This is a genomic window from Pseudomonas sp. 3A(2025) (genome assembly GCF_054589175.1).
On sequence record NZ_BAAILM010000008.1, the window covers coordinates 58422 to 114260 of the forward strand.

Here is a 55839-nt window from a genome sequence, read left to right on the forward strand (position 1 = left end):
CACAGCCACCAGTAATCCGAGAAGCTGCGGCGCACCAGCAGTTCCCAGGTGTCTTCGCTCGGGCGACGGATCACCAGTTGCGACTTGGCGAACACCGTGCCGACCGCCTTGCCCACCGGAAACTTGCTCGGGTGCACGTCGTAGCTGGTGGATTTTTGCAGCACGTCGCGTACATGCGGGCCGCTCAGTTCCAGCACCGACCAGCCGCCGCTGACGTTGACGATCGCGATGTGCAGGCCGTCCAGTGCTTCGCGCAGTTTGCGCTCGGCGTCGAACTCTTCGCCGCTCGGCACGATCAGCACCCACTCATCCGGGCCAAGCCATTGCAAGGAACGCTCGCCGTCGACCACAAGACCCAGCGCGCCTGGCAGCTCAAGGCCCAGGGCCTTGTGCACGCCGGCGGCAAATGCCGGATCATGGCCATCGCCACGCAGGGTCAGATGACCCAGCAGTTTTTTCTCGCGCAGCACCACACCCGGGTTGGTGTGGCCCTTGCCGACCAGCTTGTCGAAGCCTGCATGAAACAGCGGCGACTCGGCCTTGGCGCCGGTGGCTGGACGTTGTTGGTAGACGTTGACTGTAGTCATGACGCACCTGTAATCAATTCTGTTGTAGTGCCCAAACGTGATCCCGACGGGGCGGCCATACGGCCGGCCCCACGGGCATCAGGTCATTCCACGTTCTGCCGCTCGTTCTTCGGATCGATGAACACGGTCGAGACGATCTCGGCCTCGATCACCGTGCCGTCCGCCAGCGGTGCATAGACCTTCTCGCCCAGGCGGTTGATGCCGCCCTTGACCACGGCCAGGGCAAACGAATAGCCCAGCGAGTTGTGCGCGTAGCTGGAGGTCACGTGACCGACCATCTTCATCGGGATCTTCTGGTTCGGGTCGAACACCAGTTGCGCGCCTTCCGGCAGCCAGCGTTTCGGGTCCACAGGCTTGAGGCCGACCAGTTGCTTGCGCTGCTCGCGCACGCAGTCTTCACGGTTCATGCCGCGCCAGCCGATCCACGAGAACGGCTTGGTGCGGCCGACGCACCAACCCATGTTCAGGTCGTCGGGGGTCATCGAGGCGTCGGTGTCTTGCCCGACGATGATGAAGCCCTTCTCGGCACGCAGCACGTGCATGGTCTCGGTGCCGTACGGGGTCAGGTTGTACTTCTTGCCGGCCTCGGCAATTTTTTCCAGGACACCCATGGCGTAGTCGGCCTGAACGTTGACCTCGTACGACAGTTCGCCGGTGAACGAAATCCGGAAGATCCGCGCCGGCACGCCGGCCACATCGCCTTCTTTCCAGGTCATGAACGGGAACGCTTCGCGGCCCAGGTCGATGTCGGTCAGTTCGGACAACAGCTTGCGGCTGTTGGGGCCCGACAGGGTCATGGTCGCCCAGTGGTCGGTCACGGAGGTGAAGTACACCTTCAGTTCCGGCCACTCGGTCTGGTGGTACAGCTCCAGCCACTGCAATACGCGCGCCGCGCCGCCGGTGGTGGTGGTCATCACAAAGTGATTGTCGGCGACGCAGGCGGTCACGCCGTCGTCGAAGACCATGCCGTCTTCTTTACACATCAGGCCATAACGCGCCTTGCCCACGTCCAGCTTGGTCCAGGCGTTGGTGTAGATGCGGTTGAGGAATTCGCGCGAATCCGGGCCCTGAATGTCGATCTTGCCGAGGGTCGAGGCGTCGAGCAGGCCGACACTGTCGCGCACGGCCTTGCATTCGCGGGCCACGGCGGCGTGCAGGTCTTCACCGTTTTTCGGGAAGTACCACGGACGCTTCCACTGGCCGACGTCTTCGAATTCGGCGCCGTTGCGCACATGCCAGGCATGCAGCGCGGTGAAGCGCACCGGCTCGAAGATGTGCCCACAGTGCCGGCCTGCTACCGCGCCGAACGTGACCGGCGTGTAGTTGGGGCGGAACATGGTGGTGCCCATCTCGGGGATGGTGACGTTCAGCGAGCGGGCCGCGATGGCCAGACCGTTGACGTTGCCCAGCTTGCCCTGGTCAGTACCGAAGCCCAGCGCGGTGTAGCGTTTTACGTGCTCGACCGACTCGAAGCCTTCGCGGGTCGCCAGTTCGATGGCGGCCGCGGTGACGTCGTTTTGCAGGTCGACGAATTGCTTCGGTGCACGGGCAGTGCCTTTCTCGTGCGGCACCTGGAACAGCGCCACGGTCGGCTCTTCGGTGCGGTTGACCGCCTTTGGCAGTACGCCTTCAACGGCCTTGAAGCCGGTTTCGCTGGCGGCACGTACGCCACCTTCAAAACCGTCGGCCAGGGCATCGCCCAGGCTGTACACGCCGTTCACGCCGCCGACGCACACGCGTTTTTGCGGTGCTTCGCCGGGCACGAAGCCCAGAATGTCTTCACGCCAGATTGGCTTGCCGCCCAGGTGCGAGGCCAGGTGAACCACCGGGCTGTAGCCGCCGGAGCTGGCGATCAAATCGGCATCGAGCCATTCGCCGGGGCTGGTGACTTTCAGGCTTTTCAGGTCGATGGCCGCAACACGGGCACCGGTCACGCGCTTGCTGCCACGGGCTTCGATGACGGCGCTGGAGGTCAGGATGCGCAGGCCCTTGGCCCGTGCTTCTTCGACCAGCGAACCACGCGGGTTGTGGCGCGCATCGGCGATGGCAACCACTTGCAGACCGGCATCGAGCCAGTCCAGCGCCACGCGGTAGGCGTGGTCGTTGTTGGTCGACAGCACCAGTTTCTTGCCCGGCGACACGCCATAGCGGCGCACGTAGGTCGAGACCGCACCGGCGAGCATGTTGCCCGGAATGTCGTTGTTGGCGTAGACCAGCGGACGCTCGTGAGTACCGGTGGCCAGTACCACGCGGCCGGCACGCACACGGTGTACGCGATGACGAACCTGACCGATCGGCGCACGGTCACCGAGGTGATCGGTGAGGCGCTCGTGAATGGTCAGGAAGTTATGGTCGTGGTAGCCGTTGACCGTGGCGCGTGGCAACAGGATCACGTTATCCAGGCCCGCCAGTTCGGCGACGACGCTGGCAACCCAGTCGGTCGCCGGCTTGCCGTCCAGGCTTTCACGGGTGTCGAGCAGGCTGCCGCCGAACTCTTCCTGTTCGTCCGCCAGAATGACACGGGCACCGCTGCGACCGGCAGCCAGTGCGGCGGCCAGACCCGCAGGGCCAGAACCGACCACCAGCACATCGCAATGCTGGTTGTAGTTGTCGTAACGGTCCGGGTCGTTCTCGACCGGCGAGCGGCCAAGGCCGGCAGCCTTGCGGATGTACTTCTCGTAGGTCATCCAGAACGACTGTGGGTACATGAAGGTTTTGTAGTAGAAGCCCGGCGGCATCAGCTTGCCGCCGACCTTGCCGAGGATCCCCATCATGTCGGTGTTGACGTTCGGCCAGCCGTTGGTGCTGGTGGCGACCAGGCCGGTGTACAGCGCCTGCTGCGTGGCCCGCACGTTGGGAATCTGGGTGGCTTCGGTGGCGCCCAGTTGCAGCACCGCGTTGGGCTCTTCGGCGCCGGCAGCAAAGATGCCGCGTGGGCGCGAATACTTGAAGCTGCGACCGATCACGTCCACGCCGTTGGCGAGCAGCGCCGAGGCCAGGGAGTCACCGGCAAAGCCTTGATAGGTCTGACCGTTGAAGGTGAAGTGCAGCACCTTGCTCCGGTCGATACGGCCGCCATTGGGCAGTCGATTGCTCTGGCTCATACCTTGTCTCCCTCGGCCGTGAACTGTGGCTTGGCGCCAATCGGATAGGTTTCGAGAATTTCGTAGGTCACGGTGTTACGGGTGACGTTGAAGTACTGCCGGCAACCGGCGGCGTGGTCCCACAATTCGTGGTGGATGCCGCGCGGGTTGTCACGGAAAAACATGTACTCGCCCCACTCCTGGTCGGAGCAGGCGCCGGGGTCTAGCGGGCGTGGAATGTGCGCCTGGCCTGCGGCGTGGAATTCCTCTTCGCTGCGCAGCTCGCCACAGTGAGGACAGAAGATATAAAGCATGTTCGAAATCCCCGGATTTAGTGAGCGACAGCCGCAGCGCCGTGTTCGTCGATCAGCGCGCCGTTATGGAAGCGATCGATGGAGAACGGTGCAGCGAGTGGGTGCATTTCGCCTTTGGCCAGGCTTGCGGCAAACACGTTGCCCGAGCCTGGCGTGGCCTTGAAGCCGCCTGTACCCCAGCCGCAGTTGAAGAACATGTTCGGCACCGGCGTTTTGGAGATGATCGGGCAGGCGTCAGGGGTGGTGTCGACGATGCCGCCCCATTGGCGGTTCATGCGCACCCGCGACAGCACCGGGAACATCTCGACGATGGCCTGAATCGTGTGTTCGATGACCGGGTACGAACCGCGCTGGCCGTAGCCGACCCAGCTGTCGATACCGGCACCGATCACCAGGTCGCCCTTGTCGGACTGGCTGATGTAACCGTGTACGGCGTTGGACATGATCACGCTGTCGATGATCGGCTTGATCGGCTCGGACACCAGCGCTTGCAGCGGGTGCGATTCGACCGGCAGGCGGAAACCGGCCAGCTTGGCCATATGCCCGGAGTTACCGGCGGTGACCACACCGACGCGCTTGGCGCCGATGAAGCCCTTGGTGGTCTCGACACCGATGCACACGCCGTTCTGCTTGCGAAAGCCGATGACTTCGGTCTGCTGGATCAGGTCGACGCCCAGGGCGTCGGCGGCACGGGCAAAGCCCCAGGCCACGGCGTCGTGACGGGCCACGCCGCCACGGCGCTGGACGGTCGCGCCGAGGATTGGGTAACGGGTGTTCTTCGAGCAGTCGAGGTACGGAATCTCGCTGGCGACCTGTTCGGTGTTGAGCAGTTCGCCGTCCACGCCGTTGAGGCGGTTGGCGCTGACCCGACGCTCCGAATCACGGATGTCCTGCAGGGTGTGGCACAGGTTGTACACGCCGCGCTGGGAGAACATCACGTTGTAGTTCAGGTCCTGCGACAGGCCTTCCCACAGTTTCATGGCGTGCTCGTACAGGTGGGCCGATTCGTCCCACAGGTAGTTGGAGCGCACGATGGTGGTGTTACGGGCGGTGTTGCCGCCGCCCAGATAACCTTTCTCGATCACCGCCACGTTGGTGATGCCGTGCTCCTTGGCCAGGTAGTAAGCGGTGGCCAGGCCATGGCCGCCACCGCCGACGATGACCACGTCGTATACCTGTTTAGGCGTTGGCGTGCGCCACATGCGCTGCCAGTTTTCGTGGTGGCTGAAAGAGTGCTTGAGGAGGCCGAAGCCTGAGTAACGATTCATTGAGGCGACTCCTGACTCAGCGGTAAACCGGGAAATCGGCGCACAGGGCGGCCACATGGCTGGCGACATTGGCCTCGACATCGGCATCGCCGAGGTTGTCGAGGATGTCGCAGATCCAGCCGGCCAGCTCGATGCACTGGGCTTCCTTGAAGCCACGGGTGGTGACGGCCGGGGTGCCGATGCGCAGGCCCGAGGTCACGAACGGCGACTGCGGGTCGTTCGGTACGGCGTTCTTGTTGACGGTGATGTGCGCACGCCCCAGGGCGGCGTCGGCGTCTTTGCCGGTCAGGCCCTGACGAATCAGGCTGACCAGGAACAGGTGGTTGTCGGTACCGCCGGATACAACGTCGTAACCGCGGTCGATGAACACCTTGGCCATGGCCTGGGCGTTATTGATCACTTGTTGCTGGTAAACCTTGAAGCCTGGCTCCAGCGCCTCTTTGAAGCACACCGCCTTGCCGGCGATGACATGCATCAGCGGGCCGCCCTGGGCACCCGGGAATACGGCAGCGTTGAGCTTTTTCTCGATGGCTTCGTTGGCACGGGCCAGAATCAGGCCGCCGCGTGGACCGCGCAGGGTCTTGTGGGTAGTGGTGGTGACCACATCGGCGTACGGCAGCGGGTTCGGGTACAGACCGGCGGCGACCAGACCGGCCACGTGGGCCATGTCGACGAACAGCAAGGCACCGACTTTATCGGCGATCTCGCGAAAGCGCGGGAAGTCCAGGGTCTTGGAGTAGGCCGAGAAACCGGCAACGATCATTTTTGGCTGGTGCTCGACGGCCAGGCGCTCGACTTCGTCGTAGTTGATCAGGCCGGTGTCGTTGTCGATGCCGTACTGCACCGCGTTGTACAGCTTGCCCGAGGACGAAACTTTGGCGCCGTGGGTCAGGTGGCCGCCGTGGGCCAGGCTCATGCCCAGGATGGTGTCGCCGGTCTGCAGCAGGGCCAGGTAAACGGCAGAGTTGGCCGACGAGCCGGAGTGCGGTTGAACGTTGGCGTAGTCGGCACCGAACAACTGCTTGGCGCGGTCGATGGCCAGTTGCTCGACCTTGTCGACGTGCTCGCAGCCACCGTAGTAACGCTTGCCCGGGTAGCCTTCGGCGTATTTGTTGGTCAGGCCACTGCCCTGCGCCTGCATCACGCGCTTGCTGGTGTAGTTCTCAGACGCGATGAGTTCGATGTGATCTTCCTGACGCTGCTCTTCGGCATTGATCGCCGCCAGCAGCGCGTCATCGTAACCCTGGATCTGATCTTGTTTGCTGAACATCGCGTTCTCTCCAGCGGCGTCGCGGCGCCTTTCATTGTTGGTCAGGGCAGTGTTGAACCCTCTGGCTGCGATGGTAGGGCCGCAAGCGCCCGATCAGATGCCTGCGCACGCCACGCAAAGGCGCATTTACGACATGGACGGAACGACATGAAACCCGACGAATCGCGAAGGCTTCGCGTTTGCCGGCGCCAGACGGTAAAACGCCCGGTATATCGAGCCTTACGGCACTTGGCGAGGCGATCGGGCGGGCACTGAAAAGGGGATGTTTTGGCGGGATGAACCAGGGTTCGGAGCAATACGATGGCGTATTCAGACAAGTGACGGGCGGCGGCAAAGCGCCGCCCGTGTGCAGCAATCAGGCGCCCGGCTTGCCCGAGACCAGCCCATCGGCACGGAACATCGTACGAATGCCGCGCACCGCCTGGCGGATGCGGTCCTGATTCTCGATCAGGGCAAAGCGCACATGGTCGTCGCCGTATTCACCGAAACCGATGCCCGGCGACACGCAGACCTTGGCTTCGGCCAGCAGCTTCTTGGCGAACTCCAGCGAGCCCAGGTGCGCATACGCTTCGGGGATTTTCGCCCAGACATACATCGAAGCCTTGGGGTTCTCGACCATCCAGCCCAGCTCATGCAGGCCCTTGACCAGCACGTTGCGACGCTGGCGGTACTGCTCGGCGATGTCCAGCACGCACTGTTGGTCGCCTTCGAGTGCGGCGATGGCTGCCACCTGCAATGGCGTGAAGGTGCCGTAGTCGTGGTAGCTCTTGATCCGCGCCAGGGCGCCGACCAGCTCATGGTTACCGACCATGAAGCCGATCCGCCAGCCGGCCATGTTGTAGCTCTTGGACAGGGTGAAAAACTCCACCGCAATGTCCTTGGCGCCCGGCACCTGCATGATCGACGGTGCTTTCCAGCCGTCGTAGACGATGTCGGCATAGGCCAGGTCGTGAATCACCAGCACATCGTATTGCTTGGCCAGGGCCACCACGCGCTCGAAGAAATCCAGCTCGACGCACTGCGCGGTCGGGTTGGACGGGAAGCCCAGAATCATCATCTTCGGCTTGGGGATCGAGCCGCGAATGGCTTTTTCCAGCTCGGCAAAGAAGTCCACGCCCGGCACCAGCGGCACCGACCGCACCTGGGCGCCGGCAATCACGGCACCGTAGATGTGGATCGGGTAACTGGGGTTGGGCACCAGCACCGTGTCGCCCTGATCAAGGGTGGCAAGCATCAGGTGCGCCAGGCCCTCTTTGGAGCCGATGGTGACAATGGCTTCGCTTTCCGGGTCGATATCGACTTCGTAGCGTTTCTTGTACCAGTTGGAAATCGCCCGGCGCAGGCGCGGAATACCCTTGGAGGTGGAGTAACCGTGGGTGTCTTCGCGCTGGGCGACGGTGACCAGTTTCTCGACGATGTGCGGCGGCGTAGCCCCGTCGGGGTTGCCCATGCTCAGGTCGATAATGTCCTCACCACGACGGCGAGCGGCCATTTTCAGCTCGGCGGTGATGTTGAAGACGTAAGGGGGGAGTCGATCGATGCGCGCAAAGCGGCGCGGCAAACCTTGGTCAGCCATGAGAATCTCGCAGACGTAAGCGCCCGGAACCGTCCGAGCGACGTTGGCCACATGAGGCAGCCTGCGCGAACGATAAGGGCGTTGATGGCCATTTGTCTACAACGATTTTTCTGCGCGACATACGCCCGCCGGTGCCGCTGTCGTTTACAGCAAAGGTTGTCCCCGCCGCAGTCATTCAATAGGCTTGCGCGATTGTTTGTCCTCGCATTCGGCGAGTCGCTTAACGGAGAGTGCCCATGGGCTTGAACGATCAGTGGATGCAGCGTGACCTCGCGGTGCTGTGGCACCCCTGCACCCAGATGAAAGACCACGAACAACTGCCGTTGATTCCGATCCGCCGGGGCGAAGGCGTATGGCTCGAAGACTTCGAAGGCAAGCGCTACCTGGACGCGGTCAGCTCGTGGTGGGTCAATGTGTTCGGCCACGCCAACCCGCGCATCAACCAGCGCATCAAGGATCAGGTCGACCAGCTTGAACACGTGATCCTCGCAGGCTTCAGCCATCAGCCGGTGATCGAGCTGTCCGAACGCCTGGTCAAGCTGACCCCCGACGGCCTGACGCGTTGCTTCTATGCCGACAACGGCTCGTCGTGCATCGAAGTGGCGTTGAAGATGAGCTTTCACTACTGGCTCAATCGCGGCCAGCCGGGCAAGCAGCGCTTTGTCACCCTGACCAACAGCTACCATGGCGAAACCATGGCGGCGATGTCGGTGGGTGATGTGCCACTGTTCACCGAAACCTACAAGCCGCTGCTGATGGACACCCTCAAGGTGCCGAGCCCGGACTGCTTCCATCGCCCGGACGGGGTGAGCTGGGAAGAACACTCGCGCACGATGTTCCAGGCCATGGAGCAGACCCTGGCCGAGCACCACGCCAGTGTTGCGGCCGTCATCGTCGAGCCGCTGATTCAGGGCGCCGGCGGCATGCGCATGTACCACCCGGTGTACCTCAAACTGCTGCGCGAAGCCTGCGACCGTTACGGCGTGCACCTGATCCATGACGAAATCGCCGTGGGTTTTGGCCGCACCGGGACGATGTTCGCCTGCGAACAGGCCGGCATCCGCCCGGACTTCCTGTGCCTGTCCAAGGCCCTGACCGGTGGTTATCTGCCGCTGGCGGCGTGCCTGACCACCGACGAGGTGTACGACGCCTTCTACGACGACTACCCGACCCTGCGCGCCTTCTTGCATTCGCACAGCTACACCGGCAACCCTCTGGCCTGCGCCGCCGCCTTGGCGACCCTGGATATCTTCGAACAAGACAACGTGATCGAGGCCAACAAGGCCCTGGCGCAGCGCATGGCCAGCAGCACCGCGCACCTGGCCGACCACCCCAACGTCGCTGAAGTGCGCCAGACCGGCATGGCGCTGGCCATCGAAATGGTCAAGGACAAGAACAGCAAGACGCCTTACCCGTGGCAGGAACGCCGTGGCCTGAAAGTCTTCCAGCACGCCCTTGAACGCGGCGCCCTGCTGCGCCCGCTGGGCAACGTGGTGTACCTGCTGCCGCCGTACGTGATCACCGAAGAGCAGATCGACTTTCTTGCCGAGGTGGCCAGCGAAGGCATCGACATCGCCACGCGTGAAAGCGTCAGCGTGGCGGTGCGCGAGAATTTCCACCCCGATTTCCGCGATCCGGGCTAGACCACACACATCATCTTCACCAGAGACCACGCATGAGACTGTCCCGCTTCTTCATCGACGCCCCGCTGAGCCTGGGCGAACACACCTTGCCTGAGGCCCAGGCGCATTACATCGGCCGGGTGCTGCGCATGACCGAGGGCCAGGCCCTGCAGGTGTTCGACGGCTCAGGTCTTGAATACCGTGGCACCTTGCTGGAAGTCGGCAAAAAACAAGTGCGCGTGCAGCTCGACGAACAGTTTGCCGGCCAGGCGGAATCCACCTTGCGCATCCACCTGGGCCAGGGCCTGTCGCGGGGCGAGCGCATGGACTGGGCGATCCAGAAAGCCACCGAGCTGGGCGTGGCTGAGATCACCCCTATCGTCAGCGAGCGCTGCGAAGTGCGCCTCAAGGACGAGCGTGCGCAAAAACGCCAGGACCACTGGCAGCAAATCGCAATCAGCGCCTGCGAACAGTGCGGTCGCTCCGTGGTGCCGGTGATTCATCCGCCGCAGCCCTTGGCCGACTGGCTCAAGCAGACCGAAGCCGACCTGAAACTGGTCCTGCACCCGGTCGCCGAACCGCTGAGCAGCCATCCGCAACCGGCCAGCCTGGCCTTCCTGATCGGCCCCGAAGGCGGGCTGAGCGAGGCAGAAGTCGAGCAGGCCAAAACAGCCGGCTATCACGCCGCCCGCCTCGGCCCGCGCGTGCTGCGCACCGAAACCGCCCCGGTGGTGGCCCTGAGCGTGGCGCAACAACTGTGGGGCGATTTCTAGGGGCTATACCCCGCCCCCCCCCCGTAGGACCGACTTTAGTCGGGAACGCATACGCCGCCGTTTCGCGTCGTTCCCTTCGCGGCTAAAGCCGCTCCTACGAGGAACGCATACGCCGCCGTTTCGCGTCGTTCCCCTCCCGGATAAAGCCGCTTCTACGGGGGCGGGCCGAAGTTTGAAATCTTTTGCATCGCGTTGCTGCCACTTCTTTCGATGCAAGGCACTATCGTCCACCCTCCACTTTTCAGGAGGGCAATGGAATGCCTGTCCATCATCACGCACGTAATCTACGCACCGGTCGCCACTCCTGTACTGGGCAGATTTACCTGGTGACTTGCGCAGTACAGAATCGTGAACCGGTCTTTTTCGATCTATATATTGGCCGCCGGCTGGTGGCTGAAATGCGTTGCTTGCATGACACCGGTGTTGTGCAGTCGCTGGCCTGGGTCGTGATGCCCGATCACCTGCATTGGCTGTTTGAGTTGCGATCCGGATCACTGGGCCAAATGATGCAACAGCTCAAGGGCCGCAGCGCCTATGCGATCAACAAGGCTTCAGGCAGCAAGATATTGCGCTGGCAGAAGAGCTATCACGACCACGCTGCCAGAAGGGATGAGGATGTATCGGAGATGGCGCGCTATGTGATTGCCAATCCGATACGGGCTGGATTGGTAACGTGTGAAAGTGATTACCCGTTGTGGGATACGGTCTGGACGTAAGGCCGCTCGGGCAACGATCCCCGTAGGCCCCGTAGGACCGACTTCAGTCGGGAACAGACTCACCACATAATCCTGCGATGACACCATTCGCGGCTAAAGCACATACCCAATGATCGCCACAAAGTGCATCAGGCTGCCGGCGATCACGAACAGGTGCCAGATACCGTGCCAGTGGCGGATGTGGTCGAAGGCAAAGAAGATAATGCCGACGGTGTACATCACGCCACCGCCGGCCAGCCAGATAAAGCCCGCCGTGCCCAGGCTGGCGAGCAGCGGCTTGACCGCCACCAGCACGATCCAGCCCATCACCGCGTAGATCACCACCGACAGCACCCGCGCTTCGGAGCGTGGCTTGATCTCTTGCAGGATGCCGATCAGCGCCAGCGCCCAGACAATGCCGAACAGGCTCCAGCCCCACGGCCCGCGCAACGACACCAGACAAAACGGTGTATAGCTGCCGGCAATCATCAGGTAGATCGAAAAATGATCGACCTTGCGCATGATCGTTTTCGCCCGCCCACGTACGCTGTGGTAGACCGTCGAGGCGCTGTACAGCCCCATCAGGCACACGCCGTACACCGCCACGCTGACGATCTTCCAGATATCGTGCTGCAGACTCGCCAGCACCAGTAGCCAGACCGCACCGACGGCGGCCAGCAGCGTGCCGACCAGGTGCGACCATGCGTTGAATTTTTCTCCGTAGTACATCGGTTAACCGCCCTTTTGTTGCCGAAGGTTTACTATCGAACACTCCATTAAAAGCACGCCCACCAAAAGCGCCCGCCATGCAGATCGACGATGAATTGACCCTCAAGAAGCTCGAAACATTCCTGGCCTTCATGCGCACCGGCAATCTGAGCCGTGCGGCGGCCGAGTTGCAGACCAGCAATGTCAGCGTGCATCGCGCCATTCACTCGCTGGAAAGTGCGCTGCGTTGCCCGCTGTTCAAGCACGAAGGCCGTAACCTTACGCCACTCGAAAGCGCCTATGTGCTGGAAGAGCGTGCGCAGAAGCTGATTCAGGATGTCGTGACCACCGTAGAACTGACGCGTCAGGCGGCCGGTTTCTCGGCGGCACGTTTCAAGCTGGGGGCGTTGTATTCGCTGACCGTGCGCACCGTGCCACAGTTGATCATGGGCTTGAAGCTGCGCCGCAGCGAACTGAATATCGACCTGATCCTGGGCTCGAACATGGATCTGCTGTACAAGCTCAAGAACATGGAAGTCGACGCCATGCTGGTGTCGCTGGACGAGAACGTCAACGACCCGGACTGCGAGCATCTGCCGCTGTTCAGCGACGATATTTTTCTCGCCGTGCCGGTAGATTCGCCGTTTGCGCAGCACAGTGAAGTGGATTTGAGCGACCTGCGCGAAGAAACCTTCATCACCCTGACCCAAGGCTTCGCCACCCACCGTGACGGCGTGCGGGTGTTCAGCCAGGCAGGCTTCGAGCCCAAGGTGGCGATGCAGGTGAACGATATTTTTACCCTGCTGAGCATGGTCAGCTCAGGCGTCGGCTACGCGCTGCTGCCGGGGCGCATCGCCGCCGTATACGAAAACCGCGTGCGGCTGATCCCGCTGCAGGCGCGTTACCGCCTGCAGCAGGCCATCGGCATGGTGTTTCTCAAGTCCCGCGAACGCGACCCGAACCTGCTGGCCCTGGTCGCGGAATGCCGCATGTATGCATCGACACAAGCTGCAAGCGCCAAGCTATAAGCTGCAAGAACACCGCGATCCGCTTACAGCTTGCAGCTTGCAACTTAAAGCTGCTCTTAACCTAGGAAGGCGCGTACGGCGAAGTACAGCAGCGATGGCCCGAGCAGGCAACCCAGCGCGGTATAGAACGCCGCTGTGAGGCAACCATAAGGCACCAGCCTGGGATCGGTTGCCGCAAGACCACCGGCCACGCCGCTGGAGGTGCCCATCAATCCGCCGAAAATCACCGCACTGCGCGGATTGTTCAGACCAATGAACGGCGCCGCGAACGGGGTGGCTACCATGACCAGAATCGCCTTGATCAGCCCGGCCGCAATCGACAACGCCATCACCTCGGAGCTGGCACCAATCGCCGCACCGGTCACCGGGCCGACGATGTAAGTGACAGCCCCGGCGCCGATGGTGGTCAGGCTGACCGCATCGGTATAACCGAAGGCCAGGGCCACGCCGACTCCGGCAATGAACGATGTGCCAATGCCGACGAACAGCGAAAAAACCCCGACATACCCGGCGCGTTTCAGTTCGTTGACATTGACCCCGAACGCTGTCGCAACAATGGCGAAGTCACGCAACATCGCCCCACCGAGCAGACCGATGCCCGACAGTAATGGCAAATCAACGACACCTTTCTGGCCACCGGTCACGGCGCCGCCGATGTAGGCCAGAACAAGCCCCAGCAGAATCGCGATGGCCGAGCCATGCAGACGCCCCTTGGTGAAGGTGGCGGAGATCCAGTAAGAGACCCACATGGTAATTCCGATGACGGCAAAACCACCGACCAGGCCATAACCGTTGACGACTTTCATCATGGATTCATACATGGCGCTTACCCCGCAGTCTTGTTGGTAACAATCACTTCAGGGTCGGCACTTGCACTGCCCATACGGGTCAGCACCGGCACCAGCGCAAAGGCGACAACCACCGCCAGCGTGCCGGCAAGGATGGCCATGGGACCACCCTTGAGCGCGCCAAATACGTTTTGTTGAGCCGCCATCGCCACCACGATGGGGATATAGATCGCGCTCCAGAACTCGACGCCTTGTTCAGACTTGCCCGCCAGCAGGCCGCGCTTGTTCAGGTAACTGCCCAGGCCAATGAGCAGTACCATGGCAATACCGACGCCGCCGACATTGGCTGGGACGCCGATCAGTTTGCCCAGCACTTCACCGATGAAGATGCCGGCCAGGGTACAAAACGCAAGAAACGCTACACCGTAGATAATCATTATTGTTATTCCTTTTTTGCATTGCTGAAGTTGTTGTTTTTGTCCTTCGTAGCAGCTGCACTCGGTGTCTATGCCACCTCTACGGGTGACGGTTTTCCTCCTCGCGCGACAAGGCGACCAGACTGTCCAGGCGCGCGCCGTCATAGGCGATCACCGTTGCGTGTTGCAGAACCTTGCGGCCTAACCCTGTCAGTACCGAACCGGGTGGCAACTCGATTTGTAAGTGAACGCCGCGCTCATGCGCGGTTTCGACGGTGCTGCGCCAGTCGATGACCCGGCACATGTTGAACGCCAGGTCATCGCGCAGCTTGTCAGCGTTGTGAATCGGCCGCGCCGAGGTGCCGCTGAGGTAGCGCAGCCGGGGCGTGCGCACCTCGACGCTGGCAAACGCTTCGGCCAGCGCACGGGCCGGCGCGTCGAGCAATGCACAGTGCGACGGTACGCTGACTGCAAGGCGTTTTGCAGCGCTGGCGCCGGCCGCTTTGGCCAGTGTGGCGACCTGCTGCATGGCCGCTTCGCTGCCAGCGATGACCAGTTGCCGCTCGGCGTTGATATTGGCCAAAAAGACCGGCGTCTGCGGGCTGTTGACCTGCGACAGCAACCCTTCGACCTCGGGCAGTTCCAGGCCGAGGATCACGGTCATGCCGTAGCCTGCGGGATAGGCGTTTTGCATCAGCTCACCGCGCAAGGCGACCAGGCGCAAGGCATCGTCGAAGTCCAGCGCCTCGGCAATCACCGCTGCCGGGTAAGCGCCAATCGATAACCCGGCCACGAAATCCGTCGTACAGCCGCGCCGTTGCAAAACACGCGCAGCCGCCACGCCGGCGATCAACAGGCACAACTGCACCGCGCGGGTGTCGCTCAGGGCCTGCTCGCTGTCCAGGGCCAAGACGTCTTCGCCCAACACCGCGCTGGCGTGGTTCAAGGTGTCTATGACCTGCGGCTCACTGGCCAGGCGATGGAGCATGCCTGGCTGTTGCGCGCCCTGGCCGGGGAACACCCACAAGCGGCTCATGCGCAGGCCTCAAGGTGCTGCCACGGGTCGCTGAGCAACAGCGCCGCATGTGAGTTCTTGAGCAACACCTGCCGTGAGCTGCCCGCCCATTCCCGCAGCGCCAGCGCGCCATTGGGCAATTGCAACTGCACATCGATACGACACGCTGCGGTGTCGAGCGCGCTGACCAGATCAGCAGCCCAGGCCCGCGATACGCACACCGGAGTACGCACGATCAGGTCCAGGTCGCTGTCTTGATGCAAGGCCGCAACACCGCTGGCCAGCTCGAACCCGGCGCTACCGGCCACGCCCCAGACCAGACCCAGCGACGCCAGCACTGGGCGAACTTGCTCAAGGGCACGCAAGGCCGGCCAGTCACGGATACCCACAACGTCGATCAAGTCCTCCGGGCGCACCTGGCGCACAACAGCCGCACGCGGCATGCTCGCCGCATAGCGCTGTTCACGACGCGGTCCGCGAATACCCACCGCCACGCGATCAGCGCTCAGCACCTGACGCCGCACCACCACCGGCTGGCCGGCGCTGACCACCTCGACCACCCATTCGGGCGCATCGCCAGGCAACTCGGCCACGGTCATGCCGCTCAGCAGGTCATGAGGCAGCAATGTAGTCACGCCCATTGCTCGCGCAAACGCTGGCGCACCTGCGCCGACGCCGTCCGATGCCGCGCACCGAGCCGGCCACTGAGATCACGACCGCTGCGCTGGATATCGGCGATGGCGGCGCTCAGCACCTGGCGCACCTGGCTCAGGTCCTGTTCCTGCGGCTGCTCGATCTGGCTGACCGTGAGGGTTTCCCACAGCAGGCCGAGGCTGGCATAGCTGTCGATGTCGTACGCCATAGGCGGGATGCTGGCAGCGAGTTTTTCCAGTTCATCGACGCTGCGCTGGGTCACCCGTGCAGCAGAAGCCTTGCCCATGGCATGGACCATCACGCCCGGATCGCGCAGGGCGATCAAGCGGTTGGCCTGGTAACCGTGGGCCAGAAATGCCCCCGACATCGCCTTGCCGACCAGCAGGCCGATCACCGGATGCCCGGCCAGCCGGGCGCGGGCATAGCTGTCCACCGCACCGGCCAATGCCTGATGAATACCCAAGGCTTCTTCACGGCGACCATAGGCCTGGCTGGGCACATCGATGATCGCGATCAGCGCACGCTTGTGTTCGCTGTCGCGGTCCAGTTCGATGGCCTGATCAACCGCCTTGGCCAGGCCCCAGCCTTCCAGCAGCCCGACCTCGCCTTCACGGGCACGCGGGAAAGGGTTATCGGCATCAGGAACCACGGCGATAAAACGCACCGCCTGTTCACCCAGTGTCGTGTCTGTTGCCCGCACCGACACCGGTAAACCGTCCACCGCCTGGCCCTGCGCACCCAGCGCGTCAAGCCAGTTCACACCACGTTGCGAAGCGCTCATGAGCGGGCTCCTTGATAAAGAGTGCGTACGGTCTGCGCATCGATCTGTGGCGCCGTGTCGAGTTGCACCAGACGCTGCAAATACTCGGCGTACTGACCGCTGCGATGGCTGGCCGGCACGCCTTGTTCAAGCCAGCCGGCGACCTGCTGACGAATGTCGCTAACGTCATCGGCGGCAAAGCCGTCTACCAGCGCGCTGGCAAAGCGCTGCTCGCCACCGGTCAGGCTCCAGATGAATGGCCGGTCGCGTGAGTCGTACTCTTCGATGCCGGCTTCCTGCTCGATCACCTGCGGACCATTCAGGCCCAGGCGGGCTTCGCGGGTCACCAGCAGATAGCTGCATAATCCTGCGGCAATCGACATGCCGCCAAAGCAGCCGACGCTGCCGGCAATCACGCCGATCACCGGCTGGTACTGGCGCAAATCGACAATCGCCGCCTGAATCTCGGCAATCGCCGCCAGCCCCAGGTTGGCTTCCTGCAAGCGCACGCCGCCGGTTTCCAGCAGCAGAATCGCAGCGGTCGGAATGCCGTTGCGGTTGTCTTCGGCGGCCAGTTCCAGGGCGCCGGCCATCTTCGCGCCGCCGACCTCGCCCATGCTGCCGCCCTGGAATGCGCCCTCGATGGCGGCAATGACAACGGGCCGGCCATTGACCGTGCCCTTGGCAACCACGACGCCGTCATCGGCCTGCGGCACCACGCCTTGCTGGCTGAGCCACGGCGAAATCAGCCGCTCGAAGGGGTCGATCAATTCACGAAAGCTGCCGGCGTCGAGCAAGGCCTTGGCACGCTGGCGGGCGCCCAATTCGATGAAGCTGTGCTGCTGGAGCAAACGCGCGGTATCAGTCATGGCCAACCTCCTCGAAGCCTTGTTCCAGACGCAGGCGCACCACCCCCGGCGTGGCGCCGAAGTCATGGATATCGATGTTCAGTGCTTGCGGCGTCTGACCGTCGAACATCCGTTCGAACAGGTGCTGCCAACGCGCACTGGCGCCATTGACCGAGGTCACCACGCGGATCGACAGCTTGCCCGGCAGGCCCGGTTCCAGCAGCACTTCCAGGTCGCCGGAGCCGACACAACCGACCAGCGCACGGCCGCGCGGCGGTTGCCCGGCGGGGAATTCGAATGACAGGGTTTCCATGGTCACAAACTCCGTGAAGGATGGCCGAGCGCAGGCTCCAGGCCATCGATGAACAGGCAGGCGGCAAGCAGATCGGCCGCCCCGCCCGGTGAGGCATTCAGGCCGGTGAGTTGCCGGTCCAGCGCTTGCAACTGACGACGCCCGGCAAGACTGGCGCTGCCACCGGCATCCAGCACCCGCTGGGCGCCGTGCTGCATGGCGTGCAAGCCTTCGATGCCGGCGCGGTACAGCACGCAGGTGTCGGTGAGTGAGGTCATGATCGCCAGCAAGGCATCGAGCCGGGCGTTCTGCTCGCCACTGCCGGCGGCGCGGCTGCGCTGCAACTGCACCAGGGCGTATTGGGTGACCGCCGGAAAACCCTGCTGCGCCTGTTCGCGAGCGCCTTGGGCGCCGTAACGCCGGGCGACTTCACGGCCATGGCTGGCAACCGCAGGCAGGGCCTGACGATCATCGATCAACGCCAGGCGCGCCGCCCGCAGGCACACGCTGGCAGGCGTCAGGTCTTCTGGGGCCAGCGCCACCGCCGCGACCAGCAGACCCAAGGCCCATATCGCACCGCGATGGGTGTTGACGCCGCCGGTGACGCGCAGCATCTCGGCTTCGCCTTCGCGCCCCAGCCGGCCAAGGGCTTCGCGCAGCGACTGGCCAACTTCGCCCTGCTCAACGGCCGCTTCGGCCATTTGCTTGAAGGCCGGCCACAGCGACAACGCCGAAGCGTGCATCAGGCCCAAGTGCATATCACGGTGCGCGCCGCCGCTGCGCCGGTCGACCAGCGCAGGCTTTGGCGACAGCTCGGCTTCGTCGATCAGCGCCTCGACGGCCAGATCGGCCAGTTGATCGGCCAGTGACAGGTCGGGTACAGGACGTTTGAGTGCACTCATCACCAGCTCCTGAATTTGGCGGGCGGGTTGTACAGGCCGCCGGACCACTCGACCAGATCGGCAATGCTCTTGGCCGCCAACAATTCACGGCTGGCATCGGTACGCCGAATGCCGAGGTCTTCGGGCAGCGCAATCAGCCCTTCGCGACGCAGGCGGGCGGTTTCTTTCGGGTCATGGCGCAGGCCGATGGCGGTGACGCCGGCCACCGCCGCGATCATCGCGCGGCGCTCTTCGAGGCTGCGGGCCTTGTACAGGTAGGCGATGCCTTCTTCGGTAAGCAAGTGGGTCACGTCGTCGCCGTAGACCATGATCGGCGCCAGCGGCATGCCGCTTTTCTTCGCCACTTCGATGGCATCCAGGGTGTCGACAAACGTGGGTTTTCCGCCTTCCTGGAAGGTTTCGACCATCTGCACCACCAGCTTCTTGCCGCGTTCCAGATACGCCGCCGGGCCATCGCTGTCGCCGGTGCGCATGTCCAGCCAGGCCGGTGTGCTGTGGCGCCGACCGCGCGGGTCATGGCCCATGTTCGGCGCGCCACCGAAACCGGCCAGGCGGCCACGGGTCACAGTGGAGGAATGACCGTCGCCGTCGACTTGCAGCGTGGCGCCGATAAACAGGTCCACCGCGTACTGTCCGGCCAGTTGGCACAATTGCCGGTTGGAGCGCAGCGAGCCGTCGCGGCCGGTGAAGAACACATCCGGACGCGCCGCGATGTAGTTCTCCATGCCCAGCTCGGTGCCGAAGCAATGCACGCTCTCGACCCAGCCGCTTTCAATCGCCGGGATCAGGGTCGGGTGCGGATTGAGCGTCCAGTTGCGGCAGATCTTGCCCTTCAGGCCCAGCGATTCGCCGTAGGTCGGCAAAATCAACTCGATGGCGGCGGTGTTGAAGCCGATGCCGTGGTTGAGCGACTGAACATTGTGTTTTTCGTAGATGCCGCGGATCGCCATCATCGCCATCAACACGTGTACCGGCTTGATATGGCGAGGGTCGCGGGTGAACAACGGCTCGATGTAGAACGGCTTGTCGGCGACCACCACAAAATCGACCCACGAGGCCGGGATATCCACCCGTGGCAGCTCGCTGACGTCGTCGACCAACTGGTTGACCTGGACGATGACAATACCGTCGCTGAACGCCGCCGGCTCGATCAACGCCGGGCTGTCTTCAGTGCTGGGGCCGGTGTAGATATTGCCGGCGCGATCAGCCATGAAACCTGCCGACAGCACGACGTTGGGGATCAGGTCCACCACCAGCCGCGCATAAAGTTCGATGTAGGTATGAATGGCGCCGACTTCGAGCAGCCCGTCTTCGAGCAACTGGCTGATGCGCAGGCTCTGGGTGCCGGCAAACGAGAAATCCAGCTTGCGGGCGATGCCGCGTTCAAACAGGTCCAGGTGCTCGGAGCGCCCGACGCTGGGCATGATCATGTGCAGGTCGTGGACCTTGCCAGGATCGACCTTGACCAGCGAGCGCGAGAGAAAGTCGGCCTGCTTCTGGTTATTGCCCTCCAGCACCACCCGGTCGCCAGCGACCAGCAATGCTTCAAGCGCGGCGACGATGTTCTCGGTGGGGATCACCACACCATCGGCCAACGGCCTGACCTGGTCCAGCCGCCGCTGCTTCTCGCTGCGCCGCCGCGACCAGCGCGCGTCGAGGTTATTTGTAGTTGTCATGGTCACTCCACGAGATTCGCTGTCGTGGGTCACCTTAGAAGCTGGGGGGCGGGGTATCAATCAAGGTCGGCGTGGGATTGTTACGGTCAGGGTAATGAATGAATCGTATCAATCCCACCGCACTTGATACCGCGTACTGCGCCCGCCTCCCGGCAGTTTTTCCAGACAGCCCTTGTCCAGCAGATCACTCAGGTGCCGGGTTGCCGTGGCTTTGCTGACTTTGGCCACGCTCTGGTATTGCGCGGCGCTGATGCCGTTTTCAAAGCTCGGCTTGTCGCCCAGCAGATCGCCGACCCGGATGTGCCGCGACACAAGCGACTCCTGGCTGACGAACAGTAATCGATGCCAGTGCAGTACCCGTTCAAGATCCAGCCCGGCTTGCCAGTGCCGGGTGGCATCGAGCATCAGTTCGGCCAGACCTTCACTGCGCGGGCTGACGCGCTGGTGGTCTTCCAGCCCCAGTCGCCGCGCCAGAGAGGAACGCACCGAACTGACATTGAGTGGCTTACCTTCAATGGCCGACGAGGTGATGATGTTCTGCAACAAGTGTAGGACCGACTTTAGTCGGGAACGGTAGTGCGCCATTCCCGACTAAAGTCGGTCCTACGGATCGAGGCCCGCCTCCAGCAGCCATTGTTCCAGGCCAGGCAAATCGGGGATGCGCGCCTGGGTGTCGCCGACCTGTACGGCAGCCAGCTCCAGGCGCGCCAGCGGTATGTCGACGTAGCTAAGCTGGTTGTCGACCTTGCACGAGCGCGGGATGCTCTGGATCAGCAGCGCCATATAGCGCAGCCCCGGATGCCCGCCCAGTGCGTTGAGGACCACGATGCGCGCCCGCCCCCCGACCTTGGTGCGTCCGCCGCACGCGGCTTCGAAGCTGAGCAGCGGCAGGCTCAGGTCGCGCCAGACGATATTGCCCAGGTACCACGCCGGAGCATCGGGGTCGGCGTGGCAATCCTGATAGTCGATCAGTTCAGCCACCGCGACATTGGGCAGCAGCAGATAGCGATCGCTCAACGGCAGCAGCAAACCGGTCAGGCTGGTCAGGCGTGCGGACTGAAAGCTGGCATCAGACATCGATCGTACTCCAGCGCTGGATGCTGTCGAGCAGCACCGATTCCTGATACGGCTTGCTCAGGTAGTCATTGACGCCGATGGCCATCGCCCGGTCGCGGTGTTTCTGGCCTGAACGGGAGGTAATCATGATGATCGGCAGGTCCTTGAGCTGTTCATGCTGGCGAATCCGTGAAGCGACCTCGAAGCCGTCCATGCGCGGCATTTCGATGTCCAGCAGCAGAATGTCCGGGGTGTAGTCTTCGAGCAGGTTCATGGCATCGACCCCGTCCTTGGCAGTGACCACCTGCATGCCGTGGCGCTCCAGCAGCCGGCCGGTGACCTTGCGCACTGTCACCGAGTCGTCGACCACCATGACCCGCAAGGCACGTGGCCCGGTTTCGGTGAACCAGGCAGCGCCGCTGTCTGGCAAGGCCTGCGGCGCACGGCCCTGCTGGGCGCGCACATACGCCAGCAAGTCGAGAATCAGCACCACACGGCCATCGCCCAGAATCGTCGCGCCGCTCAGGCCCGGCACCTGGGCGAACTGCGCACCGAGGCTCTTGACCACGATTTCGCGTGAGCCGGCCAGTGCATCGACCTGCACCGCCACCCACTGGTCCTGCAAATGCACCAGCAACACCGGCAAGGGCTGGAACTGATCGTGCAGGCGCGGCTGGCCATTGCCGAGCAGGTCACCCAGATAACGCAGCTCATAGGTGCGCCCGCCATAGCGGTAGCGCGGTGGCTGGGTCTGGTAGTGCTCGAGCAACTGCGCGGGCATGACCCGGACGATGCCTTCGATGGTGTTCAGCGGCACCGCGTACTGCTCTTCACCGCACTGCACCATCAAGGCGCGGTTGACCGACACCGAGAATGGCAGGCGAATGCGAAAGCGCGTGCCCTGCCCGGCCACCGAGTCGATGGTCATCGAGCCGCCCAGTTGCTTGACCTCGGCATGCACCACGTCCATGCCCACGCCACGCCCGGAAATCTGGGTGATCACCTCGGCAGTGGAGAAGCCTGCTTCCAGAATGAAGGGCAGCACTTCATGGTCGGCCAGCACCGCATCGGCGCGGATCAGGCCACGCTTGATCGCCTTGCGCCGCACCGCAGCCAGGTCGACACCGGGGCCGTCGTCACTCAGCTCGATGATGATATCGCCGCCTTCGTGCATCAGTTCCAGCTGGATCAGCCCTTGCTCGGGCTTGCCGGCCGCAATCCGTCGCTCTGTGCTTTCCAGGCCGTGGTCGACGGCGTTGCGCAGCATGTGCTCCAGCGGTGCCACCATGCGTTCGAGCACACTGCGGTCCAGTTCGCCATCGGCATTGCCGATCTCGAAGTGCACGTGTTTATCCAGCTCGCCGGCGACTTGCCGCACCACCCGGCGCAAGCGCGGCACCAGCCGCTCGAAGGGCACCATGCGCGTGCGCATCAGACCTTCTTGCAGTTCGGTATTGACCCGCGCCTGACGGGTCAACAGCGTGCTGGCATCGCGGGCGCGCAGGTCCAGGGTTTCCTTGAGGTCGAGCAGGTCCGAGGCCGACTCGCTCAAGGCCCGCGACAACTGTTGAAGCTGTGAATGACGGTCCATCTCCAGCGGGTCGAACTCTTCGTAACCACGCCGTTCGGCCTGCACCTGCTCACGCGCCAGCAGGCGGCCCTGGGTTTCGCTGTCGAGGCGACGCAACTGATCGCGCATGCGTGTCAGGGTGGTTTCGATTTCTGCCAGCGTGGTCTGGGTGTCGAAAATCTGCTGTTCGATGCGCCCGCGAAAAATCGAGGTCTCGCCAGCCAGATTGACCAGTTGTTCAAGGTCTTCGGCAGCGACCTTGACCATTTCCGGGCCCAGGCGCTCGGCATCGCTGTCGACGGGCACCGCACTCGGCATCGCAGGCACAGGCGCGGCAGGCTCCAGAACGTCCAGTTGGCGCAGGCTGTCGATCAATAGCCCAGGCTCGGGCAGCACGCGCCCGGCCCGCACCGCATCGAGCATGTCGGCCAGCAAGTCATGCCCGCGTTGCAGCAGGCCCATCAGTAACGGGCCCGGCTGACGCACCCCGGCGGCCACCGACTCGTACAGCGACTCGACTTCATGGGCCAGGTCGCTGAGCGGCTTGATTTCGAGCATCCGCGCGCCGCCCTTGAGGGTGTGCAGGTCGCGCAGCAGGTTTTCGACCTCGAGGGTGTTATGCGGATCGGCCTGCCAGCGGCCCAGGGCGGCGCCTGCGCTGTCGAGAATATCGAAGCCTTCTTCGAGAAAGATCTCCAGCAGTTCCGGGTCGCGCTCGCTGGCCTCAAGCGCCTTGGCCTGGGCGCTGGCGTGCGCCTCGCCGCGCGCGGCGGCATAGCCCTGGCGCAACGCTTCGATGGCCGCGATCAGCGGCGCCGGGTCGTCCAGCGGCTGCTGCTCACGCAGTTGCTCCAGGCTGTGCGCCAACTGGTCGTGGCTGTCGAGCAACACCCCGGCCAACGCAGGCGAATAACTGTAGCGGCGGTCGATCAGCCCTTCATACAGTGTTTCGAGTTCATGACCGAGGTCGCTGACCGCCGCAATCCCGGCCATCCGTGCGCCACCCTTGAGGGTGTGCAGGTCGCGTTGCAGCGCCGACAACGGCTGCGGGTTGTCCGGCTCGCTCAACCAGCGCCGCAGCGCCTGCCCTGCACTGTCAAGAATATCGGCGGCTTCTTCGAGAAAGATGGTGACGATTTCGTCGTCCAGCGCGGCCTCATCATCCTGTGCAGCGCCATCATCGCGTACGGCTTCGTCGGCCAGTTGCTCGATGACCGTGCCCAGTTCGGCAACCCGGCTGCCATCGCGGGCGACAAGCCCGGTGGCGTCCGGTGCCAGCGCCTGGTCGAGCAAGGCATACAGGGCCTGCACGCAATCGGGACGGGGCGCGACGTCCTGGCCTGCGGCGATCTGGTCGAGCATGTCGACCAGTGCTTCGTGGGCGCGTCCGGCCTCATCGAAGAAGCCCTCACTGGCCGCCAGACTGCTTTCTTCGACCGCGCCGTACACATCCAGCAGCGCCTCGCACAGTTCATCGACCTGCGGCAGTTCGGCCAGGTGCGCGCTATGGCCCAGCGTGGTCAGTTCGTCGAGCAGTGCGGTCAGTTCCTGACGGGCGCCGGGATGTTGCCGCCAGCGCTGCAACAGGCCTTCGGCGTCGAGCACAATGTCCATGCCTTCATCGAGAAAGGTCGCGATCAGCTTGGGGTTATGCTTGACCGGCACGCCGTCGGGCGCGTCGTGCAAGGCCGCCGCCAGACGCTGTTCGAGCAGCGAGCGGGCCGCCTCGATCAGTTGCGCAGCGCCCGGAATCGGCGCCAGCGGCTGGCTGTCGAGTTGTTCAAGGCCCAGATAGAACAACGGTTCGGCGGCGCGCAGCAGCTTGAGCTCCGGGGTTTCGATGGCAATCAGGTTGGCCTTGAACTCGCGCACCAGTTCATCCAGCGGGCTGGCCAGTTCGGCCATTGGCAACACACCGGCCATGTACGCGCTGCCCTTGAGGGTGTGCAGGGCGCGCAGCAGGTCATCGCCAATGGCCGAGGCATCGCGGCGCGAAGCACTGTCGAGAAAGCGGTCGATGGCATGCAGATGCCCCAAGGCTTCCTGACGAAAAATCTCCAGCAGTTGCGGGTCGAGCACTTCGGCAGGCTTCAGCGCTGGCGCAGCGCTGGCCTCGAAGCCCGCCAGACGCTGTGCCTGTGCCGCCAGCCGGTCGGCGTCGTCGCGCTGGCGCTGGGCATTGGCCGCAAAGTCCTCGACCAGCGCCGGCAGCAAGGCCTGCACCTCGCCCAGCAACTGGCGCACGGCCTGATCGGCGGGCACGCTGCGTTCGAGTACCCGGTTAAGCAGGTTTTCCACCGACCAGGCCAGCTCGCTGAGCACCAGCGCACGGACCATGCGGCCGCTGCCCTTGAGCGAGTGAAAGGCGCGGCGCACTTCACGCAGCGCCTCAAGGGTCGGCGCTCCCGGCGTGGCCAGGGCGATCAGCCAGCGCGGCAGTGATTGTTGCAGGGCGGCAAGGATTTCATCGGCCTCTTCGATAAACACCTGACGCAGTTCGTCATCGATTGCCGATTCACCGGCAGGCGGCGGCAACAGGCTGGCCGGCATGTCGCGGCCCGGCGGGTTGATCGTCGCCAGCGGGCTGGCCAACACCTGGGCAATGGTGCGGGTATCGCTGGCAGACCCGGCGGGCGGCTCTTCGACCGGCGGCAGCCCGACCGTGTCAGCCACGGGCACATAGCCCAGTCGGGCGAGACTGGCCTGGGCCATGTCGAGAATCTGATCGCCCGGCGCCTCGTGGTCCTCGCTCATGCGTTCGAGGTAATACTCGACCGCCGTCAGCGTCTCGGCCAGGCCATCGAGAGCAGCCTCGCCCGGCCGGGTGTCGATGCCCAGCAGGCACTCGCGGATATAGTCGTTGCAGGCGGCCAGCAGGCTGGCGGCGCGGCTCAGCGGGATCATCGCCAGGGCGCCGCGCACCTGCACGAGCAAGTCGCACAGCGGCTCCAGACGCCGGGCCGGCCACTCGCCGTCCAGGCAATCGATCAACACGTCCTTGGCCTGTTGCAGCACCAGACGCGCCTCGCGCACCACCAGCTGATGAATCTGGGTCAGGTCGGTGGTCGGCAGCCGGCTTTCTTCACGGCGGGTCTCGCCAACCGTGCCGATCATGCCGGCCAGCGTCGACTCCACGTACAGCAGCGCGCCTGCGACATCCATCAAGGCTGCATCATTGGGTTCGCGCTGCCCCTGGGCCATGCCCTGAACCACGCTGGTCTGATCGATGATGACCTTGCGCGGCTGGCCGAAACCCAACACCGCCAGGGTATCGGCAATCTGCCGCAACGGCCCCAGCAAGGCATTGAGTTCGCTGACGTGCTGGCGGTCGCCGCGCACGAACACATCGAGTCGTTCCTTGGCGCGCACCAGGCCTGCGCACACCGCCACAATCACCGAGCGCATCGCATCGCGATCGGGGCCAGCCATGTGCGCCCGCTCCTGATCGACCACATCGCTGCCCGGCAAGGCGTCGTCCAGCACGTAGTCGTCGCGCAGCGCCAACAGATCCGGCGTGCGGCTATCGGACTTGGCGATATAGAACAGCAGGCTCTTGAGCAGCTCTTCAGGCGCAGGCTGGTTGATGCCGTCTATGCCCTGCGCGATCAGGCGCTTGAGTTCACGGTCGGCGTCGCGCAACAGGCTGCGCAAGGCCGGGCTGTTGGTGAAGCTGCCGGCGGGCATGCTTTCGACCAGCGCCGAGGCAATGCGCCACAAGGCGCCCAGTGGCGCGTCGCGGCACACGTGCTGCAGGTCGCTGAACACACTCGCCAGTTGTTGCAGATGCTCTTGCACATCCTGCTCGCGCATCAAACCGGCCAGCGCGTTTTGCAGGCTTTGCCGCCATGCACGCAGCCGCTCGGGCAAGTCGGGGCTGTCGCGCAACACCAGGGCTTGTTCATCGAGCGGTTCGATGTCGTAGAACTGCGGAGCAAACAGGCTGGTTTCCGACAACAGGCTTTCGCCACGGGCGCTGCGCAGGTCGTTGAGCAGCGGCAGAATGACCAGCGGCAGGTCGCGCCGCGACGCATGCAGGCGCTCCAGATACACCGGTAACTGGGTCATGGCCAGGTTGAGCAGGTGCACGGTTTCGGACTGGCTGGCGACCCGGCCTTCGCGCAGGGCCAGCCCCAGGTGTTCGATTTCTTCGGCGAGCAGCGCCGCGCCGTAGAACTCGATCATCTGCAGGCTGCCCTGCACCTGGTGCACGCTGTGGATGTATTCATCCAGTGCGGCCAGGTTGCCGGACGCGGCCACGAACACTTCGAGCGCCTGGCGGGCTTGCCTGAGGGTTTCGGCGATTTCGCCCTTGACCCATTCCAGAGCGACATAATCGTGACGATCAGGCATGGCGCTCAGTGTCCCTGGAAGGCGGCAGGGTAAAACCGGACACCGAACGGCGCATTTCGCTGGCCATCTTCGCCAGGTTGCCGATGCTCTCGGCGGTCACCGAAGTGCCCGAGGTGGTCTGCGAGGTAATCTGCTGGATCACGGTCATGGTTTGCGCAATCTGCCCGGCCGACACCGCCTGTTGCTGGGCGGCCACCGTGATGCTTTCGATCAGTTCGGCCAGGACTCGCGAGACGCCTTCGATTTCTTCCAGCGCCACCCCGGCATCTTGCGCCAGGCGGGCGCCGCGTACCACTTCGCTGGTGGTTTGCTCCATGGAGATCACCGCTTCGTTGGTGTCGTTCTGGATGGCGCGCACCAGGGTTTCGATCTGTTTGGTCGCCGACGAAGAGCGCTCGGCGAGGCGTTGCACTTCATCGGCGACCACGGCAAAGCCGCGCCCGGCATCGCCGGCCATGGACGCCTGAATCGCGGCATTGAGGGCCAGGATATTGGTCTGGTCAGAGATATCATCGATCAGGCTGACAATATCGCCGATTTCCTGCGAAGACTCGCCCAAGCGTTTAATGCGTTTGGAGGTGTCCTGAATCTGTTCGCGAATGTTGTCCATGCCGTCGATGGTGTTGTGCACCACTTCATTGCCTTTATTGGCAATGGCCACCGAACGGGCGGCGACGGTCGAGGATTCCGAGGCGTTGGTCGACACCTGATCGATGGACTGCGCCATATCGTTGATCGCCATGGACGCTGCGCTGATCTGCAGCGCCTGGTGCTCGGAGGCGCGCGCCAGTTGCGTGGCGGTGGCCTGGGTGTCCTGCACGGCAGCGGCAACCTGCTCGGCGGTAATATTGATGGTGGCGACCAGCTCGCGCAGCTGGTCGATGGAATAGTTGATCGAATCGGCAATCGCGCCGGTAAAGTCCTCGGTCACCGAGGCGGCCACGGTCAGGTCGCCATCGGCCAGCTCTTCGATCTCGTTGAGCAGGCGCATGATCGCGGCCTGGTTGCGCTCACTCTTTTGTGCGGTTTCGTGCAACTGGCGGTTGGTTTCACGGACCATCACCAGACCGATGAGAATGATCGACATCAGGGCCAGCAGACCGATGATGTAGCCACCCACCGAATTCACGGTACGGCGGCTGGCCAGGTGTTCGAGGCTGCCCGCCAGGGTCGAGGCCTGTTCCAGCAGGGTTTGCGAGGTGGTGAAGATTTTCCCGGAGGCTTCACGCACCTGAAACAGTTCAGGCGAGGTTTCGAGGATTTCATCCACCGAGCCCGAGACAAATTCGAACAGTTCGGCGATGTCCTTCAAACGTGCCCGGGCATCGCGGTCCTCGACCTGGCTGATCATCATCCCCGCATTGCCTTCGAGCATGCCGTTGAGCACCCGGCCGAACTGGCTGGCATCACGACCAAAGGCATCGGCGGCGGGCACCGCCGATTCGTCGCCGGCCAGCACGGTGTTGACCGAACCAAGGATACGCTCACCCAGCAGCGCCTGGCGCTGGGCGAGTACCACCTGGCTGGCCGGGGCATGGTTTTGCAAAAGGATTTCGACGACCTTTTCGTATTCGGTCTGTAGCTGCGGAATGGTTTCGGCCAGGGTCGCGGCGACCTGATGCAGCGAGAGCACGGTCTGTTCGTTGGCCAGGATCACATCGGTGCTTTTGCGCAGCGCTTCCCAGTCGTTCTGTACCGCGCGTAACTCGTCACGCACCCCGGAAGGGGCCGCCGGAAGGCCCGTTGCCGGATCGCCTTTTTTCAGATAGCCCCAGCGCAGGTCGAAATCGTTACGCGCATCGGTCAGCAGCTTGAATGCCTGGGCCTTGCCGCCGGCGGCCTCGGTGGCATTCTTGGCGATGCGCTGCGACAGCACGCGCAGCTCGCCGGCATGGCCGATGTACTGCTTTTCGTAGTTCGACTGGGTGTTGAGGTAGGCGAAGTTGGCGAACAACAGAATGATGAACACGATCAGCGCGATAAACAGCGTGATGATCTGTGCCCGGCTGCGTGCGCCTTCCTGCAACGTGCCTGTATCCATCATTAATCAGGCCCCCGCCTGGCGAACAACCATTTAAAGAGCCACATCCATGAACCCTGCGGACTGTGCCAGCGCGCGGGTGCTGAACACTCGCCAGGGCTGCTCGCGGATAAACTGCCCGCGCACAAAGGGCGCCATGCCCGGCTGTAACGAGGCATCGGTGCCGGGCACCAGACTGAACGGATCAAAATGCTGCATGCCCAGCACCTCATCGACCAGCAACCCTGCGAATACTTCAGGCTGCTCGACCACCAGCACCTGACGCTGCTTGCGCGAGGTCGAGCGCTCCTGGCCGAAATAGCCGCACAGGTCGATCACCGGCAACAGCCGCCCGCGCAGGTTGGCCACGCCCAGCACCCAGGGTTTGACCCCCGGCATCGCGGTGTAGCGCGGCTCATTGAGAATCTCGGCGATTTCGCCCATCGGCGCGACAAACAGATGCTCGCCAAGACGAAAGCCGATGCCGCTCCAGTCCTGCTCGCGGGCCTGTTGCGCCGGCAGGCCGGAGGCCAGCGAACGACAGCGCTGATCGATGGCGAACAACAGCTCGAACGCGGTGCGCGAACCGTTCATGGACGGTGGCATGGACATCATGGGTTCGGGTGGGACAACACCGCATTCAGGACCTTGATCAGACTGTCTTCGTCCACCGGCTTGGTCAGGTAGTCGCGGGCGCCCTGGCGCTTGGCCCAGACCTGGTCGGTTTGCTGATCCTTGGTGGTCACCACGATCACCGGAATGTGGTTGGTGTCGGCGTCCTTGGTCAGTTGGCGCGTGGCCTGAAAACCGTTGAGCCCCGGCATGACGATGTCCATCAATACCGCATCGGGCTTTTCCTGGCGGGCCAGGGCCACGCCGTCGGCACCGTTCTCGGCCTTGAGCACCTGATGGCCGTGCTTTTCAAGGATGCTGGTGAGTTTGTACATTTCAGTCGGCGAATCGTCGACGATCAGTATTCGAGCCATGATATTCCCCAAAAGATAGCGGGCCTGCGACACACGCCGCAGGCCTCACGATTCATGTTGTTCTACGGCAACGAACCCCGGCACATGAGCCTTGATGGCGTTGAGCAATTCTTCCTGGCTGAAAGGCTTGGTCAAAAACTGATCGGAGCCGACAATCCGCCCCTTGGCCTTGTCGAACAGGCCATCCTTGGAGGACAGCATGATCACCGGCGTGGACTTGAAGGCCCGGTTGTTCTTGATCAGCGCGCAGGTCTGATAGCCATCCAGACGCGGCATCATGATGTCGACGAAGATAATGCGCGGGTGATGGTCGACGATCTTGGCCAGCGCCTCGAAACCGTCAATCGCGGTGATGACTTCACAGCCGGCGCTTTTCAGGATGGTTTCGGCGGTGCGGCGAATGGTCCGCGAATCATCGATGACCATGACCTTCAATGCTGTGGCGTGCTGTTGCATGTGGGCTGTTCCGTCGCCGCGAGCCGGCTCTTACAGGCCGCAGCCAGACAGGCTACGGATGCCGTGACTTTTTAGCACACTCTCCGGATGCAATCCATAAAGCACACCCGTACAGGGCCGCAGCCTCTTGACCCGGAACACGCCGGGCGCCACCCTGATGGCTATTTCGGCCAACGGCCACAACGAATAGAGGATATTGCCCATGAGTGTTCGCCTAGGGATTGTCATGGACCCGATCGAGCGCATCTCCTATAAGAAGGACAGCTCGCTGGCCATGCTCCTGGCTGCACAGGAACGAGGCTGGTCGCTGTTCTACATGGAGCAACAGGACCTGTACCTGAACGCCGGCAAGGCCCGCGCCCGCATGAAGCCGCTCACGGTATTCGCCGACCCGGCCAAATGGTTCGAACTCGGGGATGAAGCCGACACCGGTCTTGCCGAGCTGGACGTGATCCTGATGCGCAAGGACCCGCCCTTCGACATGGAGTTCGTCTACTCCACCTATCTGCTGGAACAAGCCGAGCGCGACGGCGTGCTGGTGGTCAACAAGCCACAGAGCCTGCGCGACTGCAATGAAAAGCTGTTCGCCACGCAATTTCCCCAGTGCACGCCGCCGACCCTGGTCAGCCGTCGCCCCGACATCCTGCGCGCCTTCACCGAAGAACAGGGCGATACCATCCTCAAGCCGCTGGACGGCATGGGCGGCACCTCGATCTTCCGCCACCGTGCAGGCGACCCGAACCTGTCGGTGATCCTCGAAACCCTGACCGCGAACGGCACCCAGCAGATCATGGCGCAGGGCTATCTGCCGGCCATCAAGGACGGCGACAAACGCATCCTGGTGATCGACGGCGAGCCTGTGGACTACTGCCTGGCGCGCATCCCGGCCGCTGGCGAAACCCGTGGCAACCTGGCCGCCGGCGGCCGTGGCGAAGCCCGTCCGCTGACCGAGCGCGACCGCTGGATCGCCGCCCAGGTCGGGCCAACGCTGCGTGAAAAGGGCCTGCTGTTCGTCGGCCTGGACGTGATCGGCGAGCACCTGACCGAAATCAACGTCACCAGCCCGACCTGCATCCGCGAAATCGACAATGCCTTCGGGACGAAGATCGGCAGCCTGCTGATGGACGCGATCGAGAAGAAGCTCAACGCGCGCTGAAGCGCGCATCTGTAAGCTGCAAGCGAGACTTTCGGCTTTTTCTTGCCGCTTGCAGCTTATGACTTGTAGCTTGTGCGTTATCATGCGCGACCCTGCAAACGCTGACCGACAGGCTCCACAGATGCCGAACCGCCCATGACAGCAATGGCCCACAATCCCCTTCTGATCGAACACCCGCAAAACGGTGTGCGTTCGCGCGACCGTCTGGGTTTTACCCTGCTGATCGCAGCGCTGGTGCACCTGGCGCTGATCCTCGGGGTCGGTTTTACCTATGTGAAGCCCGAGCAGATTTCCCGCACCCTGGAAATTACCCTGGCGACCTTCAAGAGCGAGAAAGCGCCCGAGCAGGCTGATTTTCTGGCGCAGGACAACCAGCAGGGCAGCGGCACCCTGGACAAGGCCGCGACGCTCAAGACCACAGAGCTGGCGCCGTTTCAGGACACCGAAATCAACAAGGTGACGCCGCCGCCGGCCAACAAGGCAATCGAGAAACTCGAAGCGCCGAAAGCGGCCGTGGCCACCGTGGCGCCCGCAAAGGAAAAGACAGTGACTCGTCGCGAAGAGGTCAAGCCTGACCCCAAGCCACGGGAAACACCGACGTTCGACAGCGCGCAACTGAGCAACGAAATCGCCAGCCTCGAAGCCGAGCTGTCCGATGAGCAGCAGCGTTACGCCAAGCGGCCGAAGATTCATCGCCTCAACGCCGCCTCGACCATGCGCGACAAGGGTGCCTGGTACAAGGACGACTGGCGCAAGAAGGTCGAGCGGGTCGGCAACCTCAATTACCCCGAAGAGGCCCGCCGCCAACAGGTCTACGGCAGCCTGCGCCTGCTGGTGTCGATCAACCGCGACGGCTCGCTGTATGAAGTGCTGGTGCTGGAGTCCTCAGGCCAGCCACTGCTGGACCAGGCAGCCCAGCGCATCGTGCGTCTGGCAGCGCCTTTTGCGCCGTTCAGCGGCGATCTGGCGGACATCGACCGCCTGGAAATCATCCGCACCTGGAAGTTTGCCCGTGGCGACAAGCTGTCCAGTAATTGATAGCCCTCATGGCTGTAGCGTATGCAATAAGTGACAGTTGTCAGGTGCCTCCGGCAGCGCCACACTAGGCGCCATGAAAAACGTCACTGCGAGTTACCTCAAACATCAATTCCTGATCGCCATGCCGCACATGCACGATCAGAATTTTGCGCAGACCCTGACCTACATCGTCGAGCACAATGCCGACGGTGCCATGGGGCTGGTCATCAACCGCCCGCAGGCGCTGACCCTGGCCGATGTGCTGGAGCAGTTGCGCCCTGAAGAGTTGCCCCCGGCGCGCTGCCAATTGATCAAGATTCATTCCGGCGGCCCGGTACAGACCGATCGCGGCTTTGTCCTGCACCCCAGCGGGCCGACCTTCCAGGCCACCGTCGAGCTGGACGGCGTGTCGCTGTCGACCTCGCAGGACGTGTTGTTCGCCATCGCCGACGGCACCGGCCCCGCGCAAAGCCTGATCACTCTGGGCTATGCCGGCTGGGACGCCGGGCAACTGGACGCCGAAATGGCCGCCAATGCCTGGCTGACCTGCCCGTTCGATGCAGCCATCCTGTTTGACACCGACAGCGCACAGCGCCTCGATGCCGCAGCGGCCAGCCTGGGCATCAACCTGAGCCTGCTGTCGACCCAGGCAGGGCACGCTTGATGGCGGCCTTGCGTCTGATTCTGGGTTTCGATTACGGCACCCGTTCGATTGGCGTGGCCGTCGGCCAGGCCATCACCGGCCAGGCCCGCGAGCTTTGCACCCTCAAGGCGCAGAATGGTGTGCCCAACTGGGATCAGGTCCAGGCCCTGCTCAAGGAGTGGAAACCCGACGCAGTGGTGGTTGGCTTGCCGCTGAACATGGACGGCACACCCAGCGACATGAGCGCCCGCGCCGAGAAGTTCTCGCGCCAGATCAATGGCCGCTTCAATATTCCTGCCTACACCCATGACGAACGCCTGACCACCTTCGAGGCCAAGGGCGAGCGCATGGCCCGGGGCGGCCAGCGCGGCAGTTACCGCGACAACCCGGTGGATGCGATTGCCGCCGCCTTGCTTTTACAAGGCTGGCTGGATGCCAACCCTGAATTGCTCAATGCGTGACCTTTTGCCGTCACCAAGCTTCGAATCCCACGTTTGCGCTTGAGTGCGCCCGTTATCGGGCGCGCTGCAAGCTTCTGAAGGAGCCAGCATGAGTTTGCCCAACCCCGCCGATCTGATCCGCCAGATGGCCAGCGACCTGAACACGCACCTGAGTCACCGTGATATCCGCGAACCGCGCTTCATCGGCATTCGTACCGGCGGCGTGTGGGTCGCTCAGGCGCTGCTTGAGGCGCTTGAGAGTCCCGGCCCGCTGGGCACGCTGGACGTGTCGTTCTACCGTGACGACTTCAGCCAGAACGGCCTGCACCCACAGGTTCGGCCCTCGGAGCTGCCGTTCGAGATCGAAGGCCAGCACCTGGTGCTGATCGATGACGTACTGATGAGCGGACGTACCGTGCGCGCCGCCCTCAACGAGCTGTTCGATTACGGCCGCCCGGCCAGCGTCACGCTGGTCTGCCTGCTGGACCTGAACGCCGGCGAGCTGCCGATCCGTCCCAATGTGGTCGGCGCGACGCTGGCCCTGGCGCCCCATGAGCGAGTCAAGCTGAGCGGCCCTGCGCCGCTGGCGCTCGACATTCAGGATCTTTCCACTGCCTCAGCCTTTTAAGAGTCCATTGCGATGACGCCTCTCGACGCCAAGCGACCGCTGCAGCTCAACCATCAGGGCCAGCTGCGCCATTTTCTGTCTCTGGACGGCCTGCCCCGTGAGCTGCTCACAGAAATCCTCGACACCGCCGACTCGTTTCTCGAAGTCGGCGCCCGGGCGGTGAAAAAAGTCCCGCTGCTGCGTGGCAAGACGGTCTGCAACGTGTTTTTCGAGAACTCGACGCGCACCCGCACCACCTTCGAACTGGCCGCCCAGCGGCTGTCGGCCGACGTGATCACCCTCAACGTGTCGACCTCCTCGACCAGCAAGGGCGAAACCCTGTTCGACACCCTGCGCAACCTTGAAGCCATGGCCGCCGACATGTTCGTGGTCCGCCATGCCGACTCGGGCGCCGCGCACTTCATCGCCGAGCATGTCTGCCCCGAGGTGGCAATCATCAACGGTGGCGACGGCCGCCATGCGCATCCGACCCAGGGCATGCTCGACATGCTGACCATCCGCCGCCACAAAGGCGGCTTCGAGAACCTGTCGGTGGCCATCGTCGGCGATATCCTGCATTCGCGGGTGGCACGCTCGAACATGATTGCACTCAAGGCGCTGGGTTGCCCGGACATCCGCGTCATCGGCCCCAAGACCCTGATGCCGGTGGGCATCGAGCAATACGGCGTGAAGGTCTACACCGACCTGAACGAAGGCCTGAAGGATGTCGACGTGGTGATCATGCTGCGCCTGCAACGCGAACGTATGCAGGGCGGCCTGCTGCCCAGCGAAGGCGAGTTCTACCGCCTGTTCGGCCTGACCACGGCGCGTCTGGCTGGAGCGAAACCGGATGCCATCGTCATGCACCCTGGCCCGATCAACCGGGGGGTCGAGATCGAGTCGGCGGTGGCTGACGGTGCGCATTCGGTGATTCTCAATCAAGTGACCTACGGCATCGCCGTGCGCATGGCGGTATTGTCCATGGCCATGAGTGGCCAGACCGCACAACGTCAATTCGAGCAGGAGAACGCCCAGTGAAGCTCAGCATCCTCGGCGCTCGCGTCATCGACCCGGTCAGCGGGCTGGATCAGGTCACCGACCTGCATATAGAAGCCGGCAAGATCCTGGCGATTGGCGCAGCCCCCGCAGGCTTCGAGCCTGTGCAAAGCATCGACGCCAACGGGCTGGTTGCAGCGCCCGGTCTTGTCGACCTCAATGTCTCGCTGCGCGAGCCCGGTTACAGCCGCAAGGGCACCATCGCCAGCGAAACCCGCGCAGCCACGGCCGGTGGCGTGACCAGCCTGTGCTGCCCGCCACGGACCAGACCGGTACTTGATACCTCAGCGGTGGCCGAGCTGATTCTGGACCGCGCCCGTGAAGCCGGCTTCAGCAAGGTGTTCCCGATCGGTGCGCTGAGCAAGGGTCTTGAAGGCGAGCAACTGGCCGAACTGGTCGCCCTGCGCGATGCCGGTTGCGTGGCGTTCGGCAACGGCCTGAAGACGTTCACCAATACCCGTACGCTGTGCCGGGCACTGGAATACGCGGCGACCTTCGACCTGACGGTGATCTTCAATTCGCAGGATCACGACCTGGCCGCCGGTGGCCTGGCCCATGAAGGCCCGACGGCCAGTTTTCTGGGTCTGGTCGGCATTCCGGAAACCGCCGAAACCGTGGCCCTGGCCCGTGACCTGCTGCTGGTAGAACAAAGCGGCGTGCGCGCGCACTTCAGCCAGCTGACCAGCGCCCGGGGTGCCGCGATGATCGCCGACGCCCAGGCGCGCGGCCTGCCAGTGACCGCCGATGTCGCGCTGTACCAGTTGATTCTGACCGACGAGGCGCTGATCGACTTCTCCAGCCTTTATCACGTGCAACCGCCGCTGCGCACCCGCGCCGACCGCGATGGCCTGCGCGCGGCAGTAAAATCCGGAGTAATTCAGGCCATCTCCAGCCATCATCAGCCGCACGAGCGCGATGCCAAGCTGGCGCCGTTCGGCGCCACCGAGCCAGGCATCAGCAGTGTGGAGTTGTTGCTGCCGCTGGCCATGACCCTGGTCGAAGACGGCCTGATCGACCTGCCGACCCTGATCGCCCGCCTGAGTGCCGGCCCCGCTGCGGCCTTGCGCCTGCCGGCAGGCCGCTTGCAGGCCGGTCTTGCAGCGGACCTGGTGCTGTTCGACCCGACCGCCAGCACCCTGGCAGGCCAGGCCTGGTTGTCGAAGGGCGAGAACTGCCCGTTCCTTGGCCACTGCCTGCCGGGCGCGGTGCGTTACACGCTGGTGGATGGGCGAATCAGCTACAGCGCGTGATCGATTAGCGCTGTAGCCGGGCGTTGCGGATCGAGATCTGGGTGTTCATCGTCCAGAAATCGTAAAGCACGCCCAGCCCGAACAGGCCCACGGTGAAGAAATAGATGATCGCGGTGACCCACTTGCCCTGGTACAGGCGGTGTGCACCGAAAATTCCCAGAAACGTCAGCAGGATCCACGCCAGGCTGTAATCGGTCGGACCCGGTGTAAAACGCAGGTCGGCTTCGCGGTCCATCGACGGGATCAGGAACAGGTCGATCAGCCAGCCGATGCCAAACAGACCAAAGGTGAAGAACCAGAGGGTGCCGGTTACCGGCTTGCCATAGTAGAAACGGTGCGCGCCCAAAAAGCCGAAAATCCATAGCAGGTAACCCAGTACCTTGCTGTGCGTGTTGGGTTGATAGTTGTTCATGAAATGCCTCGTCGCGTTGATAGAGAAAAATTGATGTAAATTTTGTGACTTTTTATCGGTCTTCCGACGTATGGCCAAGCCTTTTCCCATAACCCGCAAGGCCTTGTTACACAAGGGATTGCTACACAATACAAGACAATCCGTCGCAATAATTGCAACGATTGAGGGCAAATAGTGTCTTGGGGTGGGGTCGGCTTTGTGCGCAAGCTGTTATAGAGTTGCGCGCTGATCTTTAAGAGCCTTGCCGAATGCGTCCTTTTTTCAAGACATGGCTGACTGTTTGTCTCCTTATGCCATTGGCCGCCCACGCCACCAATCGTGAGCAAAATCTGCCTGCAGGCTTCTCTGGCTACACCGCCAAAAGCCATGCCTCGGCCTCCCGCGAAACCGCGCGCAGCGAATCCCGTTCCGAGACCGTCAGCGCGCCGCACAGCCGCAAGACTGCCTCTGCTCAGAGCCCGGTTATCGCCAACAATTCCCGAAAGTCCGTTGTGGCGCCTGCTGTAGCCGGCACCAACAAACAGGGCAGCGCGGTGGTCAAGCGTGCGCTGGAAGCGGTCGGTACGCCGTACCGCTGGGGCGGCAACACGCCGGGCAAGGGCCTTGATTGCAGCGGTCTGGTCAAATACGCCTTTACCGACGTGACCAATGTCGACCTGCCGCGCAGCTCCAAGGACATGGCCGAAGGTCATGGCCAGGCAGTGGACCGCAAGGACCTCAAGCCCGGCGACCTGCTGTTCTTCAATATCAAGAGCCGACGCATCAACCACGTCGCCATCTACCTGGGCAACGACCGTTTCGTCCACGCGCCCCGCCGTGGCAAGGCCGTCACCGTCGACTCGTTGAAAAAGCCGTACTGGAACAAGAGCTACAAAGTCGCCAAGCGCGTGCTGAAACAGAAACCTGCGCTGAATATCGCCAAGAGCTGATCCTCCCGGGCCTGCGCTTTGCAGGCCCGCCACTCCCTTTCTAGAAATTATCCGGCAGCTTGGCCTTTTCCCTGGCGCTTTCGCGGCTGATGATGCCGCGTTTGAGCAGGTCGGCCAGGCACATGTCCAGCGTCTGCATGCCCAGCGCGCCGCCGGTCTGGATCGACGAGTACATCTGCGCCACCTTGTCTTCGCGGATCAGGTTACGGATCGCCGGTGTGCCCATCATGATTTCATGCGCCGCCACCCGGCCACCGCCGACTTTCTTGAGCAACGCCTGCGAGATCACTGCATGCAGCGATTCCGACAGCATCGAGCGGATCATGGCTTTTTCAGCCGCCGGGAACACGTCGACCACCCGGTCGATGGTCTTGGCCGCCGAGGTGGTATGCAGCGTGCCGAACACCAGGTGACCGGTTTCGGCGGCGGTCAGCGCCAGGCGGATGGTTTCGAGGTCGCGCATCTCACCGACCAGAATCACATCCGGGTCCTCACGCAGTGCTGAACGCAGGGCCTCGGAAAAACTCAGGGTGTCGCGGTGCACCTCACGCTGGTTGACCAGGCACTTCTTGGACTCGTGGACGAATTCGATCGGGTCTTCGATGGTCAGGATGTGGTGGTGCTTGTTGCTATTGAGGTAGTCGACCATCGCGGCCAGCGTTGTCGACTTGCCGGAACCGGTGGGTCCGGTGACCAGCACCAGCCCGCGCGGCACATCGGTAATACGGCGAAACACTTCGCCCATCCCCAGGTCTTCCATGCTCAGGATCTTCGACGGAATGGTCCGGAACACCGCGCCCGCGCCGCGATTCTGGTTGAAGGCGTTGACCCGAAAGCGCGCCACCCCAGGCACCTCGAACGAAAAGTCGGTCTCCAGACGCTCCTCGAAGTCCTGGCGCTGCTTGTCGTTCATGATGTCGTAGATCAGCGCCTTGACCTGCTTGGCGTCCAGTGCTGGCAGGTTGATGCGCCTGACGTCGCCATCGACGCGGATCATCGGCGGCAGACCGGCAGAGAGGTGCAAGTCGGAAGCGCCTTGTTTGGCACTGAAGGCCAGCAGCTCGGTAATATCCATACAGCTCCTCAATCACATAGAATGCCGCAGACCTCAGACCTGCTGGCACGAATCAATGTCCACGATAGCAGCGAATATATCAACGCTCGAACAACGAATCCGTGACGCCGCCCTGGCGGCACACCGAGAGCCTGCCAGCATCGGCTTGCTGGCGGTGAGCAAGACCAAGCCTGCCGAGGACCTGCGCCAGGCGCATGCCGCAGGCCTGCAGCACTTTGGCGAGAACTACCTGCAAGAAGCGTTGGGCAAACAGCAGCAATTGTCCGACCTGCCCTTGTACTGGCATTTCATCGGCCCCATTCAGTCGAACAAGACCCGTGCCATCGCCGAGCACTTCGACTGGGTACATTCCGTGGACCGCCTGAAAATAGCCCAACGCCTGTCCGAGCAACGCCCCGAACACCTGGCGCCGCTGAACATCTGTATCCAGCTCAATGTCAGTGGCGAGGCCAGCAAATCGGGCTGCACGGCAGAAGATCTGCCGGCACTGGCCGAGGCCATTGCAAGCCTGCCACGCCTGAAACTGCGCGGGCTGATGGCAATTCCCGAACCCACCGACGACCTGGCCGCACAACAGGCGGCGTTTGCCAGGGTTCGCGCCCTGCAAGCGCAGCTGCCGCAGGTGCTCGACACGCTTTCAATGGGCATGAGCCACGACCTGGAGGCCGCCATCGCAGAAGGCGCCACCTGGGTGCGCATCGGCACAGCCCTGTTTGGCGCCCGTGACTATGGGCAGCCATAAACTTCTGACTCAAGGAAACCCGTCATGAGCAAGACTCGTATTGCCTTTATCGGCGCCGGCAACATGGCTGCCAGCCTGATCGGCGGCCTGCGCGCCCAGGGCGTCGATGCCGCAGACATCCGCGCCAGCGACCCGGGCGCCGACACCCGTGCACGCATCGCTGCCGAGCACGGCATCATCGCCGTGGCCGACAATGCCGAAGCCATCGACGGCGCCGATGTGATCCTGCTGGCGGTCAAGCCGCAGATGATGAAAGTCGTCTGCCAGGCCCTGAGCGCCAGCCTTAAACCCGATCAACTGATCGTCTCGGTGGCCGCCGGCATCACCTGCGCCAGCCTCAACCAGTGGCTGGGCGAGCAACAGCCGGTGGTGCGCTGCATGCCCAACACCCCGGCACTGCTGCGCAAGGGCGTCAGCGGCCTGTACGCCACCGACAAGGTCAGCGCGACCCAACGCCAACAGGCCGAGCAATTGCTGTCGGCAGTCGGTATCGCCCTGTGGCTCGAAGAAGAACAGCAACTCGATGCGGTCACCGCCGTGTCCGGCAGCGGTCCGGCCTATTTCTTCCTGTTGATCGAAGCGATGACCGCCGCCGGCGTGAAGCTGGGCCTGTCGCAAGACATCGCTTGCCAGCTCGCCGAACAGACCGCACTGGGTGCTGCGCTGATGAGCACCGGCAGCGATGTCGACGCCGCCGAACTGCGCCGCCGTGTCACCTCGCCGGCCGGCACCACGGAAGCGGCCATCAAGGCCTTCCAGGCCGGCGGCTTCGAAGCCCTGGTCGAGACCGCCCTCACCGCCGCTGCCACACGTTCGGCCGAGCTTGCCGAGCAACTGGGTCAATAACATTCAAAGCGATTACCGGAGCAGATAGATGACCGAGTTGAGTAACGTTGCAATTTTTATCATCAAGACCATCGGCAGCCTGTACCTGCTGATCGTCATGTTGCGCTTCGTGCTGCAACTGGTGCGGGCCGACTTCTATAACCAGCTGAGCCAGTTCATCGTCAAAGCCACCCAGCCGCTGCTGCGCCCGATGCGTCGGGTGATTCCGAGCCTGTTCGGCCTGGACATGTCCTCGCTGGTATTGGGGATTCTGGTGCAGATGCTGGTCATCAGCGCGATCCTGCTACTGGATTCCGGCACCATCGATCTCTATCGGATCGGCACGGCGCCTGCACTGCTGTACCTGCTACTCTGGTCGCTGGTCGGCGTCATCGTGCTGCTGCTGAATATCTTCTTCTGGGCCCTGCTGATCAGCGTGATCCTGTCGTGGGTTGCGCCGGCCAGCCACAACCCTGCGGCGCAACTGGTCAACCAGATCTGTGAGCCGCTGCTGGCCCCGCTGCGCCGGCGTCTGCCCAACCTGGGCGGCCTGGACCTGTCGCCGATTGCCGCGTTCATTGCCATCAAAGTGATCGAGATGACCCTGGTCGTCTGGCTGATCAGGTTGACGGCGATGCCGGACGTGGTCATTGCGTTGATCTGACGCAGGAGCGGCTTCAACCGCGAATGGCGCGCCTACCGTATCGCGCCATTCCCGGCTAAAGCCGGTCCTACGGATCGTACCCTGCGCGGCGCCCCCGTTCATATGTTGCCGCTGCCCCCTCGGGTCTTTAGACTTACGCCTCTTTAATGCGAGAGCAGGGTCGATGCCCACGGTCTTTCCCCCCGATTGTGTTGGTCTGGTCACACCGCAGCTGGCGCATTTCAGCGAGCCACTGGCCCTGGCCTGTGGCCGTATGCTGCCAGCCTATGACCTGATCTACGAAACCTACGGCCAGTTGAATGCCCAGCGCAGCAACGCCGTATTGATCTGCCACGCCCTGTCGGGCCATCACCATGCTGCCGGCTACCACAGCACTGAAGAGCGCAAGCCGGGCTGGTGGGACAGTTGCATCGGCCCCGGCAAGCCCATCGACACCAATCGGTTCTTTGTCGTCAGCCTGAATAATCTGGGCGGCTGCAACGGCTCGACCGGCCCCAGCAGCATCGACCCGGAAACCGGCGAGCCGTTTGGCGCCAACTTCCCGGTGGTGACGGTCGAAGACTGGGTGCACAGCCAGGCGCGGCTGGCCGACCTGTTGGGCGTTCAGCAATGGGCAGCGGTGGTCGGCGGCAGCCTGGGCGGCATGCAGGCGTTGCAGTGGACCATTACCTTTCCGGATCGCGTACGGCACTGCCTGGCCATCGCTTCGGCACCCAAGCTGTCGGCGCAGAACATCGCTTTCAACGAAGTGGCGCGACAGGCCATTCTCACCGACCCGGAATTCCACGCAGGCTCTTTCCAGTCGCTGGGCGTGATCCCCAAACGCGGCCTGATGCTGGCACGCATGGTCGGCCACATCACGTATCTGTCCGATGACTCGATGGGTGAGAAATTCGGCCGCGGCCTGAAGAACGAAAAGCTCAACTACGACTTCCATAACGTGGAATTCCAGGTCGAGAGCTACCTGCGTTATCAAGGCGAAGAGTTCTCCGGGCGTTTCGATGCCAACACCTACCTGCTGATGACCAAGGCGCTGGATTACTTCGACCCGGCTGCCGCGTTCAACGATGACCTGGCGAAAACCTTCGCCTCGGCCAGCGCGAAATTCTGCGTGATGTCCTTCACCACCGACTGGCGCTTCTCGCCGGCCCGCTCGCGTGAGCTGGTGGACGCGCTGATGGCGGCGCGCAAGGACGTCACCTACCTGGAAATCGAAGCCCCTCAGGGCCACGATGCTTTCCTGATCCCGAACCCGCGCTATGTGCAGGCTTTCGGCAACTACATGAATCGTATTGCGCTGTGAGGACCTCATGAGAGCCGATCTGGAGATCATCCAGGAATGGATCCCCGCTGGCAGCCGTGTGCTCGACCTGGGCTGCGGCGACGGCGAACTGCTGGCCTGGCTGCGCGACCACAAGCAAGTCACCGGTTACGGGCTGGAAAAAGACCCTGACAACATTGCCCAGTGCGTGGTCAAGGGCGTCAACGTCATTGAGCAGGACCTGGACAAGGGCCTGGGCAACTTTGCCAGCAACAGCTTCGATGTGGTGGTCATGACCCAGGCCTTGCAGGCCGTGCATTATCCCGACCGGATTCTGGACGAGATGCTGCGCGTGGGCCGCCAGTGCATCATCACCTTCCCCAACTTCGGTCACTGGCGCTGCCGCTGGTACCTGGCCCGCAACGGCCGCATGCCGGTGTCGGACTTCATGCCCTATACCTGGTACAACACACCGAACATCCACTTCTGTACCTTCAAGGACTTCGAAGCCCTGTGCCGCGAGCGTGAAGCACGCGTGCTGGACCGCATGGCGGTCGACAACCAGCACCGCCACGGGTGGGCCAGCAAGCTGTGGCCTAATCTGTTGGGTGAGATCGGCATTTACCGGGTGCGCAGCCCGGGCCTGACCGAACACCGGATCGCGGTATGACTTCGATCTTCAAGCATTTTTCCGGACGCAGGCGTAACAAATGAACATCACCCAACTGGTACTGGCCAGCCACAACGGCGGCAAACTCAAGGAACTGCAAGCCATGCTCGGCGACCGCGTGCAGTTACGCTCGATCGGCGAGTTCAGCGCGGTGGAGCCTGAAGAAACCGGCCTGTCGTTCGTTGAAAACGCCATCCTCAAGGCCCGCAATGCCGCGCGCATTTCCGGGCTGCCGGCGCTGGCCGACGATTCGGGCCTGGCAGTGGATTTCCTCGGCGGCGCGCCGGGCATTTATTCGGCGCGTTATGCCGACGGTCAGGGTGATGCGGCCAACAACGCCAAGCTGCTCGATGCCTTGAAGGATGTCCCGGACGAACAGCGTACCGCCCAGTTCGTGTGCGTGCTGGCGCTGGTGCGGCATGCCGACGACCCGCTGCCGATCCTCTGCGAAGGCCTGTGGCACGGGCGCATTCTGCGCGCTGCCAGCGGCGAGCACGGCTTTGGCTACGACCCGCTGTTCTGGGTGCCGGAGCGCGACTGCTCCAGTGCCGAGCTGTCGCCACTGGAGAAAAACCAGCTCAGCCACCGTGCCCGTGCCATGGCCCTGTTGCGCCAGCGCCTGGACCTGCAATGACCGCTGATTCGACTGTGCAACCGCTGTATGCCGGCGCCGACGGCTTTTCTTCGCTGTCGCCCCGCCCTGCACTACCTGTTTTGCCGCCGCTGTCGCTGTACATCCATATCCCGTGGTGCGTGCGCAAATGCCCGTATTGCGACTTCAATTCGCACACCGCCAGCCCGGTCCTGCCCGAGCAGGAGTACGTCGACGCGCTGCTGGCCGATCTCGATCTGGACCTGCCACACGTGCATGGCCGCGAGCTGCGTTCGATCTTCTTCGGCGGCGGTACGCCCAGCCTGTTCAGCGCCGCTGCACTGGGGCGCTTGCTGGCTGGCGTGGAACAGCGCATTCGCTTTGCCGCCGACATCGAAATCACCCTGGAAGCCAACCCCGGCACCTTCGAGCAAGAGAAATTCAGCGCCTATCGCGGGCTGGGCATCAACCGCTTGTCGATCGGTATCCAGAGCTTTCAGGAAGAAAAGCTCAAGGCACTGGGCCGCATCCATAACGGCAATGAAGCGATTCGCGCCGCCGACATGGCTCGGGCTGCCGGCTTCGACAACTTCAACCTCGACCTGATGCACGGCCTGCCCGACCAGAGCCAGGACGAAGCGCTGGGCGATCTGCGTCAGGCCATTGCCCTGGCCCCGACGCATTTGTCGTGGTACCAGCTGACGCTGGAGCCGAACACGGTGTTCTGGAACCAGCCGCCGCTGCTGCCCGAAGACGACATCCTCTGGGATATCCAGGAAGCCGGTCAGCAATTGCTCGCCGACAGCGGTTATGCGCAGTACGAAGTGTCGGCCTACGCCCAGCCTGGCAAGGCGGCGCGGCATAACCTCAACTACTGGAGCTTTGGTGACTTCATCGGCATCGGTGCCGGTGCCCACGGCAAGCTCAGTCACCCTGACGGGCGCATCGAGCGCACCTGGAAGACGCGCCTGCCCAAGGATTACCTGAACCCGGCCAAGCCGTTTCAGGCAGGCTCCAAGGTACTGGCCGCCGATGAATTGCCCTTTGAATTCCTGATGAACGCCCTGCGCCTGACAAATGGCGTGGACGCTGCATTATTTCGTGAAAGAACCGGTCTAAGCCTCGATTCACTGGCCAGCGGCCGCGAGCAGGCGATACAGCGCGGCTTGCTGCAAGGGGATCCTGCGCGTTTGGTTGCAACGCCTCAGGGCCAGTTGTTCCTCAACGACCTGCTGCAATACTTTCTGATCTAAGGAATCTGCATGGACTTCGTACTCGATCTGCTGGCCACTGTCTCGCGCTGGAGCCGCAGCAATCTTTCGGAAATCTCACTGGCGCTGGTGGGGTGTCTGCTGGTGTTGTTCGGATCGGATATCAAGGCCTGGGTAGAACAACGCGCCGGAAGCTTGTCCGGCGCGATGCGCGTGCCTTTACTGGCCCTGGCCTGCACCGTGGGCAGTGGCCTGGCGCTGATCTACGCCACGCCCTGGGTGGTCAAAGGCCTGAGCCAGTTCAACAACTACAGCCTGGCGCCGGTGCTGCTGGTGGTGCTGGTGCTGATCGGCGTGATCGCCGATCGCAAATAATCGCGATCAGGCGGTCTTTTCGAACTTCAAATCCCACACGCCATGGCCCAGGCGTTCGCCGCGGCGTTCGAACTTGGTGATCGGGCGCTCTTCGGGGCGTGGCACGTACTGATTGTCGGCGGCCAGGTTGCGGTAGCCCGGCGCCACGCTCATCACTTCCAGCATGTACTCGGCATACGGTTCCCAGTCGGTGGCCATGTGGAACACGCCGCCCGGCTTCAGCTTGCTGCGCACCAGTTGGGCGAACTCGGGCTGCACGATTCGCCGCTTGTGGTGGCGGCTCTTGTGCCATGGGTCCGGGAAGAACAGCATCAGGCGGTCGAGGCTGTTGTCGGCGATGCAGCGGTTGAGCACTTCGATCGCGTCGCAGTCATAGACCCGCAGGTTTTTCAGGCCCTCGGTCAGTGCGCCATTGAGCAGCGCGCCGACACCCGGCGAATGCACCTCGACACCGATGAAGTCGTGCTCTGGCGCCGCAGCGGCCATCTCCAGCAGCGAGTGGCCCATGCCAAAGCCGATTTCGAGGGTGCGCGGCGCCGAGCGGCCGAACACCTGGTCGAAGTCCACCGGCGCGTCGGTCAGTTGCAGGCCGAACTGCGGCAGCCCCTGATCCAGACCGCGTTGCTGGCCTTCGGTCATGCGCCCTGCGCGCATCACGAAGCTCTTGATGCGGCGGTGCGGACGGGCTTCGCCTTCTTGCTCTTCGGGCGACTCGGGTGAAACGTGCGAATCAGTCATCAACAGGCTCTTACTTGATCAGGCCATCCAGCGGCGAGGATGCGCTGGCGTAAAGTTTGCGGGGCATGCGGCCGGCCAGGTAAGCCAGGCGGCCGGCGATGACCGCGTGTTTCATGGCTTCGGCCATGAGCACCGGTTGCTGGGCGTGGGCGATGGCCGAGTTCATCAGCACCGCTTCGCAGCCAAGCTCCATGGCAATGGTGGCGTCGGAGGCGGTGCCGACACCGGCATCGACCAGCACCGGCACTTTGGTTTCTTCGAGGATGATCTGCAGGTTGTACGGGTTGCAGATCCCCAGGCCGCTGCCGATCAGGCCGGCCAGCGGCATGATCGCGATGCAGCCGATTTCAGCCAGTTGACGGGCGACGATCGGGTCATCGCTGGTGTAGACCATGACATCGAAACCGTCCTTGACCAGCACTTCGGCGGCCTTGAGGGTTTCGATCACATTGGGGAACAGAGTCTTCTGGTCGGCCAGCACTTCGAGCTTGACCAGGTTGCGGCCGTCGAGCAGCTCGCGCGCCAGGCGGCAGGTGCGCACCGCTTCAGGTGCGTCGAAGCAGCCGGCGGTGTTGGGCAGAATGGTGTAGCGGTCCGGCGGCAACACGTCGAGCAGGTTCGGCTCGCCAGGGTTCTGGCCCAGGTTGGTGCGGCGCACGGCAACCGTGACGATCTCGGCACCCGAGGCTTCGATGGCCAGACGGGTCTGTTCCATGTCGATGTACTTGCCGGTGCCGACCAGCAGGCGCGACTCAAAGGTACGGCCTGCCAGAACGAATGGTTTGTCGCTGCGAACGTTGCTCATCGTGAATCCTTTTTAAAGTGAGGAAACCATCGTTGACCGCCGGGCACTAACCGCCGCCGATGGCATGAACGACCTCAACCTGATCGCCTTCGCGCAGGGTGGTGGTTTCATGCTGGCTTCGCGGCACGATGTCCAGGTTCAATTCGACAGCGACGCGGCGCCCGACAAGGTCCAGGCGCGCCAGCAAGGCGGTGACGGTCTCGCCGTCGGGCAACTCAAAGGATTCACCGTTCAACTGAATGTGCATGCGCAGCAGCAGCCATCATGGTTAGGGGGCCAGCATTCTAGCCCGGCAGGCCAGTCTGACCAACCCCGCACCGCGCCATTCGTCTCAGCCTGTCAGGCCACGCTGCCCAGCTTCCAGGCCATCACACCCAGAATCGACCAGCCGAACAGAAAGCACAGGCCGCCGAAGGGAGTGACGATGCCCAGCTTGCTGGTACCGGTCAGGGTCAACAGGTACAGGCTGCCAGAAAACAGCACAATGCCAGCAACGAAGGCAAAACCCGCCCAGTTGACCAGCCGGCCGGGGATGTGCGCCGCCAGCAGGGCAACCCCGAACAGGGCCAGGGCGTGAATCAACTGATACAGCACGCCGGTCTGGAAGATCGCCAGGTACTCAGGGCTCAGCCGCCCTTTAAGACTGTGCGCGGCGAAGGCCCCCAGGCCTACGCCGGTGAAACCGAAAAAGGCCGCCAACATCAAAAAGCTGCGAAGCATCGATAACTCCAGGCAAGATCGTGCATTTGCACACGGTCTGTATAATGGCCCGCTCAACGGGTTCGGCCAAGCGATGTCTATGCTGCGTATTTTTTTCCGACGTTTCGTCAAGGCGCTGCTGTGGTTCGCGGCGGGCAGCGTCGTTGTGGTCCTGCTGTTGCGCTGGATTCCGCCACCGGGCACGGCGCTGATGGTCGAGCGCAAGATCGAATCGTGGTTCGATGGCCAGCCTATCGACCTGCAACGCGACTGGCAGCCCTGGGAGCAGATTGCCGCGCCCCTTAAAGTGTCGGTGATTGCCGGCGAAGACCAGCGCTTTGCCGAACACTGGGGCTTCGACATCGCCGCCATCCAGGCCGCCATCGCGCACAACGAGCGCGGCGGCTCGCTGCGTGGAGCCAGCACCCTGAGCCAGCAAGTGGCCAAGAATCTGTTCCTGTGGTCGGGCCGCAGCTACCTGCGCAAGGGCCTGGAGGCGTGGTTTACGGCACTGATCGAGCTGCTGTGGTCCAAGCAACGCATTCTTGAGGTGTACCTCAACAGCGTAGAGTGGGACGAAGGTGTGTTTGGCGCCGAAGCGGCAGCAAAGCATCACTTCCGCACCTCGGCGGCCAACCTGTCGACCCAGCAGGCCAGCTATCTGGCCGCCGTGCTGCCCAACCCCCGCCAGTGGAGCGCCAGCCGCCCGAGCAGTTATGTATCACGCCGTGCCGGCTGGATTCGCCAGCAGATGCGCCAGTTGGGCGGTGAAAGCTACCTGATCGGGCTCAATGACAGCCGGCAATGGTAATTGCGCAACACCCATCAACAAAAACGCCCCGACAAGTCGGGGCGTTTTTTGGGCAGACCTGATCAGGCTGCGATCGAGGTCTTGAGTTTGTTCATCGCGTTCTTTTCCAGCTGACGAATGCGCTCGGCTGAAACATTGTACTTCTCGGCCAGCTCATGCAGGGTGGCTTTTTCCTCGGCCAGCCAGCGCTGGTAGAGGATGTCACGGCTGCGCTCGTCCAGTACGTCCAGCGCCTGGTGCAGATTGGCGGTGGAGTTGTCGCTCCAGTCGGCGTCTTCGAGCTGACGGGCCGGGTCGTAACGGTGATCTTCCAGGTAGTTGGACGGCGACTGGAAGGCGCTGTCGTCGTCGGCTTCACTCGCAGGGTCGAACGCCATGTCCTGGCCGGTCAGACGGCTTTCCATTTCGCGAACTTCACGCGGCTCGACGCCGAGGCTTTCGGCCACGCGATGGACTTCTTCGTTGTTCAGCCAGGCCAGACGCTTCTTCTGGCTGCGCAGGTTGAAGAAGAGTTTGCGCTGCGCCTTGGTCGTGGCGACCTTGACGATGCGCCAGTTGCGCAGGATGAATTCGTGGATCTCGGCCTTGATCCAGTGCACGGCGAACGACACCAGGCGCACGCCCATTTCCGGGTTGAAGCGTTTTACCGCTTTCATCAGGCCGACGTTGCCTTCCTGAATCAGGTCGGACTGGGCCAGACCGTAACCCGAATAGCTGCGCGCGATGTGCACCACGAAACGCAGGTGGGCGAGCACCATCTGGCGCGCAGACTCGAGGTTCTGCTCGTAGTAGAGACTGTCTGCCAGTTCGCGCTCCTGCTCGGGCGTCAGCATCGGGATGCTGTTGACCGCATGCACGTAAGCTTCCAGGTTGGCGCCTGGAACCAATGCATAGGCAGGTTGCAATGAAGTGGTCATGCGAAAGAAACCTCCAACTGTGTAACAGGTGCAGCTCAGCACTGCGAAATTGACCGGGAACCGCTAGACAAGTTCCCTCAGCTGAATAAGTCAATCAATCATGTACATACGGATGAAACAACCCCGAATTTATCGGGGGGCCAGCTCGCTCAGGTGGCGGGCGACCGCAATCCAAGCACCGATATACCCTAACAGTACCGCTCCAAGCAAGAGCGACAAGCCATCGCCCATCGGAACGCCGCTCAGGGCAAAGTCGCTGCCATACAGTCCGGACAGGCCGATGACCGCATCGTTCAGCCAGTCCAGGCCAAACGCCAGCACACCCCAGGACAATATGCCAGCACCGATGCCATACAGCGCTCCCATATACAGAAAGGGCCTGCGCACATAGCTGTCAGTGCCGCCGACCAGTTTTATGACTTCGATTTCGACCCGGCGGTTCTCGATGTGCAGACGAATGGTGTTGCCGATCACCAGCAACAACGCCGCCACCAGCAAGACCGTCAGACCAAAGACAAAACGGTCGCCCAGCTTGAGAATCGCCGCCAGGCGCTCTACCCAGACCAGGTCGAGCTGCGCCTGCTGCACCTTGGGCAGTTCGGCCAACCGGGTACGCAGCGCCTCAAGTGCCGGTTTGTCGACCTCTTGCGGGGTGACCACGACGACGCCAGGTAGCGGGTTGTCTGGCAGCTCCCTGAGCGCCTCGCCCAGCCCGGAATCTTTTTGAAACTCTTTAAGCGCCTGCTCGCTGCTGACGTATTGTGCGTCTGCCACACCGGGCATGGCCTTGATTTGCTCGCGCAAGCGATCACCTGCAGCGTGACCGGCGTCCAGTTGCAGGTACACCGAAATCTGCGCGGCACGCTGCCATGAGCCGCCAAGGCGCTCGACATTGCTCAGCAACAGCGCCAGGCCCATCGGCAGGCTCAAGGCAATGGCCATCACCAGACAGGTGAAGAAACTGCCGATGGGCTGCCTGCCCAGCCGGCGCAGGCTGTCGAGCAGGCTGCTGCGATGGCTTTCGACCCAGGCCGCCAGCAAGGTGCTGAAGTCCGGACCGTCATCGTCATGCGCGCCGCGTTTTTTCTTTGGCGGTTCGGGCTCTGCCGCACGCGGTGCAGCCCGGTCCGCAACCTTGGGGTTGCTGCGTGAAGCACTCATACGCCGGCCTCCCCGTCACCGATCAGACGGCCACGTTGCAGGGTCAGCATACGGTGGCGCATACGTGCGATCAGTGCCAGGTCGTGGCTGGCGATCATCACGCTGGTGCCCAGACGACTGATGTCTTCGAATACACCCATGATTTCTGCTGCCAGCCGAGGGTCGAGGTTGCCGGTAGGTTCATCGGCCAGCAACAAGGCCGGGCGATGGACGATGGCCCGGGCGATACCGACCCGCTGTTGCTGGCCGGTGGACAGGTCTGCCGGGTACAGCGCAGCCTTGTCGGACAGCGCCACACGCTCAAGCGCCGAGTCGACGCGCTTGGCGATCTCGGGCTTGGACAGGCCGAGAATCTGCAGCGGCAGCGCGACGTTGTTGAACACCGTGCGATCGAACAATAACTGGTGGTTCTGGAACACCACGCCGATCTGCCGGCGCAAAAAGGGAATCTGCGCCGTACTGATCTGCCCCAGGTCTTGCCCTGCCAGCAGCAATTTGCCCGAGGTCGGGCGCTCCATGGCCAGTAACAGGCGCAACAGTGTACTTTTACCGGCCCCGGAGTGGCCGGTGACAAACAGAAACTCACCACGACGCACTCGAAAGCTCAGCTCATGCAACCCGACGTGACCGTTCGGGTAACGCTTGCCGACCTGCTCGAATCGAATCATGTGTTCTCTCGCTCCGCAAACAGGGCCTGAACGAAAGGTTCGGCCTCAAAGGTACGCAAGTCGTCGATGCCTTCGCCGACGCCAATGTAACGAATCGGCAGGCCGAACTGCTTGGCCAGGGCGAAGATCACCCCGCCCTTGGCGGTGCCGTCGAGCTTGGTCAGGGCAAGACCCGTGAGGGTCACGGTCTGGTTGAACTGCTTGGCCTGGTTGATCGCGTTTTGCCCGGTACCGGCATCGAGCACCAGCAGCACCTCATGCGGCGCCTCGGTATCCAGCTTGCCAATCACCCGGCGAACCTTTTTCAGCTCTTCCATCAGGTTGTCTTTGGTGTGCAGGCGGCCGGCGGTGTCGGCGATCAGTACATCGACGCCACGCGCCTTGGCGGCCTGAACCGCGTCGAAGATCACCGAGGCCGAATCGGCGCCGGTGTGTTGGGCGATCACCGGGATCTGGTTGCGCTCGCCCCAGACCTGCAATTGCTCGACGGCCGCTGCACGGAAGGTGTCGCCAGCGGCGAGCATGACTTTCTTGCCTTCAAGCTGCAGCTTCTTGGCCAGCTTGCCGATGGTGGTGGTCTTGCCGGCGCCGTTCACGCCGACGACAAGGATCACATAAGGCTTGTGCTCTGACTTGATCACCAGTGGCTGCTCGACCGGCTTGAGCATCGCGGCCAGCTCGGCCTGCAGCGATTTGTACAGCGCCTCGGCATCGGTCAGTTGCTTGCGCGCAACCTTCTGGGTCAGGTTCTGGATGATCACCGAGGTGGCCTCGACACCGACGTCGGCGGTCAGCAGGCGGGTTTCGATTTCTTCAAGCAGGTCATCGTCGATGGCCTTGCGCCCCAGAAACAGCGAGGCCATGCCTTCGCCGATGCTGGCGCTGGTCTTGGACAGGCCTTGCTTGAGGCGGGCGAAGAAACCGACCCTGGTTTCGACCGGGGCGGCGACGACGGCAGGCACCGGCAGCGTTTCGGCGACAGGCTCTGGTTCTGGTGCCACGACAGGTGCGATAACCGGGGCGGGAACAACCGGAACAGGCGCAACGACCGCAACAGGCTCAGGCTCAGGAATGATGACCGGCTCAGGCTCTACGATCACAGGAACAACAGGTGCCGGCGCCTCAACCTCTACGGGCGGCGCTACGACTGTCGGTGCTACGGGCTCGACCGGCACAACAATCGGCTGCTCGGCCAGTGCAGGCGCAGGCGGTATCTCTTCAGCCGGGACAGGCGGTAATGCTTCAGGCTCGGGCGGCTGGGCCGGTTCCGGGGCTTTTTTGCGAAACCATCCGAACAGGCCTTTCTTTTCACCAGCGTCAGCTGGGGTCTTCTTGTCGTCGTTGGAACCAAACATGGAGGACGGCTATCTCAAAGTAGCGAAACGCCAACAGGCCTTTCGGAAAATGCTGACATGCCAAACAGACTACGCGATGAGCTGCTTGTTCATTCGGCGGTTCTGGGCACGGTTCTCGTCTGAAAAAATCGTCGCGCGGCGCGTCATAAGACATACCCTAAAACAAGTTTCACGTGCCGACTGGCCGTGAGGGTTGTTTGCGCCGCAAACGGATCAGTATCCTACCACCCCCGTGCCCGCCGACGCTAAGTCCAAGCAGGTCGTCTTACAGGTTTGAATATTCATGAATGCTTTAGCCCGCCGTGCCGCAGGCCTGCTGCTCAGCACCCTCTGCCTGCCTCTGGCTGCCCTGGCAGCCGACCCGCAACCGACCCATGAATTCACCCTCGATAACGGCCTGAAGGTCGTGGTGCGTGAAGATCATCGTGCCCCGGTGGTGGTTTCCCAGGTCTGGTACAAGGTGGGTTCCAGCTACGAGACACCCGGCCAGACCGGTTTGTCGCATGCCCTTGAACACATGATGTTCAAAGGCAGCAGCAAGACCGGGCCGGGCGAGTCGTCGTTGATCCTGCGTGACCTGGGCGCCGAAGAAAACGCCTTCACCAGCGACGATTACACCGCGTATTACCAGGTGCTGGCCCGCGACCGCCTGAGCGTGGCGCTGGAGCTGGAAGCCGACCGCATGGCGACCCTCAAGCTGCCGGCCGACGAATTCAGCCGTGAAATCGAAGTCATCAAGGAAGAGCGCCGCCTGCGCACCGACGACAAGCCGGTGAGCAAGGCCTTCGAGCGCTTCAAGGCCATGGCCTACCCGGCCAGCGGCTATCACACCCCGACCATCGGCTGGATGGCCGACCTCAACCGTATGACGGTGCAGGACCTGCGCCACTGGTACGAGTCGTGGTACACGCCCAACAACGCCACCCTGGTGGTGGTCGGTGACGTCAAGGTCGACGAGGTCAAGGCCCTGGCCGAGCGCTTCTTCGGGCCTATTCCACGCCGCGACGTACCGCCGTCGAAAAAACCGCTCGAGCTGGCCGAACCCGGCGAGCGCCGCATCACCCTGCATGTGCAAACCCAGTTGCCGAGCCTGATGTACGCCTTCAACGTGCCAAGCCTGGCCACCGCCGAAGACCCGCGCTCCGTACAAGCCTTGCGCCTGATCGCCGCCCTGCTCGACGGCGGCTACAGCGCGCGCATCCCCAGTCGCCTGGAACGCGGCGAAGAGTTGGTGTCCGGCGCCGGCTCCAACTATGACGCCTTTACCCGTGGCGACAGCCTGTTCATGATCAGCGCCACGCCCAACACCCAGAAAAAGAAAACCCTGGCCGACACCGAGGCCGGCATCTGGCGTCTGCTTGACGAGTTGAAAACCAAAGCGCCGTCTGCCGAAGAGCTGGAGCGTGTACGCGCCCAGGTCATCGCAGGTTTAGTTTACGAGCGCGACTCGATCACCAGCCAGGCCACCACCATTGGCCAACTGGAAACCGTCGGCCTGTCCTGGAAGCTGATCGACGAAGAACTGGCCGCCCTGCAAAGCGTGACCCCCGCCGACATCCAGAACGCCGCCAAGACCTATTTCACTCGTGAGCGCCTCAGCGTTGCGCACGTGCTGCCCGAGAAGAAGGCCAAATGATCATGCGCACTCCTTACCGCACCTCTTACCGCTGCATGCTGACCAGCCTGTTGCTGGCCGCCGTCGTCGCCTTGCCCGTGCAAGCCGATAACGCCACCGGCAGCGATGCACCGCGCACCGATGCACCGCTGGGGCAAAACCTGCAATCGCTCAAAGAGCTCGACAACAAGGCACCGGCCCGCCGCGCCCTGAACATTCAGACCTGGGACACCGCCGAAGGCGCCAAGGTGCTGTTCGTCGAATCCCGCGAGCTGCCGATGTTCGACTTGCGGCTGATCTTCGCCGCCGGCAGCAGCCAGGACCAGAACGTTCCGGGCCTGGCCTTGACCACCAACGCCATGCTCAACGAAGGCGTCAAGGGCAAGGACGTTACCGCCATCGCCCAGGGCTTCGAAGGCCTGGGTGCCGACTTCGGCAACGGCTCTTACCGCGACATGGCCATGGTTTCGTTGCGCAGCCTCAGCGACAAGGACAAGCGCGAGCCGGCCCTGAAGCTGTTCAGCGATGTGGTCGGCAAGCCGACCTTCCCCGCCGACTCGCTGGCACGCATCAAGAACCAGTTGCTGGCCAGCTTCGAATACCAGAAGCAGAACCCCGGCGTGATCGCCAATCGGGCACTGTTCGACAAGCTGTACGGCGACCACCCGTACGCGCACCCAAGCGACGGCAACGCCAAGAGCGTCGCCGCGCTGACCCAGGCACAGCTCAAGGCTTTTCACGCCAAGGCCTATGCCGCCGGCAACGTGGTGATTGCGCTGGTTGGCGACCTGTCGCGCGAAGAAGCTCAGGCCATTGCCGCCCAGGTGTCCAGCTCGCTGCCCAAAGGCCCGGCGCTGGCCAAAATGCCTGAGCCGGTCGAACCCAAGGCGGGCGTGACGCACATCGAGTTTCCGTCCAACCAGACTCACCTGATGCTGGCGCAACTGGGCATCAGCCGTAACGACCCGGACTATGCAGCGCTCAGCGTCGGCAACTCGGTCCTCGGCGGTGGCGGCTTCGGCAGCCGCTTGATGACCGAAGTGCGCGAAAAACGTGGCCTGACCTACGGCGTATCGTCCGGTTTTACCGGCATGCGCGTGCCGGGGCCGTTCACCATTGGCTTGCAGACCCGTGCAGAACTCAGCGAGAACACCCTCAAGCTGGTGCAGGATGAGGTGCGCAAATTCCTCACTGACGGCCCGACCCAGAAAGAAATCGACGACGTGAAACGCGAACTGTCGGGCAGCTTCCCGCTGTCGACCGCCAGCAATGCGTCAATTGCCGCACAATTGGGTGCCATCGGCTTCTATAATCTGCCACTGACCTTCCTTGAGGACTACATGACCGAAGCGCAAGCCGTGACGGTCGAGCAGGTCAAGGCGGCCATGAACAAACACCTGGATGCCGACAAGATGGTGATCGTCACCGTCGG

General features: G+C 62.9%; 56 protein-coding genes (1 of these 56 cut by a window edge). 23 read left to right on the forward strand and 33 right to left on the reverse strand.

The genetic code is table 11. From position 1 onward, the window contains the following. The 6 genes from ACYP2A_RS02380 to alaC form a co-directional block, all read right to left on the reverse strand. The coding region (locus ACYP2A_RS02380; protein WP_459742413.1) for a sarcosine oxidase subunit gamma at nt 1–587 on the reverse strand (587 nt) is incomplete at its 3' end. Nucleotides 588–670: 83 nt separating this feature from the next. Next, the gene (locus ACYP2A_RS02385) at nt 671–3691 is read right to left on the reverse strand and encodes a sarcosine oxidase subunit alpha (protein WP_459742415.1); all 3021 of its coding nucleotides are present in this window, start codon (nt 3689–3691) and stop codon (nt 671–673) included. After that, nucleotides 3688–3984, reverse strand: coding sequence for a sarcosine oxidase subunit delta (locus ACYP2A_RS02390; RefSeq protein WP_459742417.1), 297 nt, complete (start codon nt 3982–3984; stop codon nt 3688–3690). Before ACYP2A_RS02390 ends, ACYP2A_RS02385 begins: the two co-directional genes overlap by 4 nt. A gap of 17 nt (nt 3985–4001) precedes the next feature. Next, a complete protein-coding gene (locus ACYP2A_RS02395; protein WP_459742418.1) occupies nt 4002–5252 on the reverse strand; it encodes a sarcosine oxidase subunit beta family protein in 1251 nt (416 codons plus the stop codon). A gap of 16 nt (nt 5253–5268) precedes the next feature. After that, entirely contained in the window at nt 5269–6522 is a 1254-nt protein-coding gene (gene glyA / locus ACYP2A_RS02400) for a serine hydroxymethyltransferase (protein ID WP_459742420.1), read from the reverse strand. Between the two features lie 355 nt (nt 6523–6877). Beyond that, nucleotides 6878–8098, reverse strand: coding sequence for an alanine transaminase (gene alaC, locus ACYP2A_RS02405; protein WP_459742422.1), 1221 nt, complete (start codon nt 8096–8098; stop codon nt 6878–6880). 236 nt (nt 8099–8334) lie between these two features. Here alaC and ACYP2A_RS02410 point away from each other — a divergent pair, with 236 nt between their 5' ends. The 3 genes from ACYP2A_RS02410 to ACYP2A_RS02420 all read left to right on the forward strand — a co-directional run bounded on the left by ACYP2A_RS02410 (nt 8335) and on the right by ACYP2A_RS02420 (nt 11209). Beyond that, nucleotides 8335–9741, forward strand: coding sequence for an adenosylmethionine--8-amino-7-oxononanoate transaminase (locus tag ACYP2A_RS02410; RefSeq protein ID WP_459742424.1), 1407 nt, complete (start codon nt 8335–8337; stop codon nt 9739–9741). 32 nt (nt 9742–9773) lie between these two features. Next, entirely contained in the window at nt 9774–10493 is a 720-nt protein-coding gene (locus ACYP2A_RS02415; RefSeq protein WP_459742425.1) for a 16S rRNA (uracil(1498)-N(3))-methyltransferase, read from the forward strand. Between the two features lie 257 nt (nt 10494–10750). Further along, nucleotides 10751–11209 carry an REP-associated tyrosine transposase gene (locus tag ACYP2A_RS02420; RefSeq protein WP_459742427.1) on the forward strand — a complete coding sequence of 153 codons (459 nt, stop codon included), beginning with the start codon at nt 10751–10753 and terminating at the stop codon, nt 11207–11209. Between the two features lie 93 nt (nt 11210–11302). Here the strand turns inward: ACYP2A_RS02420 and trhA are convergent, their stop codons facing one another. Further along, a complete protein-coding gene (gene trhA, locus ACYP2A_RS02425) occupies nt 11303–11917 on the reverse strand; it encodes a PAQR family membrane homeostasis protein TrhA (RefSeq protein ID WP_459742429.1) in 615 nt (204 codons plus the stop codon). A gap of 77 nt (nt 11918–11994) precedes the next feature. Between trhA and ACYP2A_RS02430 the strand changes: the two genes are divergently transcribed. After that, the gene (locus ACYP2A_RS02430; RefSeq protein ID WP_459742431.1) at nt 11995–12924 is read left to right on the forward strand and encodes a LysR family transcriptional regulator; all 930 of its coding nucleotides are present in this window, start codon (nt 11995–11997) and stop codon (nt 12922–12924) included. A gap of 56 nt (nt 12925–12980) precedes the next feature. On the opposite strand, the gene madM is transcribed toward ACYP2A_RS02430, so the two are convergent. The 16 genes from madM to pilG form a co-directional block, all read right to left on the reverse strand. Continuing rightward, the gene (gene madM / locus ACYP2A_RS02435) at nt 12981–13745 is read right to left on the reverse strand and encodes a malonate transporter subunit MadM (protein ID WP_459742433.1); all 765 of its coding nucleotides are present in this window, start codon (nt 13743–13745) and stop codon (nt 12981–12983) included. A 5-nt stretch (nt 13746–13750) separates the two neighbouring features. Next, nucleotides 13751–14149 carry a malonate transporter subunit MadL gene (gene madL / locus ACYP2A_RS02440; RefSeq protein ID WP_459742435.1) on the reverse strand — a complete coding sequence of 133 codons (399 nt, stop codon included), beginning with the start codon at nt 14147–14149 and terminating at the stop codon, nt 13751–13753. Between the two features lie 79 nt (nt 14150–14228). Next, on the reverse strand, nt 14229–15164 hold the full coding sequence (gene mdcH / locus ACYP2A_RS02445; protein ID WP_459742437.1) for a malonate decarboxylase subunit epsilon: 936 nt from the start codon (nt 15162–15164) through the stop codon (nt 14229–14231). After that, on the reverse strand, nt 15161–15778 hold the full coding sequence (locus tag ACYP2A_RS02450; protein ID WP_459742439.1) for a malonate decarboxylase holo-ACP synthase: 618 nt from the start codon (nt 15776–15778) through the stop codon (nt 15161–15163). The genes mdcH and ACYP2A_RS02450 overlap by 4 nt, the downstream gene beginning before the upstream one ends. After that, nucleotides 15775–16578 (reverse strand): biotin-independent malonate decarboxylase subunit gamma, encoded by an 804-nt coding sequence (gene mdcE, locus ACYP2A_RS02455; protein WP_459742441.1) that lies wholly within the window; start codon nt 16576–16578, stop codon nt 15775–15777. Before mdcE ends, ACYP2A_RS02450 begins: the two co-directional genes overlap by 4 nt. After that, nucleotides 16575–17426, reverse strand: a complete 852-nt coding sequence (locus ACYP2A_RS02460; RefSeq protein ID WP_459742442.1) for a biotin-independent malonate decarboxylase subunit beta — start codon at nt 17424–17426, stop codon at nt 16575–16577. Before ACYP2A_RS02460 ends, mdcE begins: the two co-directional genes overlap by 4 nt. After that, nucleotides 17419–17718 (reverse strand): malonate decarboxylase subunit delta, encoded by a 300-nt coding sequence (locus ACYP2A_RS02465; protein WP_459742444.1) that lies wholly within the window; start codon nt 17716–17718, stop codon nt 17419–17421. Before ACYP2A_RS02465 ends, ACYP2A_RS02460 begins: the two co-directional genes overlap by 8 nt. A gap of 2 nt (nt 17719–17720) precedes the next feature. Continuing rightward, the gene (locus tag ACYP2A_RS02470) at nt 17721–18599 is read right to left on the reverse strand and encodes a triphosphoribosyl-dephospho-CoA synthase (protein ID WP_459742446.1); all 879 of its coding nucleotides are present in this window, start codon (nt 18597–18599) and stop codon (nt 17721–17723) included. Next, nucleotides 18599–20275, reverse strand: a complete 1677-nt coding sequence (mdcA, locus tag ACYP2A_RS02475; RefSeq protein WP_459742447.1) for a malonate decarboxylase subunit alpha — start codon at nt 20273–20275, stop codon at nt 18599–18601. Before mdcA ends, ACYP2A_RS02470 begins: the two co-directional genes overlap by 1 nt. Nucleotides 20276–20383: 108 nt before the next feature. Next, nucleotides 20384–20860 (reverse strand): DUF4172 domain-containing protein, encoded by a 477-nt coding sequence (locus ACYP2A_RS02480; protein ID WP_459742448.1) that lies wholly within the window; start codon nt 20858–20860, stop codon nt 20384–20386. Between the two features lie 18 nt (nt 20861–20878). Further along, the gene (locus ACYP2A_RS02485; protein ID WP_459742450.1) at nt 20879–21352 is read right to left on the reverse strand and encodes a chemotaxis protein CheW; all 474 of its coding nucleotides are present in this window, start codon (nt 21350–21352) and stop codon (nt 20879–20881) included. After that, entirely contained in the window at nt 21345–27251 is a 5907-nt protein-coding gene (locus ACYP2A_RS02490; protein ID WP_459742452.1) for an Hpt domain-containing protein, read from the reverse strand. The genes ACYP2A_RS02485 and ACYP2A_RS02490 overlap by 8 nt, the downstream gene beginning before the upstream one ends. Next, on the reverse strand, nt 27244–29295 hold the full coding sequence (locus ACYP2A_RS02495; RefSeq protein ID WP_459742454.1) for a methyl-accepting chemotaxis protein: 2052 nt from the start codon (nt 29293–29295) through the stop codon (nt 27244–27246). The genes ACYP2A_RS02490 and ACYP2A_RS02495 overlap by 8 nt, the downstream gene beginning before the upstream one ends. 30 nt (nt 29296–29325) lie before the next feature. Continuing rightward, complete coding sequence (locus ACYP2A_RS02500; RefSeq protein ID WP_459742683.1) at nt 29326–29865, reverse strand: chemotaxis protein CheW; 540 nt, start codon at nt 29863–29865, stop codon at nt 29326–29328. A gap of 17 nt (nt 29866–29882) precedes the next feature. Continuing rightward, nucleotides 29883–30257 carry a twitching motility response regulator PilH gene (gene pilH, locus ACYP2A_RS02505; RefSeq protein WP_459742456.1) on the reverse strand — a complete coding sequence of 125 codons (375 nt, stop codon included), beginning with the start codon at nt 30255–30257 and terminating at the stop codon, nt 29883–29885. Between the two features lie 45 nt (nt 30258–30302). Beyond that, nucleotides 30303–30713, reverse strand: a complete 411-nt coding sequence (gene pilG / locus ACYP2A_RS02510) for a twitching motility response regulator PilG (RefSeq protein WP_459742457.1) — start codon at nt 30711–30713, stop codon at nt 30303–30305. 202 nt (nt 30714–30915) lie between these two features. Between pilG and gshB the strand changes: the two genes are divergently transcribed. From gshB to ACYP2A_RS02545, 7 genes are all read left to right on the forward strand, one after another. Then, the gene (gene gshB, locus ACYP2A_RS02515; RefSeq protein ID WP_459742459.1) at nt 30916–31869 is read left to right on the forward strand and encodes a glutathione synthase; all 954 of its coding nucleotides are present in this window, start codon (nt 30916–30918) and stop codon (nt 31867–31869) included. A gap of 135 nt (nt 31870–32004) precedes the next feature. Continuing rightward, nucleotides 32005–32907: a TonB family protein gene (locus ACYP2A_RS02520; protein ID WP_459742460.1), complete on the forward strand. Its 903-nt coding sequence runs from the start codon at nt 32005–32007 to the stop codon at nt 32905–32907. A 73-nt stretch (nt 32908–32980) separates the two neighbouring features. Continuing rightward, entirely contained in the window at nt 32981–33550 is a 570-nt protein-coding gene (locus tag ACYP2A_RS02525; RefSeq protein WP_459742461.1) for a YqgE/AlgH family protein, read from the forward strand. Then, on the forward strand, nt 33550–33990 hold the full coding sequence (gene ruvX / locus ACYP2A_RS02530) for a Holliday junction resolvase RuvX (RefSeq protein ID WP_459742463.1): 441 nt from the start codon (nt 33550–33552) through the stop codon (nt 33988–33990). Before ACYP2A_RS02525 ends, ruvX begins: the two co-directional genes overlap by 1 nt. An 88-nt stretch (nt 33991–34078) precedes the next feature. Further along, complete coding sequence (gene pyrR, locus ACYP2A_RS02535; protein WP_459742465.1) at nt 34079–34597, forward strand: bifunctional pyr operon transcriptional regulator/uracil phosphoribosyltransferase PyrR; 519 nt, start codon at nt 34079–34081, stop codon at nt 34595–34597. Nucleotides 34598–34609: 12 nt separating this feature from the next. Further along, nucleotides 34610–35614: an aspartate carbamoyltransferase catalytic subunit gene (locus ACYP2A_RS02540; RefSeq protein ID WP_459742466.1), complete on the forward strand. Its 1005-nt coding sequence runs from the start codon at nt 34610–34612 to the stop codon at nt 35612–35614. Continuing rightward, the gene (locus ACYP2A_RS02545; protein WP_459742467.1) at nt 35611–36882 is read left to right on the forward strand and encodes a dihydroorotase; all 1272 of its coding nucleotides are present in this window, start codon (nt 35611–35613) and stop codon (nt 36880–36882) included. Before ACYP2A_RS02540 ends, ACYP2A_RS02545 begins: the two co-directional genes overlap by 4 nt. Before the next feature lie 4 nt (nt 36883–36886). Here the strand turns inward: ACYP2A_RS02545 and ACYP2A_RS02550 are convergent, their stop codons facing one another. Further along, a complete protein-coding gene (locus tag ACYP2A_RS02550; RefSeq protein WP_459742469.1) occupies nt 36887–37294 on the reverse strand; it encodes an NINE protein in 408 nt (135 codons plus the stop codon). A 248-nt stretch (nt 37295–37542) separates the two neighbouring features. On the opposite strand from ACYP2A_RS02550, the gene ACYP2A_RS02555 reads away from it, so the two are divergent. Further along, nucleotides 37543–38223, forward strand: coding sequence for a C40 family peptidase (locus ACYP2A_RS02555; protein ID WP_459742470.1), 681 nt, complete (start codon nt 37543–37545; stop codon nt 38221–38223). Between the two features lie 40 nt (nt 38224–38263). On the opposite strand, the gene ACYP2A_RS02560 is transcribed toward ACYP2A_RS02555, so the two are convergent. After that, nucleotides 38264–39298: a type IV pilus twitching motility protein PilT gene (locus ACYP2A_RS02560; protein ID WP_459742472.1), complete on the reverse strand. Its 1035-nt coding sequence runs from the start codon at nt 39296–39298 to the stop codon at nt 38264–38266. A gap of 55 nt (nt 39299–39353) precedes the next feature. Here ACYP2A_RS02560 and ACYP2A_RS02565 point away from each other — a divergent pair, with 55 nt between their 5' ends. The 8 genes from ACYP2A_RS02565 to ACYP2A_RS02600 all read left to right on the forward strand — a co-directional run bounded on the left by ACYP2A_RS02565 (nt 39354) and on the right by ACYP2A_RS02600 (nt 45638). Further along, complete coding sequence (locus ACYP2A_RS02565; RefSeq protein ID WP_459742474.1) at nt 39354–40040, forward strand: YggS family pyridoxal phosphate-dependent enzyme; 687 nt, start codon at nt 39354–39356, stop codon at nt 40038–40040. Nucleotides 40041–40064: 24 nt separating this feature from the next. After that, nucleotides 40065–40886: a pyrroline-5-carboxylate reductase gene (gene proC, locus ACYP2A_RS02570; RefSeq protein WP_459742476.1), complete on the forward strand. Its 822-nt coding sequence runs from the start codon at nt 40065–40067 to the stop codon at nt 40884–40886. 28 nt (nt 40887–40914) lie between these two features. Then, complete coding sequence (locus ACYP2A_RS02575; protein ID WP_459742478.1) at nt 40915–41529, forward strand: YggT family protein; 615 nt, start codon at nt 40915–40917, stop codon at nt 41527–41529. Between the two features lie 163 nt (nt 41530–41692). After that, nucleotides 41693–42832 carry a homoserine O-succinyltransferase MetX gene (gene metX / locus ACYP2A_RS02580; protein WP_459742480.1) on the forward strand — a complete coding sequence of 380 codons (1140 nt, stop codon included), beginning with the start codon at nt 41693–41695 and terminating at the stop codon, nt 42830–42832. Between the two features lie 7 nt (nt 42833–42839). Next, entirely contained in the window at nt 42840–43460 is a 621-nt protein-coding gene (gene metW, locus ACYP2A_RS02585; RefSeq protein WP_459742482.1) for a methionine biosynthesis protein MetW, read from the forward strand. A gap of 40 nt (nt 43461–43500) precedes the next feature. Then, entirely contained in the window at nt 43501–44094 is a 594-nt protein-coding gene (gene rdgB / locus ACYP2A_RS02590; RefSeq protein ID WP_459742484.1) for an RdgB/HAM1 family non-canonical purine NTP pyrophosphatase, read from the forward strand. Further along, entirely contained in the window at nt 44091–45305 is a 1215-nt protein-coding gene (gene hemW / locus ACYP2A_RS02595; protein WP_459742486.1) for a radical SAM family heme chaperone HemW, read from the forward strand. The genes rdgB and hemW overlap by 4 nt, the downstream gene beginning before the upstream one ends. A 9-nt stretch (nt 45306–45314) precedes the next feature. After that, nucleotides 45315–45638 (forward strand): DUF3392 domain-containing protein, encoded by a 324-nt coding sequence (locus ACYP2A_RS02600; protein WP_459742488.1) that lies wholly within the window; start codon nt 45315–45317, stop codon nt 45636–45638. Between the two features lie 6 nt (nt 45639–45644). On the opposite strand, the gene trmB is transcribed toward ACYP2A_RS02600, so the two are convergent. The 4 genes from trmB to ACYP2A_RS02620 form a co-directional block, all read right to left on the reverse strand. Then, a complete protein-coding gene (trmB, locus tag ACYP2A_RS02605) occupies nt 45645–46292 on the reverse strand; it encodes a tRNA (guanosine(46)-N7)-methyltransferase TrmB (RefSeq protein WP_459742686.1) in 648 nt (215 codons plus the stop codon). A 94-nt stretch (nt 46293–46386) separates the two neighbouring features. Then, nucleotides 46387–47181 (reverse strand): thiazole synthase, encoded by a 795-nt coding sequence (locus ACYP2A_RS02610; protein WP_459742490.1) that lies wholly within the window; start codon nt 47179–47181, stop codon nt 46387–46389. A 46-nt stretch (nt 47182–47227) separates the two neighbouring features. Beyond that, nucleotides 47228–47428, reverse strand: coding sequence for a sulfur carrier protein ThiS (gene thiS / locus ACYP2A_RS02615; protein ID WP_459742492.1), 201 nt, complete (start codon nt 47426–47428; stop codon nt 47228–47230). Between the two features lie 92 nt (nt 47429–47520). Then, nucleotides 47521–47901, reverse strand: coding sequence for a DUF423 domain-containing protein (locus ACYP2A_RS02620; RefSeq protein ID WP_459742493.1), 381 nt, complete (start codon nt 47899–47901; stop codon nt 47521–47523). A gap of 79 nt (nt 47902–47980) precedes the next feature. Between ACYP2A_RS02620 and mtgA the strand changes: the two genes are divergently transcribed. Continuing rightward, nucleotides 47981–48691 carry a monofunctional biosynthetic peptidoglycan transglycosylase gene (mtgA, locus tag ACYP2A_RS02625; protein WP_459742494.1) on the forward strand — a complete coding sequence of 237 codons (711 nt, stop codon included), beginning with the start codon at nt 47981–47983 and terminating at the stop codon, nt 48689–48691. Nucleotides 48692–48753: 62 nt separating this feature from the next. On the opposite strand, the gene rpoH is transcribed toward mtgA, so the two are convergent. From rpoH to ftsY, 4 genes are all read right to left on the reverse strand, one after another. Continuing rightward, complete coding sequence (gene rpoH / locus ACYP2A_RS02630) at nt 48754–49608, reverse strand: RNA polymerase sigma factor RpoH (RefSeq protein WP_459742496.1); 855 nt, start codon at nt 49606–49608, stop codon at nt 48754–48756. Between the two features lie 129 nt (nt 49609–49737). After that, on the reverse strand, nt 49738–50769 hold the full coding sequence (ftsX, locus tag ACYP2A_RS02635) for a permease-like cell division protein FtsX (protein ID WP_459742498.1): 1032 nt from the start codon (nt 50767–50769) through the stop codon (nt 49738–49740). Further along, a complete protein-coding gene (gene ftsE / locus ACYP2A_RS02640) occupies nt 50766–51437 on the reverse strand; it encodes a cell division ATP-binding protein FtsE (protein ID WP_459742500.1) in 672 nt (223 codons plus the stop codon). Before ftsE ends, ftsX begins: the two co-directional genes overlap by 4 nt. Then, entirely contained in the window at nt 51434–52792 is a 1359-nt protein-coding gene (gene ftsY / locus ACYP2A_RS02645) for a signal recognition particle-docking protein FtsY (protein WP_459742502.1), read from the reverse strand. The genes ftsE and ftsY overlap by 4 nt, the downstream gene beginning before the upstream one ends. A 283-nt stretch (nt 52793–53075) precedes the next feature. On the opposite strand from ftsY, the gene ACYP2A_RS02650 reads away from it, so the two are divergent. Beyond that, nucleotides 53076–54428, forward strand: coding sequence for a M16 family metallopeptidase (locus ACYP2A_RS02650; protein WP_459742504.1), 1353 nt, complete (start codon nt 53076–53078; stop codon nt 54426–54428). 2 nt (nt 54429–54430) lie between these two features. Next, a protein-coding gene (locus ACYP2A_RS02655) for a M16 family metallopeptidase (protein ID WP_459742506.1) crosses the window boundary here: on the forward strand, nt 54431–55839 show its 5' portion. The gene runs 79 nt beyond the window's last position; only the first 1409 of its 1488 coding nucleotides appear in the window; its start codon is at nt 54431–54433; its stop codon lies off the right edge, out of view.

Excerpts from the sequence above, each read along its gene's own strand:
- ACYP2A_RS02480 (WP_459742448.1), bottom strand. The coding sequence starts at position 20,860 with ATGGCGCACTACCGTTCCCGACTAAAGTCGGTCCTACACTTGTTGCAG.
- rpoH (WP_459742496.1), bottom strand. The coding sequence starts at position 49,608 with ATGACCACTTCATTGCAACCTGCCTATGCATTGGTTCCAGGCGCCAAC.
- ACYP2A_RS02500 (WP_459742683.1), bottom strand. The coding sequence starts at position 29,865 with ATGAACGGTTCGCGCACCGCGTTCGAGCTGTTGTTCGCCATCGATCAG.
- metW (WP_459742482.1), top strand. The coding sequence starts at position 42,840 with ATGAGAGCCGATCTGGAGATCATCCAGGAATGGATCCCCGCTGGCAGC.
- trhA (WP_459742429.1), bottom strand. The coding sequence starts at position 11,917 with ATGTACTACGGAGAAAAATTCAACGCATGGTCGCACCTGGTCGGCACG.
- mdcE (WP_459742441.1), bottom strand. The coding sequence starts at position 16,578 with ATGAGCGCTTCGCAACGTGGTGTGAACTGGCTTGACGCGCTGGGTGCG.
- ACYP2A_RS02395 (WP_459742418.1), bottom strand. The coding sequence starts at position 5,252 with ATGAATCGTTACTCAGGCTTCGGCCTCCTCAAGCACTCTTTCAGCCAC.
- ACYP2A_RS02600 (WP_459742488.1), top strand. The coding sequence starts at position 45,315 with ATGGACTTCGTACTCGATCTGCTGGCCACTGTCTCGCGCTGGAGCCGC.
- ftsX (WP_459742498.1), bottom strand. The coding sequence starts at position 50,769 with ATGAGTGCTTCACGCAGCAACCCCAAGGTTGCGGACCGGGCTGCACCG.
- ACYP2A_RS02490 (WP_459742452.1), bottom strand. The coding sequence starts at position 27,251 with ATGCCTGATCGTCACGATTATGTCGCTCTGGAATGGGTCAAGGGCGAA.
- ACYP2A_RS02620 (WP_459742493.1), bottom strand. The coding sequence starts at position 47,901 with ATGCTTCGCAGCTTTTTGATGTTGGCGGCCTTTTTCGGTTTCACCGGC.
- ACYP2A_RS02465 (WP_459742444.1), bottom strand. The coding sequence starts at position 17,718 with ATGGAAACCCTGTCATTCGAATTCCCCGCCGGGCAACCGCCGCGCGGC.
- alaC (WP_459742422.1), bottom strand. The coding sequence starts at position 8,098 with ATGGCTGACCAAGGTTTGCCGCGCCGCTTTGCGCGCATCGATCGACTC.
- pilG (WP_459742457.1), bottom strand. The coding sequence starts at position 30,713 with ATGCAACAGCACGCCACAGCATTGAAGGTCATGGTCATCGATGATTCG.
- ACYP2A_RS02390 (WP_459742417.1), bottom strand. The coding sequence starts at position 3,984 with ATGCTTTATATCTTCTGTCCTCACTGTGGCGAGCTGCGCAGCGAAGAG.
- mtgA (WP_459742494.1), top strand. The coding sequence starts at position 47,981 with ATGCTGCGTATTTTTTTCCGACGTTTCGTCAAGGCGCTGCTGTGGTTC.
- glyA (WP_459742420.1), bottom strand. The coding sequence starts at position 6,522 with ATGTTCAGCAAACAAGATCAGATCCAGGGTTACGATGACGCGCTGCTG.
- ACYP2A_RS02560 (WP_459742472.1), bottom strand. The coding sequence starts at position 39,298 with ATGGATATTACCGAGCTGCTGGCCTTCAGTGCCAAACAAGGCGCTTCC.
- pyrR (WP_459742465.1), top strand. The coding sequence starts at position 34,079 with ATGAGTTTGCCCAACCCCGCCGATCTGATCCGCCAGATGGCCAGCGAC.
- ACYP2A_RS02460 (WP_459742442.1), bottom strand. The coding sequence starts at position 17,426 with ATGACTGATACCGCGCGTTTGCTCCAGCAGCACAGCTTCATCGAATTG.
- ACYP2A_RS02525 (WP_459742461.1), top strand. The coding sequence starts at position 32,981 with ATGAAAAACGTCACTGCGAGTTACCTCAAACATCAATTCCTGATCGCC.
- madL (WP_459742435.1), bottom strand. The coding sequence starts at position 14,149 with ATGATTATCTACGGTGTAGCGTTTCTTGCGTTTTGTACCCTGGCCGGC.
- ACYP2A_RS02420 (WP_459742427.1), top strand. The coding sequence starts at position 10,751 with ATGCCTGTCCATCATCACGCACGTAATCTACGCACCGGTCGCCACTCC.
- ACYP2A_RS02575 (WP_459742478.1), top strand. The coding sequence starts at position 40,915 with ATGACCGAGTTGAGTAACGTTGCAATTTTTATCATCAAGACCATCGGC.
- pilH (WP_459742456.1), bottom strand. The coding sequence starts at position 30,257 with ATGGCTCGAATACTGATCGTCGACGATTCGCCGACTGAAATGTACAAA.
- ruvX (WP_459742463.1), top strand. The coding sequence starts at position 33,550 with ATGGCGGCCTTGCGTCTGATTCTGGGTTTCGATTACGGCACCCGTTCG.
- mdcA (WP_459742447.1), bottom strand. The coding sequence starts at position 20,275 with ATGACAACTACAAATAACCTCGACGCGCGCTGGTCGCGGCGGCGCAGC.
- ACYP2A_RS02650 (WP_459742504.1), top strand. The coding sequence starts at position 53,076 with ATGAATGCTTTAGCCCGCCGTGCCGCAGGCCTGCTGCTCAGCACCCTC.
- ACYP2A_RS02485 (WP_459742450.1), bottom strand. The coding sequence starts at position 21,352 with ATGTCTGATGCCAGCTTTCAGTCCGCACGCCTGACCAGCCTGACCGGT.
- gshB (WP_459742459.1), top strand. The coding sequence starts at position 30,916 with ATGAGTGTTCGCCTAGGGATTGTCATGGACCCGATCGAGCGCATCTCC.
- ACYP2A_RS02610 (WP_459742490.1), bottom strand. The coding sequence starts at position 47,181 with ATGAGCAACGTTCGCAGCGACAAACCATTCGTTCTGGCAGGCCGTACC.
- ftsY (WP_459742502.1), bottom strand. The coding sequence starts at position 52,792 with ATGTTTGGTTCCAACGACGACAAGAAGACCCCAGCTGACGCTGGTGAA.
- hemW (WP_459742486.1), top strand. The coding sequence starts at position 44,091 with ATGACCGCTGATTCGACTGTGCAACCGCTGTATGCCGGCGCCGACGGC.
- ACYP2A_RS02555 (WP_459742470.1), top strand. The coding sequence starts at position 37,543 with ATGCGTCCTTTTTTCAAGACATGGCTGACTGTTTGTCTCCTTATGCCA.
- trmB (WP_459742686.1), bottom strand. The coding sequence starts at position 46,292 with ATGCGCGCAGGGCGCATGACCGAAGGCCAGCAACGCGGTCTGGATCAG.
- ACYP2A_RS02415 (WP_459742425.1), top strand. The coding sequence starts at position 9,774 with ATGAGACTGTCCCGCTTCTTCATCGACGCCCCGCTGAGCCTGGGCGAA.
- thiS (WP_459742492.1), bottom strand. The coding sequence starts at position 47,428 with ATGCACATTCAGTTGAACGGTGAATCCTTTGAGTTGCCCGACGGCGAG.
- madM (WP_459742433.1), bottom strand. The coding sequence starts at position 13,745 with ATGTATGAATCCATGATGAAAGTCGTCAACGGTTATGGCCTGGTCGGT.
- metX (WP_459742480.1), top strand. The coding sequence starts at position 41,693 with ATGCCCACGGTCTTTCCCCCCGATTGTGTTGGTCTGGTCACACCGCAG.
- ftsE (WP_459742500.1), bottom strand. The coding sequence starts at position 51,437 with ATGATTCGATTCGAGCAGGTCGGCAAGCGTTACCCGAACGGTCACGTC.
- ACYP2A_RS02540 (WP_459742466.1), top strand. The coding sequence starts at position 34,610 with ATGACGCCTCTCGACGCCAAGCGACCGCTGCAGCTCAACCATCAGGGC.
- ACYP2A_RS02430 (WP_459742431.1), top strand. The coding sequence starts at position 11,995 with ATGCAGATCGACGATGAATTGACCCTCAAGAAGCTCGAAACATTCCTG.
- ACYP2A_RS02550 (WP_459742469.1), bottom strand. The coding sequence starts at position 37,294 with ATGAACAACTATCAACCCAACACGCACAGCAAGGTACTGGGTTACCTG.
- ACYP2A_RS02495 (WP_459742454.1), bottom strand. The coding sequence starts at position 29,295 with ATGATGGATACAGGCACGTTGCAGGAAGGCGCACGCAGCCGGGCACAG.
- ACYP2A_RS02470 (WP_459742446.1), bottom strand. The coding sequence starts at position 18,599 with ATGAGTGCACTCAAACGTCCTGTACCCGACCTGTCACTGGCCGATCAA.
- ACYP2A_RS02520 (WP_459742460.1), top strand. The coding sequence starts at position 32,005 with ATGACAGCAATGGCCCACAATCCCCTTCTGATCGAACACCCGCAAAAC.
- rdgB (WP_459742484.1), top strand. The coding sequence starts at position 43,501 with ATGAACATCACCCAACTGGTACTGGCCAGCCACAACGGCGGCAAACTC.
- ACYP2A_RS02565 (WP_459742474.1), top strand. The coding sequence starts at position 39,354 with ATGTCCACGATAGCAGCGAATATATCAACGCTCGAACAACGAATCCGT.
- proC (WP_459742476.1), top strand. The coding sequence starts at position 40,065 with ATGAGCAAGACTCGTATTGCCTTTATCGGCGCCGGCAACATGGCTGCC.
- ACYP2A_RS02410 (WP_459742424.1), top strand. The coding sequence starts at position 8,335 with ATGGGCTTGAACGATCAGTGGATGCAGCGTGACCTCGCGGTGCTGTGG.
- mdcH (WP_459742437.1), bottom strand. The coding sequence starts at position 15,164 with ATGAGCCGCTTGTGGGTGTTCCCCGGCCAGGGCGCGCAACAGCCAGGC.
- ACYP2A_RS02385 (WP_459742415.1), bottom strand. The coding sequence starts at position 3,691 with ATGAGCCAGAGCAATCGACTGCCCAATGGCGGCCGTATCGACCGGAGC.